Annotated in this window: 45 protein-coding genes and 2 pseudogenes (2 of these 47 running past the window's edge); 25 read left to right on the top strand and 22 right to left on the bottom strand. The window is 60.1% G+C overall.

What is annotated here, in order from left to right; genetic code table 11:
- The 4 genes from NGM29_RS06245 to NGM29_RS06230 all read left to right on the top strand — a co-directional run.
- Positions 1 to 794: the 3' portion of a helix-turn-helix transcriptional regulator gene (locus tag NGM29_RS06245; RefSeq protein WP_254159577.1), read on the top strand. It extends 16 nt beyond the left edge of the window; 794 of the gene's 810 nt are visible here — the last part of the coding sequence; the start codon falls outside the window, past its left edge; it ends in the stop codon at positions 792 to 794.
- A gap of 247 nt (positions 795 to 1,041) precedes the next feature.
- Positions 1,042 to 1,647 carry an OsmC family protein gene (locus NGM29_RS06240; protein ID WP_254159576.1) on the top strand — a complete coding sequence of 202 codons (606 nt, stop codon included), beginning with the start codon at positions 1,042 to 1,044 and terminating at the stop codon, positions 1,645 to 1,647.
- Positions 1,648 to 1,660: 13 nt separating this feature from the next.
- Positions 1,661 to 2,431, top strand: coding sequence for a methyltransferase domain-containing protein (locus NGM29_RS06235; protein WP_254159575.1), 771 nt, complete (start codon positions 1,661 to 1,663; stop codon positions 2,429 to 2,431).
- Between the two features lie 284 nt (positions 2,432 to 2,715).
- Positions 2,716 to 3,576, top strand: coding sequence for a hypothetical protein (locus tag NGM29_RS06230; RefSeq protein ID WP_254159574.1), 861 nt, complete (start codon positions 2,716 to 2,718; stop codon positions 3,574 to 3,576).
- Between the two features lie 10 nt (positions 3,577 to 3,586).
- Here the strand turns inward: NGM29_RS06230 and NGM29_RS06225 are convergent.
- Together NGM29_RS06225 and NGM29_RS06220 are read right to left on the bottom strand one after the other, a co-directional pair.
- A pseudogene (locus NGM29_RS06225) lies at positions 3,587 to 3,877 on the bottom strand (hypothetical protein).
- A gap of 332 nt (positions 3,878 to 4,209) precedes the next feature.
- Positions 4,210 to 5,475 (bottom strand): RNA-guided endonuclease InsQ/TnpB family protein, encoded by a 1,266-nt coding sequence (locus NGM29_RS06220; protein ID WP_254159572.1) that lies wholly within the window; start codon positions 5,473 to 5,475, stop codon positions 4,210 to 4,212.
- 412 nt (positions 5,476 to 5,887) lie between these two features.
- Here NGM29_RS06220 and NGM29_RS06215 point away from each other — a divergent pair, with 412 nt between their 5' ends.
- The 11 genes from NGM29_RS06215 to NGM29_RS06165 all read left to right on the top strand — a co-directional run bounded on the left by NGM29_RS06215 (position 5,888) and on the right by NGM29_RS06165 (position 19,193).
- Entirely contained in the window at positions 5,888 to 6,325 is a 438-nt protein-coding gene (locus NGM29_RS06215) for an SWIM zinc finger family protein (protein WP_254160447.1), read from the top strand.
- Positions 6,326 to 6,553: 228 nt separating this feature from the next.
- Positions 6,554 to 7,096, top strand: coding sequence for a DUF7342 family protein (locus tag NGM29_RS06210; RefSeq protein WP_254159570.1), 543 nt, complete (start codon positions 6,554 to 6,556; stop codon positions 7,094 to 7,096).
- A gap of 3 nt (positions 7,097 to 7,099) precedes the next feature.
- Complete coding sequence (locus tag NGM29_RS06205) at positions 7,100 to 7,555, top strand: hypothetical protein (RefSeq protein WP_254159569.1); 456 nt, start codon at positions 7,100 to 7,102, stop codon at positions 7,553 to 7,555.
- 260 nt (positions 7,556 to 7,815) lie between these two features.
- A complete protein-coding gene (locus tag NGM29_RS06200) occupies positions 7,816 to 8,229 on the top strand; it encodes a DUF7985 family protein (RefSeq protein ID WP_254159568.1) in 414 nt (137 codons plus the stop codon).
- Between the two features lie 2 nt (positions 8,230 to 8,231).
- Complete coding sequence (locus NGM29_RS06195; protein ID WP_254159567.1) at positions 8,232 to 9,992, top strand: DUF8186 domain-containing protein; 1,761 nt, start codon at positions 8,232 to 8,234, stop codon at positions 9,990 to 9,992.
- Positions 9,989 to 10,825: a PLP-dependent aminotransferase family protein gene (locus NGM29_RS06190; RefSeq protein WP_254159566.1), complete on the top strand. Its 837-nt coding sequence runs from the start codon at positions 9,989 to 9,991 to the stop codon at positions 10,823 to 10,825. Before NGM29_RS06195 ends, NGM29_RS06190 begins: the two co-directional genes overlap by 4 nt.
- Entirely contained in the window at positions 10,825 to 11,967 is a 1,143-nt protein-coding gene (locus tag NGM29_RS06185; protein ID WP_254160445.1) for a TrbL/VirB6 family protein, read from the top strand. Before NGM29_RS06190 ends, NGM29_RS06185 begins: the two co-directional genes overlap by 1 nt.
- Positions 11,967 to 13,067, top strand: coding sequence for a TraC-like domain-containing protein (locus NGM29_RS06180; RefSeq protein ID WP_254159565.1), 1,101 nt, complete (start codon positions 11,967 to 11,969; stop codon positions 13,065 to 13,067). Before NGM29_RS06185 ends, NGM29_RS06180 begins: the two co-directional genes overlap by 1 nt.
- Positions 13,064 to 15,199, top strand: a complete 2,136-nt coding sequence (locus tag NGM29_RS06175) for a VirB4 family type IV secretion system protein (protein WP_254159564.1) — start codon at positions 13,064 to 13,066, stop codon at positions 15,197 to 15,199. Before NGM29_RS06180 ends, NGM29_RS06175 begins: the two co-directional genes overlap by 4 nt.
- A gap of 5 nt (positions 15,200 to 15,204) precedes the next feature.
- Positions 15,205 to 16,398, top strand: coding sequence for a phage NrS-1 polymerase family protein (locus NGM29_RS06170; protein ID WP_484549577.1), 1,194 nt, complete (start codon positions 15,205 to 15,207; stop codon positions 16,396 to 16,398).
- A 794-nt stretch (positions 16,399 to 17,192) separates the two neighbouring features.
- Entirely contained in the window at positions 17,193 to 19,193 is a 2,001-nt protein-coding gene (locus NGM29_RS06165; RefSeq protein ID WP_311136845.1) for a methyl-accepting chemotaxis protein, read from the top strand.
- 152 nt (positions 19,194 to 19,345) lie between these two features.
- Here the strand turns inward: NGM29_RS06165 and NGM29_RS06160 are convergent, their stop codons facing one another.
- From NGM29_RS06160 to NGM29_RS06140, 5 genes are all read right to left on the bottom strand, one after another.
- On the bottom strand, positions 19,346 to 21,082 hold the full coding sequence (locus NGM29_RS06160; protein WP_254159561.1) for a multicopper oxidase family protein: 1,737 nt from the start codon (positions 21,080 to 21,082) through the stop codon (positions 19,346 to 19,348).
- Between the two features lie 353 nt (positions 21,083 to 21,435).
- Entirely contained in the window at positions 21,436 to 22,665 is a 1,230-nt protein-coding gene (locus tag NGM29_RS06155; protein ID WP_254159559.1) for an ABC transporter permease, read from the bottom strand.
- 31 nt (positions 22,666 to 22,696) lie between these two features.
- Positions 22,697 to 23,887, bottom strand: a complete 1,191-nt coding sequence (locus tag NGM29_RS06150; protein ID WP_254159558.1) for an ABC transporter permease — start codon at positions 23,885 to 23,887, stop codon at positions 22,697 to 22,699.
- Between the two features lie 35 nt (positions 23,888 to 23,922).
- A complete protein-coding gene (locus tag NGM29_RS06145; protein ID WP_254159557.1) occupies positions 23,923 to 24,702 on the bottom strand; it encodes an ABC transporter ATP-binding protein in 780 nt (259 codons plus the stop codon).
- 112 nt (positions 24,703 to 24,814) lie between these two features.
- Positions 24,815 to 25,537 carry a hypothetical protein gene (locus NGM29_RS06140; RefSeq protein WP_254159556.1) on the bottom strand — a complete coding sequence of 241 codons (723 nt, stop codon included), beginning with the start codon at positions 25,535 to 25,537 and terminating at the stop codon, positions 24,815 to 24,817.
- Between the two features lie 149 nt (positions 25,538 to 25,686).
- Here NGM29_RS06140 and NGM29_RS06135 point away from each other — a divergent pair, with 149 nt between their 5' ends.
- Complete coding sequence (locus tag NGM29_RS06135; protein WP_254159555.1) at positions 25,687 to 26,907, top strand: RNA-guided endonuclease InsQ/TnpB family protein; 1,221 nt, start codon at positions 25,687 to 25,689, stop codon at positions 26,905 to 26,907.
- On the opposite strand, the gene NGM29_RS06130 is transcribed toward NGM29_RS06135, so the two are convergent.
- Together NGM29_RS06130 and NGM29_RS06125 are read right to left on the bottom strand one after the other, a co-directional pair.
- Positions 26,844 to 27,341 (bottom strand): hypothetical protein, encoded by a 498-nt coding sequence (locus NGM29_RS06130; RefSeq protein WP_254159554.1) that lies wholly within the window; start codon positions 27,339 to 27,341, stop codon positions 26,844 to 26,846. The genes NGM29_RS06135 and NGM29_RS06130 overlap by 64 nt on opposite strands.
- A gap of 249 nt (positions 27,342 to 27,590) precedes the next feature.
- Positions 27,591 to 28,670, bottom strand: coding sequence for a DUF1616 domain-containing protein (locus NGM29_RS06125; RefSeq protein ID WP_254159553.1), 1,080 nt, complete (start codon positions 28,668 to 28,670; stop codon positions 27,591 to 27,593).
- Positions 28,671 to 28,775: 105 nt separating this feature from the next.
- Here NGM29_RS06125 and NGM29_RS06120 point away from each other — a divergent pair, with 105 nt between their 5' ends.
- From NGM29_RS06120 to ggt, 4 genes are all read left to right on the top strand, one after another.
- Entirely contained in the window at positions 28,776 to 29,057 is a 282-nt protein-coding gene (locus NGM29_RS06120) for a DUF8044 family membrane protein (protein WP_425499235.1), read from the top strand.
- Positions 29,051 to 30,172, top strand: coding sequence for a DUF4350 domain-containing protein (locus tag NGM29_RS06115; protein ID WP_425499234.1), 1,122 nt, complete (start codon positions 29,051 to 29,053; stop codon positions 30,170 to 30,172). Before NGM29_RS06120 ends, NGM29_RS06115 begins: the two co-directional genes overlap by 7 nt.
- Before the next feature lie 209 nt (positions 30,173 to 30,381).
- Complete coding sequence (locus tag NGM29_RS06110; RefSeq protein WP_254159551.1) at positions 30,382 to 31,413, top strand: AAA family ATPase; 1,032 nt, start codon at positions 30,382 to 30,384, stop codon at positions 31,411 to 31,413.
- A 188-nt stretch (positions 31,414 to 31,601) separates the two neighbouring features.
- The gene (ggt, locus tag NGM29_RS06105; RefSeq protein WP_254159550.1) at positions 31,602 to 33,428 is read left to right on the top strand and encodes a gamma-glutamyltransferase; all 1,827 of its coding nucleotides are present in this window, start codon (positions 31,602 to 31,604) and stop codon (positions 33,426 to 33,428) included.
- A gap of 73 nt (positions 33,429 to 33,501) precedes the next feature.
- On the opposite strand, the gene NGM29_RS06100 is transcribed toward ggt, so the two are convergent.
- From NGM29_RS06100 to NGM29_RS06090, 3 genes are read right to left on the bottom strand one after another with little or no spacing between them, the layout of a single operon-like run.
- Entirely contained in the window at positions 33,502 to 34,380 is an 879-nt protein-coding gene (locus tag NGM29_RS06100; protein ID WP_425499251.1) for a DUF7982 domain-containing protein, read from the bottom strand.
- A gap of 7 nt (positions 34,381 to 34,387) precedes the next feature.
- The gene (locus NGM29_RS06095; RefSeq protein WP_254159548.1) at positions 34,388 to 34,945 is read right to left on the bottom strand and encodes a DUF8163 family membrane protein; all 558 of its coding nucleotides are present in this window, start codon (positions 34,943 to 34,945) and stop codon (positions 34,388 to 34,390) included.
- Entirely contained in the window at positions 34,942 to 36,372 is a 1,431-nt protein-coding gene (locus NGM29_RS06090; RefSeq protein WP_254159547.1) for a DUF58 domain-containing protein, read from the bottom strand. Before NGM29_RS06090 ends, NGM29_RS06095 begins: the two co-directional genes overlap by 4 nt.
- 196 nt (positions 36,373 to 36,568) lie before the next feature.
- On the opposite strand from NGM29_RS06090, the gene NGM29_RS06085 reads away from it, so the two are divergent.
- On the top strand, positions 36,569 to 37,777 hold the full coding sequence (locus NGM29_RS06085) for a GAF domain-containing sensor histidine kinase (protein ID WP_254159546.1): 1,209 nt from the start codon (positions 36,569 to 36,571) through the stop codon (positions 37,775 to 37,777).
- Positions 37,778 to 37,923: 146 nt separating this feature from the next.
- Here the strand turns inward: NGM29_RS06085 and NGM29_RS06080 are convergent, their stop codons facing one another.
- Positions 37,924 to 39,015: a sensor histidine kinase gene (locus NGM29_RS06080; RefSeq protein ID WP_254159545.1), complete on the bottom strand. Its 1,092-nt coding sequence runs from the start codon at positions 39,013 to 39,015 to the stop codon at positions 37,924 to 37,926.
- 268 nt (positions 39,016 to 39,283) lie between these two features.
- On the opposite strand from NGM29_RS06080, the gene NGM29_RS06075 reads away from it, so the two are divergent.
- A complete protein-coding gene (locus NGM29_RS06075) occupies positions 39,284 to 41,383 on the top strand; it encodes an Ig-like domain-containing protein (RefSeq protein WP_254159544.1) in 2,100 nt (699 codons plus the stop codon).
- Positions 41,384 to 41,461: 78 nt separating this feature from the next.
- Here NGM29_RS06075 and NGM29_RS06070 read toward each other — a convergent pair whose 3' ends face one another.
- Positions 41,462 to 42,181 carry a Stp1/IreP family PP2C-type Ser/Thr phosphatase gene (locus NGM29_RS06070; protein WP_254159543.1) on the bottom strand — a complete coding sequence of 240 codons (720 nt, stop codon included), beginning with the start codon at positions 42,179 to 42,181 and terminating at the stop codon, positions 41,462 to 41,464.
- A 28-nt stretch (positions 42,182 to 42,209) separates the two neighbouring features.
- The gene (locus tag NGM29_RS06065; RefSeq protein ID WP_254159542.1) at positions 42,210 to 42,995 is read right to left on the bottom strand and encodes a zinc ribbon domain-containing protein; all 786 of its coding nucleotides are present in this window, start codon (positions 42,993 to 42,995) and stop codon (positions 42,210 to 42,212) included.
- A gap of 146 nt (positions 42,996 to 43,141) precedes the next feature.
- Here NGM29_RS06065 and NGM29_RS06060 point away from each other — a divergent pair, with 146 nt between their 5' ends.
- Complete coding sequence (locus NGM29_RS06060; protein ID WP_254159541.1) at positions 43,142 to 44,533, top strand: serine/threonine protein kinase; 1,392 nt, start codon at positions 43,142 to 43,144, stop codon at positions 44,531 to 44,533.
- Between the two features lie 39 nt (positions 44,534 to 44,572).
- Here the strand turns inward: NGM29_RS06060 and NGM29_RS06055 are convergent, their stop codons facing one another.
- Complete coding sequence (locus NGM29_RS06055) at positions 44,573 to 45,118, bottom strand: hypothetical protein (protein WP_254159540.1); 546 nt, start codon at positions 45,116 to 45,118, stop codon at positions 44,573 to 44,575.
- Here NGM29_RS06055 and NGM29_RS06050 point away from each other — a divergent pair.
- Positions 45,074 to 45,721 carry a hypothetical protein gene (locus NGM29_RS06050; RefSeq protein WP_254159539.1) on the top strand — a complete coding sequence of 216 codons (648 nt, stop codon included), beginning with the start codon at positions 45,074 to 45,076 and terminating at the stop codon, positions 45,719 to 45,721. The genes NGM29_RS06055 and NGM29_RS06050 overlap by 45 nt on opposite strands.
- A gap of 519 nt (positions 45,722 to 46,240) precedes the next feature.
- On the opposite strand, the pseudogene NGM29_RS21420 reads toward NGM29_RS06050, so the two are convergent.
- A pseudogene (locus NGM29_RS21420) lies at positions 46,241 to 46,369 on the bottom strand (double zinc ribbon domain-containing protein); the annotation flags it as partial.
- A gap of 572 nt (positions 46,370 to 46,941) precedes the next feature.
- Between NGM29_RS21420 and NGM29_RS06045 the strand changes: the two are divergent.
- Complete coding sequence (locus NGM29_RS06045) at positions 46,942 to 47,634, top strand: hypothetical protein (RefSeq protein ID WP_254159538.1); 693 nt, start codon at positions 46,942 to 46,944, stop codon at positions 47,632 to 47,634.
- Between the two features lie 80 nt (positions 47,635 to 47,714).
- Here the strand turns inward: NGM29_RS06045 and NGM29_RS06040 are convergent, their stop codons facing one another.
- The 5 genes from NGM29_RS06040 to NGM29_RS06020 form a co-directional block, all read right to left on the bottom strand.
- Positions 47,715 to 47,909, bottom strand: coding sequence for a hypothetical protein (locus NGM29_RS06040; RefSeq protein ID WP_254159536.1), 195 nt, complete (start codon positions 47,907 to 47,909; stop codon positions 47,715 to 47,717).
- A 30-nt stretch (positions 47,910 to 47,939) separates the two neighbouring features.
- The gene (locus tag NGM29_RS06035) at positions 47,940 to 48,128 is read right to left on the bottom strand and encodes a hypothetical protein (protein ID WP_254159535.1); all 189 of its coding nucleotides are present in this window, start codon (positions 48,126 to 48,128) and stop codon (positions 47,940 to 47,942) included.
- An 18-nt stretch (positions 48,129 to 48,146) separates the two neighbouring features.
- Positions 48,147 to 55,526 (bottom strand): Ig-like domain-containing protein, encoded by a 7,380-nt coding sequence (locus NGM29_RS06030; RefSeq protein ID WP_254159534.1) that lies wholly within the window; start codon positions 55,524 to 55,526, stop codon positions 48,147 to 48,149.
- 458 nt (positions 55,527 to 55,984) lie between these two features.
- The gene (locus NGM29_RS06025; RefSeq protein WP_254159533.1) at positions 55,985 to 56,782 is read right to left on the bottom strand and encodes a helix-turn-helix transcriptional regulator; all 798 of its coding nucleotides are present in this window, start codon (positions 56,780 to 56,782) and stop codon (positions 55,985 to 55,987) included.
- Between the two features lie 40 nt (positions 56,783 to 56,822).
- Positions 56,823 to 57,671, bottom strand: partial view of a sodium/phosphate symporter gene (locus NGM29_RS06020; protein ID WP_254159532.1) — the 3' portion only. 804 nt of this gene lie beyond the right edge of the window; 849 of the gene's 1,653 nt are visible here — the last part of the coding sequence; its start codon lies beyond the right edge, outside the window — the gene reads right to left on this strand; its stop codon occupies positions 56,823 to 56,825.

Raw genomic sequence — 57,671 nt, 5'->3', positions numbered from 1 at the left:
AGGACTCGCCAGTCGTTGACATAGCGTATCTCGCGCGGTCCGAACATCGCGTCCCGACGCTCGTTGCGCTGACGGAGCGCCCTCGAAGCCGTTCCGAACTCTGTGAGTTGACCGGAGTTTCATCTTCCACGATGCGCCGGACGCTGGACGAATTCGACGTCCGGCTCTGGATCCGCAAAGACGGGTACCAGTACGTAACGACGCGACTGGGTGAGGCTATCGCATCCGGGATGGAGGACTTAATCGAACGAGTCGAAACTGAGCGAAAGTTGCGTTATGTCTGGCACTGGCTCCCCGACGAGATCGGCGAGTTTCCGTTCGAGACGTGGTCGGAACTGACCATAACCGTCGCTGAACCCAATGCTCCGTATCGTCCAGTGGGGCGATTCGAGTCGCTTCTTCGAGAGACGACCACCCTACGGTTTCTTCGCCCGGAAGTTGCGTTGATGGATCCGTGTTTCGACGTACTACACCAACTGATTGACGAGGGTGTAGACGTGACGTTGATCGACCGGCCAGCGTGTCACACGTTCTTTCTTACAACGTACCCAAATCGCAGTTCGGAGATGATGCAACGGGATAATTGTACGATTCTAGAGCACGACGACCTCCCCCCATACGGAGTGGGACTGCTCGACGAATGCATTACGATCAGTTGTTACGAGCAGGACAGTGGAACAGTACACGCATTGATCGACACCGACGCGCCGGCGGTCCGCGAGTGGGCGAAGTCAGTCTACAAAACTTACAGGGTTGGTTCACACTACGTTGAACCCCAGAAGAGCGTCGAGTGAGGGTTCCTGCGCCACAATCTGACCTAGTATCCTCTATCGCTTTTCGCAGGGTATCGAGGGTAGTGGCTAACGTACTGTGACCGGACTCAATGCGCGCCGGATTGCAGCTGGTGACTCTTTTGCAGTGGCTGCACGAACGACAGGGACTGCCGGATTTCCACGAAATAGCTACAATACGCCCATCTTCGTAACTTCTCGTACCGGAAAGAGACACAAACAGTGCTCTGACCGGGGGGAGACACAACCAATGACTGACGAACGACAACAATTGCACGGTATCAACCTCGAAACACTCGAAGGGTTCGCCGCACACGCAGCCGAGAATCCCGAGGCCGTCCAGTTTGGTCTCGGGGCGTCCGCGACCTACGAGGGGACGGCTGCGCACAGCCTGGCGAAAGTCGATAGCTACGAACTCGGGGGCGAGACGATCGCTCGTGAAACGCGCGAATACACGATTCCCTACGGCGCCTGGAAGGAAGTACTGGACGCTGGCGGGTGGGTCGGCGGGCTCGATCGACTCGAGCCGATCGAAGCCGCGCTGTCGGCGCTGGCCGCCTGCATCAACGTCGGCATTACCATTAATGCCGCCGCGAACGGCGTGGATATCGACCACCTCCAGACGCGCGTCCGGACTGATTTCGATCCAGCGGTTCTCTTCAGTCTCAAGGAACTCAAAGAGGCCGACTCGGTCTTCGAGAACCTAACCGCTGAGGTCGAGGTCGACGGCGAGGATCTCGATCAGGACCTGATCGACGAATGGGCACGGCGAGCACCCGTCTACACGTTCGTCTCCCTCGCTCAGGACGTCGAGATGACCATCAACACGCCCACTGAGGTTGCGGCCGACGACTAACCGGTGACCACTGATGAGTAAATCACTCGATACGAACAAACTCGAACGCGAAGTCAAGTCGATGTACCGGGACGTCGCAGAATCCGCCGACGCAGAGTTCCATTTCGAGATGGGGCGCGACCTCGCCGACCGCCTCGGCTACGACTCCGATGAGCTCGAATACGTTCCTGACGCGGCAATCGACTCGTTCGCGGGTGTCGGCTATTACTTTGACCTGGCCGAACTCGAGCCAGGCGAGGCAGTGCTCGACCTCGGTAGCGGGTCGGGAATGGACACCTTCGTCGCTGGGATGCATGTTACTGAGACTGGCACAGTGGCAGGTATCGATATGACCGATGAGCAAGTCGAGAAGGCCCGCAACCTCGCAGCGGACAACGGCTTCCACAACATCGAATTCCACCATGGGTACATCGAGAACCTTCCATTCGAGGACGGATCGTTCGACGCGGTGATCTCGAACGGCGTGATCAACCTCTCGGCGGAGAAAGATCGTGTCTTCGAAGAGGTGAGCCGCGTGCTCAAGCCCGACGGTCGGGTAGCACTCTCGGATATCATCAGCGAACAACGGCTATCTGAGAGCATCAAAACCAACGCAGACCTCTGGGCGGCCTGTATCGGTGGCGCCGAACAGATCGACGACTACACGGCGATGATCGAAACACCTGGCTTCGAACTCGTCGACGTTCGGGATAACTCGCAGTATGAGTTCACCTCAGAACAGGCACAGAGCGCGTGCCAGAAGTACGGCGTGAAAAGCATCTCACTCGTTGCTCGAAAGCGCTGATCTCTATTTTTAACTTAGTTATTTTAAAGCGTATAAGACAATCTCACCGGACTACATAGCAGGATGCATACAAGCAGTTTCTCTGGTCGAGAACCCGTGAATTAGAGCCAGCGAGACATTCAGTTATCCGATAATGTTATGGTACTTACCATGTATAGGTGATACAGGAAATGTCGGGTTGTTCATACCTTCATTTCCGTTAAACAATGACGCGAGAGAACACGCGGGAAATGAGGGGAGGTATTAACCGGGTTGACATTGGCAGGCGTCGGTTTCTCGGGGCCGTGGCTGCTACTGGAACGGTCATCGGGGCGAGTGGCCTGGCGAGTGCAGACGAGGGCGATACGTTCCCGCCCAACGGCATCACCGAGTGGGGAACTCCAGTAAGCCTGGGCAACGGCGAGGTGCGGACGTTCACGACCGTCACGCCGTCAGGACGTCCAAAGTATTATGGGATGTTCATGGAACGAGCCGCCCTCGAGGGACTCCCGTCGGCCGCAGAACTCGAACAGTCGGGGACGGAAAACTACACGGACAAGTACGGACCGACCGGCGAATCGGTGATCATCCACCACAAGTGGTCCCAAGAATTCTTCATGCCGTTCCCACAAACATCGACGACACCATTCACCTTCCTCGGGTTACATTGGAACCCGGATGGACACCCACCACCGAATGCCTGGGAAGTGCCGCACTTCGACATCCACTTCCACATGCTTCCGGCCAACACTGTCGACGCCATCACCGGGCCGGCCGCGCCGACTTACGATCTTCCGAGTAGATACATTCCGGAGGGATATGCTCGAGGACCAATCGTAGAGGAGCGAGTCATCACCGATATGGGCGAACACATGGTCAACCCCACCGTTCCCGAGATGACTGGCGGGGAGTTCGCGAACACGCTCATCTGGGGTGCGTACGACCACGACGGCGATGGGACTGCAGAACTGACGTTCGTAGAGCCGATGATCACGCAGGAGTACTTACGAGAACACTCGAATACTGATCGTCGACGGATTGCCCAGCCCGAGACATATGCCAGGGCCGGTAATTATCCAACGGCATACGCGGTCCGTGACGTACCGGACCAGGACGCGATCGCCGTCACCATCGAGGACTTCGAGGAGTTCAGCGGGGACAAGTGAAAAACTACGTTCACAATTCCTCGAGATTGGTTTCTAGGTGATCGCCCGACACCCACGTGGTGTCACGATCCTTTGCGAGCTGGGCAAACTCCCAGACGGACATCCCTGCACATTAGGCGGCCTTGGTGAACGTGATCTCATCGGCAGCGAGTCGTCCGAGTGCTTGCTCTCGACGCCAGTCCTCGAGCCCCTCCGAGAGAAGCTTTTGGACTGCAGTGCTCCGATCCAGACGTTCTTCCTCGAGATATTCTTCGAGTTCCGCTTCGAGATCATCCGGAATCTGCGTCGATATTGTTCCCATGACGTATGCGCTGTTTGTAAGGTATACTGCGTTTCGCTCGCTCCGGTTGCCTCCGATTCTATCGTGAGACGGTTTATATCCCCGTAAGGGGTGACGGGGCGAACAGGTAGTTGCCTCGTCGGAGATAGTGATGGCTACAACCAGGACCTTCAGCAGTCGCTTCGATCGAGAGTTAGAAAGAGAAACGCAGCCGAAGACGTGGTGTCCAGAGTGCAGTAGTAAACTCATCACAGCGAACCGAGAAACCTGCTGTCGAACGTGTGGTCTGATCGTCGACGAAGATGTACACGATCACAGTGCAGAATGGATCGCCACAGGTCAACTACCCCACCCTACTTCGCTCGGCCTGACGGCCTCGCTTGTGGAGGGTGGGGCTTGTCCGTGAACTCGGCCTCGAACCTATCAGGGTAGGCGGTAAACCCGCCGTTTGGCGTCACGGTTCCAGACTTTAGGGCGAGTTGACTGTCGCCCGTCCGCCGAGACAACTGTTGGCCTCGACGGACGTACCGCATACCGATGTTCTTCGCCGCGTTGTAGTCCGCGTTCGCTTCCGACCCGCATTTCTGACACTGGAAGTCGTTGCGAGTCGGACGATTCTCGGCTGCCGTAAATCCACACTCGGCGCACCGCTTGGACGTGTACGCTGAACCGACTTGCTTCACCGAGATGCCGACCGCTTCGGCCTTGTACTCGACGTACTCGTAGAGTGTTCGGAACGCCCACTTGTGTCCCCACGATGCCCTGGTTCGGTCGCGGATGTAGGTCAGGTTCTCGAACGCAATCACGTCGCACTCGTATCGGAGGGCTTCGTCCACAATCGCGTTCGACGCTCGGTGGAGTACGTCGCGGACGTATCGAAGCTCGCGACCACTCGACTGAACGAGCGTCCGGTGGGCGCTTCGGGTTCCGGTCTGTTGGAGTCCGGCACGTACCTTCTCGAACTCGCGGAGGTGGTGGGTTAGCTCCCGCCCATTAAAGAAAGAGGCGGTGCTGGTGACGGCGAGATTTTCGATCCCGAAGTCAACCCCGAGAACCGTTCCGTCCTCGGCGGTGTTCCGCTCGGTATCGTTCTTGGGTCGGCGGAAGCCGATATGCAAGAAGAACTCGCCGTCACGGGCGGTGAGCGTACTTTCCGTGACGCTCCATGTGTCCGAGTCGAGGTACTGACGCTGGTAGCCATCGTCAGCGTCGGGGAGGGCAAGCGGACACCGGACACGGCTCTCTGTGGTGGAGAGGGAGACGGTATCATCGTCGAACAGCGTCATCGTCCGCGTATCGTACGTTACGGTCGGGGCAGTGAAGATGGGCTTGCTGACCTTCTTACCCTTCGACCGGCGTTCATTACAACCGGTGATGGCTTGTGCGGCCTGGTGGGTGGCGAGAATCGCGTGCTGACTCCCGATGTCGGTGTCGTCGCGCACAGTATCGTAGGCGAGGGGCTGGACATCACTTTTGGCGTTGGCCTTGCCCCACGCCATGTCGGTGGTGAGTTGGCACCCACGCTTCCACTCGGAGATGGTCTCTTCGAGGAGGTCGCGTTGCTCGTCGGTAACCTCGAGACGAGTGATTGTCGTCCGACGCACGTAGTCGTCTGCCACGGTTTCAATGTGGTCGGGTGGCTACTTATAGGTAAGTGTCTGTGCCTATACGAATGCGCTCCTCCCCTCCCTACTCGCTCACTCCGGTCGCTCCTTGAGGAAGGGGACTCCGCGCTACCGCATCAGTTGAAAAGAGTGATTAGGAAATCCGGTAATACGGCTGCAGCTTCGATGACTTCGAGTTCACTGCCACGATCATAAAAAGTCATACTTCTAATAATGATTATCGAAATAATGACTCAGGCGTTCCGTATGCGGAGGAGGTAACTTGTACAGCAGGTCCTCAATATTAACCAACAAGGATGGATATTACCGGGTTTCGTTGGTTAACACGATGAGTTCCCTCGAGTAGTTGTTTTTGTGTGCCCCACAGGGGTGCAGGGCATCAATCATTGTCCTGCGTGAAAACCGAATGGAGAGACATCCACTCACGCAACTCGAGTTTACTCGACGAACAGCCAAACGCGCCCAGTACGAAGCGTTCGAATACACACTCGTCCCGGAAGGCGTCCTCGTCAGGAATGCTAGCCACGAAAATCCAGCCGATCACGAATACAGAGTAACGATCGAAAACGGGGTTCCAACACACTGTGAGTGCCCCGCTGATGAGTACTACGAAGGCGCGTGTAAACACCGAGTGTCGGTCGCGATCCGACGACCACTCATCCAGGCAATAACAGACCAACAACTCATCGCTGACGGTGGTATCCCCGCCGAAAACCAGGAGCCAGAGCAAGCACACGAGAGCGAAAACGACGAGCCAACGGAGTGCGTCTGTGCTGAGCTCAGTTCGCTACCTTGCTGGGAGTGTGTTCGAACCGGTCGAAAATCACTGGAGGAGACAGAGTGATCGTTCTCGAGTGGTTGCTGGGACGGGAGCATCAATCCTCGACCATCTACGAGTGCCGATATTGTGGCACGATGCTCGAGTCGGCGAAAAGTGTGTGTCCGTATTGTGGAAGAGCTGATGTTGCTGTCTTCGAACTCGAGTAGTCCACAGTCCGTCATCACTGCAACCTAATTCCATATAGCTCGAATAGCCTCAACCTATATTAAGATACCAGCCGAAGTGTGAAACATGACCGGGGAAACGTCGGATGGTACTACCGGGCTCAGAGACCGCCAGACGACCGGAGAAGACCGCGTACGGATGGTTGCTCGCCAGCTGTCAGAACCAAAAACAGCTAATTGGATCGCTTCAGAGGCAGAGTGGTCACATGAACCGACCAAGCGTGTCCTGAGGCGACTCGTTAACGACGGTGTCCTTCGTCAAGATGATAGCGGGACTCACACGACGTACTATCCGGACTACCGCCAACAAGCGATGCAGGAAGCAATGCGACTTCGTGATGGTGGCCGAACAGTTGAGGAGTTAACCGATAGACTCGCCGAGATGAAAGGGCAGATTCGCGACTGGAAGGAAGAGTTTGAAGTTGAGTCACCGAACCAGCTTCGAGCTACCCTCGCTGATGAGAATCTTGGTCCTGATGAGGAGGCTCGCCGACGCGACATCGCACGCGAGTGGACACATCTCCAACGGCGTATCCAGATCGTTGGATTCGCAATCCGCGAATGGGACTTCCTGGCTCCGAATGCAGAACATGCTGATGCCAGGAGTTGATGGATGTCCATCCAACATCCGGGAGGCGATCCAAATGCGAATCTGTATGCACAACTCAAACAGGACGTCCTCGAGCGAATACCCCATATCACGACAGTTGAATATGTTCCTGACGACGTCCAAGCCAAACAGCTACAGGCAACGTTCGATCCAACGCGCCTCGATCCACAGACAGGACCTGAATCACCGAAACTGATTATTGCTTGGTATCGACAGACACCTCATGATTGGTTTCGGGTCAACTACACCGATCCGAATACAGGATTCCACGCTGGTTGGCACCAAGATGAGGATCACCCTGATCTCGGCCGAGCACATTTCCAGTACAAAACAGAGACAGGTGAAGACCGATGGGGGATCACGTTCGAACACGAGACCCCATCTCTAATTCTCTGGGAAATTATCGACGAACTCTTGGAGGAGGTTCTCCCAACGTACCAGTACTATAGCCACAGTTAATTCTCTGGTAGATTCTGCCCTGGAAGCCATGTAGTGGTGAGCTACAGTATCGACGTTAGAGGGCTTGTACAACTCGTTTTTGTGCTGACGACCAGCTGATGGCGCGAAAGACTCTCACTCGAAAATGGTAGTTTAATCCAACAGATTTTATCCGCAAAATACTTAATCAATCACGGGAGACTGAGTGTGACGACACAATGACTGCCGTTCCGTATACGTACGAAACCCCTTCTTGGATATCGATTGAGAGGCGCGCCTAGATGAGTTCGAGTAACGTCGCTGTCGAAGCCGCATCTGAACCGACGCCGGATCGACTCAGGCGATTTCTACATACTAGCGCTGGAGTCGTCGTATTGTTGACTGTTGTCGCCGTCGATCCAGTACTTGCACAAGAAAGCGTTGTCTGTGATGCTGAAGGCCTCCCCGGGATGATTTCTGGATTCTTCCAGATCACGACTGCCCTCGGACTCATGGGACTCGTCGTCGTCTGGCAGGCAGATTCACTCGTCGAGATGTTTACGATGAACTTCGAGCAAAAGAAGGATCTCAAACAGCACAAACGGACGGCACTCAAGTCCGCGCTCATCCTGGTAATACTGGGGCCGCTGTACACCGTCGCTGGGGCGACGATGGGGTTGCCACTCGCTGAGTGTGTGGATTTCGTGCCGTGGTAAACATGGGTCAGCGACGACGAGGTCGCCTCCTCTGGAATCAGAGGGTTCGATCGACGTTTGTGCTGCTGGGAGTCGTTACCGTTGCGGTCATCGCCAGTAGTGTGGCCGGCCAGAGTTCTCCAGTACCTGCCGACGAGGACGACCTCGATGCTAACGAAACAGCAACGCTCTGGTCGAAAGACCTGGATGAGTGTCTAACCCCTGCTGAGTACGAAGCTCAGTACGCCAAAGAGCCATCAGCGATAGAAGAACTCGCCACCTGTACAGACATTTCGTTTACCCACCCTCCAGATACAGCCACACGTTGGACGGACCAGGACTACGACCGCCTCGAGGCAGGCGGGAGTAACACCTCGAGGTATCCCGAACACGCCACACTCACGGATTCGATCGGGATCGCCGATGCGCACGCGACGGTGTTTGCGATCCATCCATCGACACGGACGCATATCGATCCAGAGCAGTCCGTTCACTATGTTGCCCCGGAAGGGACCATGAGGGGGTTCGTCGATTATCGGATCCGCCTCGATGAAGCCCAGCTACGGGATACCGAGATCGTTTCGTGGTCGATTCAAGAGCACGGTATTGACGAAGTCAGATTGCGCCTGGACGAGACCGTTGTCGAGACTGCCGAGGGGACGCACAATCCGGTATTCGAATACAACTCTGAGCATTCTGGACAGGGGACGCTAACACTCGAGGCCGACATCTACACACGCCTCGAAATAGAGGTACGGGTTGGCAACCAGAGCGAGGTCGAAACTCGAATCGTCTCCGATAACGTGACCGTGAGTCAAGACCTCGAGGTTGATGTCTACGATCCGCAGGCGGTGATCTACTACGCATCGTATCCCGATGACGATGATGGCGTTGCGATCTATCAGCGACAACCCTGGAACGGGTACACGCTCTCTGAAGACGGCGACGTCAGCGTCCGTGGTGTATGGCGATACTACACGGCTCGCGACACGAACTGGGATCGACTCGTCGAGTCGACTCGAGACGGCACACGATCGCTCAACGAAACACCGCGCCCAGTGTACGTCCACGCGTTCCCATCCAATATCGGGCCGCGCGTAGAGCCAATTCGCGATGGGCCAACACTGCTCGAGGTCTGGGGGAGAGAAACTGAATCTCCAGCGCCGTCGATGCACGACAACGTCGAGGTTGACGTCGTTTCAGGCCCATATACCCGTTCATCGGGAGTCGCACTTCGATACGACGAGATCGACCCTGATTCGATCACCGTTGAGGGAATCGTCCGTGGCGTCACTGCAGAGATTGTCAAACCCAATAACGGTACACAACGTGAGATCCGTGAGAGCGAGCTCTCGGTAGAGGTTATCAACTCGAGTGACACAGCGAGTACGCTTCGAATCGAGCTGCGCGATACGGCAACCGGAGATCCGATTATGCTCGATACCCTCGACGATCCGCGGTTCTCGTTGATCGGTCAGGACGCTCGATCAGGGTACATTACCGTTGGTGATCGCCGTGTCAAAACGGACGTAACTGGAACTGCCGAGATAACAGTAAGTCAGCCGGGAATCTACACGGCTGAGTACCATCCAGGATCTTGGCGCTCACACCAACCAGCCTACCTTGGAGATACCGCTACGGCAACGTGGCATCCACTGACGTCGCCCACTGGCTGGTTTACGCTACTGGTCGATCTCGTACGCTTTGCCCTCCCTTTTGCCGTTGTCCTCTATGCTGCCAAGCGGATTGGCACCTTCTTGAAATTCAATGACGAGCTGCCATGAACACCAATCAACAGACATACCAGAGACGAACCGCCCTCAGGGTATTGGCCCTCGCTACATCAGTAGGGCTGGCTGGCTGTACCGCCTCAGACGATAGCGAATCGGCGACAGAATCGAACGACTCCCTCGAGTTCGACTCAAGGGTGGAGGGGACGCAGCTGGTTCTTGCATTCAAGGCGGGAGTGATTGACCAGGTGAACGTCGTCGATCCCTCAGGAGAACTCTTCGTGACTCGAACAGTCGAAGCTGGTGTTTCACGACTTACTGTCGAGATCGGGGCGGAGTACACTCCAGGGACATATGAGGTGGTCGGCCTCGCTGCAAAGGAGGTCGTGGAAACCCAGATTTTGAAACTCGAGCCCGATCTCGAGTTGACGGAGCTTCGGTTGGGCAAAGAGTATCCCGAGGAAATGTACGAAGGGGCGACCGAATCGGATACGAACGCTGAGGCTATTCTGTCAGTTACCAATACCGGAACGGGACCTACTGCGGTTACCCAACTCCGGTTTCGTGGTGACGTTCCGCTTCCAACCCACGAAAGTTACGACGAGACTGGCGTTAGCGGAATCTACGATCCGGAGAATGACTTTGGCGCAGATGCTGATGCAATTGTAATTCCAGCTGGGGAAACAGTGCTCATCTACAGTAATACTTGGCCGTTTTCTCCTACTGCTCGAGGAATTGACTGCGATTTAGCAGGCGAGGATGGACATTTCACTGTAGAGTTATTTTCGATTCACCACTCACAAAGTATCAGTTTGGAATATAAAATCCAATATGCCGAATCTGACACATATGGTTGTTCATACAAGGTCGAAAAGGTATTGCCATGATTGCATGGTCTCTCAGCGATATCGGGATCAAATGGTTTGAAGACGCAATTGACAAGCTTATTCAATGGTTCCAGGAAGGGTTGGCAGACACTTACGGAGCGATCACGTCACAGGTCTTCGGAACACCAACACCAGAAACAGATGGTGCGTTTGTATTTGGTCAACCGACAAACACGCCGTGGGTAGACATTCATAGCGCTCTCGTCACAGGTGAGATCATGCTCGTTGCTCTTCTACTACTGGTAATGTGTGTCCAGGGACGACACACGATCCGTATTTTCAATATGGGGAGCGCCTACGATGCTCGGAAAACGAAACGAAGCGCCTGGACGGGCGCATTCCTCATTGTGACGTGGTACTGGGTTGCTGTGTTAGCCCTCTATCTCGTCGACGGATTCACTATTGCTCTCATTCCTGATGTGGCCACAGTCACAAACGTAATGATAGAATTGTTGAAGCTGACTATTTCGAATCCCCTCCTTGCCCTCTTTTTGACTGGCATCGGTGCAACAGCGATGTGGATTCTTCAGGCGTTGTTTTTCCTCCGAGAGATCATGCTCTACATCTTCATCTACGCGATGCCGGTTGGGATTGCACTCGCGTTTGGAAACCTGCCCGTCGTCTCTCATATCGCGAGGACAGCCTGTATGAAGTTCGTCCCGCTGGCGATCATGCCGATCCCCGTTGCGCTCCTGTTCAAGGGCTATGAACTTCTCTTCGGTGATGGTGCAAACTCGAGTCTCGTCCCAGACAGCGCCTTTCTGAGTTACCTCATTGCCGTCACACTCCCACTACTATCGATCATCATCGTCTGGAAGCTGTTCAAATACGCTGCACCGATGACGACCAGAGTTATCGGCGCGACGGGCAAGGCAACGGTGACAGCCGGTGCAGTCGTTGGTGCAGGGACAATCGCTGGGCCTGCAGCCGCCTCAGCAGCGGCACGTTGGGGGCCAAAAGCTGCGGCAGGGTATACCGTGGCTTCGAGGTTTGGCGAGTCAGGAACTCAATCCGCTACTGGTGTGGCCACGGGTGGCACTTCCGAGAGCCAAACAGCGAACGACAATACGGTGAGGGATTCCTACGGCAATGCTGGAATCCCCGACTATCGTCGTACAGAAAACGATCCGGGGTACTACTAATGTCGCGAGAACACGACGCCGCGAGTCGGCGTATTATGGACAAATTCGGCGAAGAGAGTCGCATCCCACTGTTGAATATCGATGAAGGGGACGTCTACATCTTAGTTGGCTTCCCGATTGCAGGTCTTCTCTTTGGAGGCTTGACGGGGCTCGATGGGGCGATTCTTCCGTTCGTCTTACTTGGGGTTGTCCTCGGTGGAGCAATCGTCTACGCCTCACCGGGTCATCTCCCGGCGACCGTATGGCTCGGAGACGTCTATCGCTATTATTGCAAACGGCCTCGATTCACCTACAGTGGCGAAGTCGGTCAAGACTCCGACGAGCCAACCACTGAAGGCGGCCTGATCAACTACACGCCGTTCAAACCCGGTGAGTCCACTCAGGACCTCACTTCGATAGCTCGCGCCTGGCCAGGTGCTGGCGCGATCGAACGAACTGATGGCACGATGGAGGCATTCCTCGAGATCGATGCTGGCAACATGGATTTCGCCATGTCTGGTGACTGGGCACACATTCAGCGGCTCGGCGAAGAGTTTGCAAATCGTGAACTCGATTTCAAACTCACCTTCCACGCGACGACCCGGCCGTTTCCCGTCGAGCGCCTGATCGACCGGATCGATGATCGACTGCTCGACGAAGACGTCAAAGATAACCCGGTTTTCGAGGTGTTGCTCGAGGAGTATCGTGAGAATCGACCGCGAGAGCTGTCGGGGACGACGCAGCTTCGATACTTCATGGGCGTCGAAGTGGCGCCACTCGAAGTTTACGACCGCTATCAAGACGAGCGGTCACCAGCGGAGAAACTCACCTCGTTTCCGGTGATCGGTTTTCTGTTCAATCCGTTCGTGACTCGACGAGTGAACATGAGCGATGGCGAGTTACGAGCAGCGATGTTCGAGAAACTCGAGACGCGACGACGAGCGGTCCAGACCGAGTTCGTGCAAAAAGCGCCAGGATGGTCTGGCCGCCCGTTGAGCACGGTCGAAACGTTCCTCCTCGCAATGGACTTCTGGAACGGCGAAGAACACGAATACGACACCCCAGAGAACGCGATGCGTGAACAGTCAGTGATCGACAACCGAGAGAGGCGAGACGAATGAGCGACGGATCGATCCGATTCGCTCTCATCGGAGCCGTAGCACAGACACTGCCCGACCCCGCAACACCGGAAGGACTCGTCCTGTATCTGGGGCTCACCGTTGTGGGGACACTTCTCGTAAGGAGTGGCTGGGACCGGTGGCACACAGAAGAAGTTAACGAGGTCGAACTGGGCGACCTTCTCAAGCAGGCAACGATCGAAGCGGCCCAGGATGAGCGTACGGTTCTCGACGAGGTCGCTCACCGGCACCAAAACCTCATCGCCCCCGACGCAATTGAATGGGGGACACGGACGGCACGAGTCGGCGAGCAATGGACCTCAACGCTCTACATTGCAGACTATCCGGATTATCCCAAAGATGGGTATCTCAACGAACTCTTCGAACTGATCGATGTCGAATTCGATCTCACGGTCCACCTCACACCCAGAAACCAGGAACAGGCTCGAGACGAGTTACAGCGGGCCGCAGATGACCTGCAAGCAGATGCCGACCTCGAACGGAGCGTCCGTGGCGCGTACTTACAGGAACGAGCAGCCGAAGCCGTATCGACGTACAAGAGCGTCGAGAGCGGGAGCCGCGTCTTCAGCCAGGGAACGTTCCTCACGATCCGGGCCGGGACGCGGGATGAACTTCGAGAAAGTGTTCGAACCGTACGGAGTCGGCTCCGTGAAGATCCGGCTGGACTGTCGCCGAAGACGGCCATCTGTAAGCAGGATTTGGTACTGCGGGCGGCCGCCCCAGTTGGACCGAATCCCTTCGGACGAGAAGCGACAGCACTGGGCGGGGCCGTAGGCGCTCTCTTCGCGTCGATACATACGGCGACGATCCTCGAGGATGGCGGCGTTGAGTTCGGCGCGCACTGGAAAAATCAGAGTCCGGTCGTGATCGATCCGTTCGCCCGTGAAAATGGCTATGCCATGTTTACAATCGGCGATCCTGGCTCCGGGAAATCGTTCGGCGCAAAGCAAAACTTCATCCGCTCGATCGAGCAGAGCGAAGACCGCATCGGGATCATCCTCGAACCCCTCAATAACTGGGCTGGCGTCGCCGACGCACTCGGTGGCGAACGAATTACCATCGGCGGAGAGATGGGGTTGAATCCACTCGAGATCAAGCCGACGCCCGAGCGCGTCCAGCGGGCGATGGGTGAAGACGCGAGTCCGTATCGCGAAAAGCTCGATAGCGTGATGAGCTTTCTCTCGAACTACTTCGCTCTCCGTGGAATTTTACTCGACGACCGACGGACAACCCTCGAGACGGCGCTCGAACGAGCGTACACTCGTAAGGGTATCACCGACGACATTGCAACCCACCACAACGAGAGCCCGACGATGCGGGACGTCCTCGATATCCTCGAAGAGATGGTCGAGAATCCAGCGGAGTACGTTGTTCGGACGGCTGCTGAAGCAGGCAAGATCGAATCCGATGCGACGTGGCTCATCGATCAATTGCGACCATTTTCCCAGGAGGGTCGGTATGAGAACCTGGGTCGCAAGACGGAGTTCGATATTCGTGATGAGAAGGTGATCTACCTCGACCTCGCCCAACAAGAGGGCAGTCTCGGTGGGAGTACGAGCCTCATCATGCAGTTACTGATCTCACTCGTATACGAGCGCGCCAAAGAAACCGAGAAAGAGGTCGTCTTCGTCATCGACGAAGCGCGATATATTATGCAGGATGCGGCGAGTCTCGAGTATCTCGAGGTGGTCTTTCGTCATCATCGCCACCACAACCTGTCTATTCGGCTCGTCACCCAGACCGTTGACGAGTTCTTCCAACATCCCGAGTCGGAGGCGATTATCGACCAGTGTGCGATCAAGCAATTCCACCATCTCGACGGCATGGACCGTGAGTGGGCAGAGGAATTCGGCCTCAATACAGCACAGATGCGCTTCGTTCAGGAAGCCGTCCCAGGGAATGAGCGAACGGGCTACTCCGAGGCACTCGTCGGCGTCGACGGTGAGTGGCGTGGCATCGAAGTCCGAGCGATGGAGAACGAAGCGACTGTGATCGATTTCGATCCGAAGGCCCACACTCGACGCGACCTTCCAGGCGAGGACGAACACGACGTAGGGTTTGGTGCTGACCGCACCATGGGTGACGTTCAGCGAGACAAGGCCTTTTCTGACTGATGACAATGAATGAAGAATCCATCCCAGAGCAACTGCGAGAACGAGATCAGTGGCTCTGTTGGCGAAGCGAAGACCGCGACGGGAAACCCACGAAGGTCCCGATCAACCCGAGAACAGGTTCGTTTGCCTCATCGACGGACGACACGACGTGGAGCGATTTCGACAGTGCATTCGCGTATTCACAATCGGGAACAGCAGATGGCATCGGCTTCGTGTTCACTGCTTCAGATCCGTTTGTCGGTATCGACCTTGACGACTGCCGCGATCCCGAGACAGGACATCCGGATCCTGAAATGAAGTCGCTTGTGAAACGACTCGATTCGTATACCGAAGTATCCCCGTCCGGAACAGGGTATCACGTTCTCATCGAGGGCTCGCTACCCAGTGGCCGAAACAGGCGTGGACAGGTCGAACTCTATGACCACGCTCGATATTTCACCGTGACTGGAGATCGTGTTCCCGGATTGCCCTCAAAGATCAATCGCCGACAGACAGAACTCGAAGAGATCCATCGTGAGTGTATTGAACAGAATTCGAGTGGAGGTGAAAACTCGGAAATGAAGACTGAGAGGAGAAGTTCACGCCCCACGCTCTCAGATGAGAAATTACTCGAGAAAGCTCGGACGGCCTCGAATAGCGAGAAATTTGAGCGGCTGTGGAACGGGTCGACTGTCGGCTACGAGAGCCATTCAGAGGCGGATATGGCTCTGTGTTGTTTGCTGGCGTTTTGGACTGGTGGCAACCAGAACCAGATGGACCGACTGTTTCGCCGATCGGGACTTGTTCGACCGAAATGGGATGCTGTCCGCTATGGAGACGGCACAACGTATGGTGAACGGACCCTTGAGCGTGCAGTCGAGCATACGACCGAGTACTATGAAGCAGGTGACAAAGAGGGAGCGACGGAAAAAAGCAGATCGAGAATCGCGCCTAAGCCGGTAAGAGTGAGTGAGAACGATCGAGAGATGTACTATCTCGCGCGGAAGAATGAGATTCTGGAAAAGCAAGTGAGGAATTTTGAGGAGACGCTCAAGGAGAAGAACCAGCGCATTAGTAAGTTGGAAAAGGCCATCGAAGAGAACAGACAGGCAAAGAAAGCTGAAAGCCCTGGAGCAGAAATCGACCAATCGAATGCGACTCAATCTAACTCGCTATGGGAGCGATTACGGCGAGTCGTTACTGGAAAACCACGTCGATGAGCTCGAGGTATCGCGATGTCCGTGTCTCGTCAACGTCACGAACCGAACGTACCGCGGTCGATGGCACGGCCCGTGTGCTTCAAGTGGAACAGCCACTCGTGGCTGGAGTCACCACGCTCTCTCCGTCTTAACCAGGAGCACACAAACCAAAGTATCCGACCAACGGCGTAGGAGAACGTTGCCTCTGTGGGGGCTGGCACTAATGGCAGAATTCTAACTAGAGGGCGCCCACGGCTTCAACCGCATGGAGGATATTAAAGCCTCACCGTCAGGGGAGAATATGTCAACTCGAAATCGGCCAGAGAAACCTATACTAATGGCTTGTGGCCCAAGAAGCGTGAGATGCCATTTCAGAATCACAATAATTTTTAACCATTGCTATCTTGGTGAACTCAGAAATGGCTAATCGTGTTTTAACGTCACCAGTAGCAGTAATTCGGAGCAAATTTTCTCGGAAGCTAGCCGTGCTATTTTTACTCGTCTTGATACTTATCGCGAGTGTCGGCGGCGTCATCTACGTCCAAACTGGAGCGGCGCTTGAGGAGAGTACAGAGGACAATATGAAGCAGTCGACGATGCTTCAAGCAAATACCATTGCCGAGTGGGCCGACAATACGCGAGAGAAAACCCAATATCTCTCAGCGTCTGGCCGTGTCGCCGACGGTGATCTTGCAACTGTCGAGTCATATCTTCGAACCGAACATGAGGAGTCTTCAGGCGCCGTCACGGGGATTCACTACTACGATCTGAACGATAATCAGGTCCTTGCCAGTAGCCATGACGAGGCGACTGACGTGAACTATCAGGACGCTGAGGCCGAGTGGGCGGTTGACGGCATCTCATTTGAGAGTGCACGCCAGACCGTCGTTACCAGTCCGTATACGGACCCCACGACAGAGGCGAACTCGATTGCGTTCGTCAGTCAAGTGCCGGACAATCCCGAGCGAGCGATTGTGCTCGTCGTCGATCTCGAGGCCCAGACCCAACAACTCGAACGGCCGTCCACAGCAGAGGGGTCGTTCACGCATATCGTCGACAACCGGGGGACGGTCGTAATGAGCCACCACACTCACGACATCGCTACCCAAAATATAGGTTCTGATGATGAGTATGAGGTCGAGTCGATGGCCGTCAAACGTGGCCTGAACGGTGAAACGGGCTACATGGAGATGGATGTCGGACACGGTCACAGTGGCCAGATGGCGATGGGATTCGCGCCAGTTTCCGGAACCGACTGGGTGGTCATGACGCACGTCCCCTCCGAATCAGCCTACGCATTGCAAGGTACAATTGAGCGCTCCGTGATCGCGTTACTCCTGCTGTCGGTGCTCGGGCTTGGCGTCGTCGGCGTCGTCATTGGCCGCAATACGACACGCCCTATCGAAGAGCTGGCTGACCGGGCATCGGAACTCGAGTCGGGGAACCTCGAGACGGATCTTGAGACAAAGCGGACGGACGAAATCGGCCAGCTGTACGCCGCGTTCGATAATATGCGAAGCTCCCTGCGTGAACGGATACGGGAGGTCGAAGACGCACGCGCCAAGGCCGATCAGTTCAACGACCACCTCGAGTCGAAAGCCGACGAGTACGCCGGCGTGATGCAAGAAACCGCTGAGGGCGACCTCACCGCCCGGATGGACCCGGAGAGTCAGAGCGACGTTATGGCCGAAATCGCCGTCGAATTCAATCAGATGGTCGATGAGATCGAAGCGACTGTTGATCGAGCCTCCCAGTTTGCGAACGAAGTTGCGGCCTCAAGCGAGGAGGCCACCGCGAGCACCGAGGAAGTACACTCAGCGAGCGTTCAAGTGACGGAGTCAATCCAGGAGATATCTGATGGCGCCGAACGACAGAGTGAGAGCCTTCAGAACGTCAACAGAGAGATGAACGGGTTGTCGACGACGACCGAACAGATCGCCGCCTCCTCTAACAACGTTGCCGATCTCGCAAACAAAACCGCAGAGACCGGCAGAGAGGGCCAAGAAGCCGCGACCGAAATTCTCGAAGGGATGGACGAGGTCGAAACCGGCTCTGAGCGAACTATCGATGCGATCGAAGCGCTCGAAGAAGAGATCGCTCAGATCGACAATCTGGTCGAATTCATCACTGAAATGGCTCGGCAGACCAACCTGCTGGCCCTGAATGCGAACATCGAGGCTACTCGTTCAACTGAGGACGGGGAGGGGTTCTCCGCCGTCGCAACGGAGGTCAAGGAGCTCGCTGAGGAAACGAAGGAGGCGACCGAGAACATCGAGAAACGGATCGAGGAGGTCAAAGCCGAAACCGATCGCACGACCAGCGAAGTCCGACAGACGAGCGAGCAAATCGCAGACCACCGCAAGGATGTCGAGAAGACCGTCGACGTCCTCGAAGAAATCGCTGAGTACGCAACCAGGACGAGCGACGGCGTGCAAGAGATTTCTGCAGCCACCGAAGAACAAGCCGCGTCTACCCAGGAAGTCGTCTCAATGGTCGATCAAGCGGCGACAATCGCCAAACAGACTACGTCGGAAGCGGAGACGGTTGCGGCGGCCGGCGAGGAACAGACAACCGCACTGACCGAAGTGTCCCGATCTATCGCAACGCTCTCACAGCAGGCGTCGGAACTCTCTACACAACTCGACGAGTTTGAGACGGAGATTGAGTTCGAGGTGGGAGACGAGCCTGTCAGCGATGACGTGTCGACATCGGTCAACAACAGTGAGGGCTTCTCGTTCATCGGCCAGGGCGACCCCGACGAGCAAGAACCAGCACCACAGGACGCTGACTCCAACAGCGGACCTCAACAACGATAACGGCTGTTCTTTTCGTTCAGAGGGAAAACGAACGCGGCGTGACTTTTTGCACACGCTCTCGACGTACTACGCTCGGGAGTACGACCGCATAAAAGTCAAATACTTGAACTAAGGGAGACAACGGAAAATCGGTTCTCGCGACCCTTGCGGTGCTAGTTGTTTCCTGAGTTCGTCTCACGACCGCGACCAGCGCTGCTCGAATTCCCGCTAACAACCTCGAACATTCGCATCATGTCATGTTCTTCGTGCTCGAGGACGTGACAGTGGAAGGGGAACTTGCCGGTGTATGTGTCGAATTTTACGGCGATCCGGACGGTTTCACCGGGGTTGACCTTGACCACGTCCACGCCGCCACGCTCGTTTGGTTCCGGGGGTTGCGGGTCGTCGTGGGAGTGGTGACGCTCGCGGTCGATGACGTCGAATTCGACTAGATGCAGGTGAATCGGGTGGGTGTGGTCGTCGGTGTTCTCGAGTTCCCAAATCTCGGTCGAACCGAGTTGTGGCTTGTACTCGATCGGGTCGCTCCATCGCTTCCCGTTGAGTGTGTGGATCATGAGCCCATTGTCGTCCATACCCATCTCCATCGTGACTTTCCGCGTTGTTTTCGCGGCGTTCGGATCTGGACCCTTGCGATTCGGAAGTCGAAGGGTGGCTGGGTCCGCGGTGGTGTCCGGTTCGCTCACATCGTCAGTAACGCGGAACTGCATGATCTCGTGGATCATGGGGTGGTCCATGTCGCCGTGTCCCATCCCGCCTTCGCCGTGGTCCATGTCGTCGTCACCGTGGTCCATGTCGTCGTCACCGTCTCCCATGTCCATTCCGTTCATGTCGTGGCCGCCATCGTCATGGCCGCCGTCGCCGTTGTACGGGAACATGGCGCCGTTGGTCACGGTGAACGTCTCGCCGGCATACTCAGAGAAGTCGACGATGACTTCCGCGCGCTCGAACGGCGCAAGCACCAGCGACTCCATGTCTCCGTGATGACCGATCGAGACGACCTCCTCGAGGAACCCGTGGCCCGCCGAAATCTGGTGAAGCGCTGGGCCGCCGTGGGCCTCCTCGTCATCGTTGTCAAGACCGAGGTCGTACGTCCGACCGTTGGAGACGTTGATGATGTGGAATCGGTACTTGCGTGGCTCGACCTCCATGTTCGGCCATGCGGTACCATTTACAGTAGCGACATCGCCAGCGACGTTCGCCATGAACATGCTCGGGTAGAAGAGTTCACCATCGTCGGTAAAGGAGCGATCCGCCAGAACGAGCGGAACGTCGTACTCACCGTCCGGCAGGTTCATCTCGTCTTCTTGCTTGCTCTTGATCCGGTAAGGGCCGACCAGTCCAGCGTAATTATTGAGCCGGGAAATGCCACGGGCGTGGTCGTGATACATCGTGGTCAATCGATCCTGGCGGTTCGGCAGCTCCTGGACAGCATTGACGAATCGCGGACCCTCGACGCCATCGGGGGAGGTCCACATCTCGGCCTGACCGTCGTTCGCCGGATCGACCTTAAGTCCGTGGAAGTGCGTGACCGTCCTGACTTCTGGGACAGGGCTATCATACCCAACGTAGTTCTCGGACGTGGTCCCCTCGACATTCGTGTCCACGTTGAACAGGTGCTCATCAGGCATCCCGCTATTGTCGAACTCGACGGCAAGCCGTTCGCCCTTTCGAGCAGTGAGAACTGGACCCGGGAACTGTCCATCGAAGCCCCAGATCGTCGTGTCATCAAGATCCGAATGGAAGCTGTGTGTTGTCTCCTCGACTGAGATCTCATGATAGTCAGCGCCTCGTCGCTTCCCATCGGGAGCCCGTTCTTCCGGGATCTTCAGTTCGTCTTTGAACTTCTCGAGGTCGGGCGAAGAGTGCTCCCCATAGGTTGGGCCATCCATCTCCATTGCCGTTGTGCTCGTGGAGACGAGTCCTGAAAACCCAAGTGCGGCACCCGCTTGCAGCAAGCGTCGCCTCGTCACGTTGAACATTACCGGGAGCCTCCGTTCTTTTCGGGCCGAGGTCCGACCATCTCTTCACCTACGTCACTTCTCATCAGATGCCTGGGGGGCAACATAGTCGCTATATTCAGTAATAATTATAATTAAGCCTTTTGGCCATCGAAAGCGAACGATGGACAGCCAATAATTAGACTTTCAGGCCCTGGGTCGGCAATATACACATATCCAGCTCTTCACCGACTTTTTATGTGTTGGTAAACCAATGTCTTGACTTGCCTGTCGAGTTCGGATACTCACAGACCCTCGAGCGCCGATGTTCGGCTGAGACGCCAACCGGCGATAACGGCGGCAACCGTACCGATGCCCACTGCAATTGTGAACCCGCCGGCGTAAATAGCGGGATCGGTCCGTACCAGGCCGTCGAATCCGACAACAACACCAGCTAGTCGATTCAAGAGCGAAACTGCCGGGGGTGTCACAACGACTCCCAGGAGGCCACCGAGTACGCCGACCGCAACGCCCTGGCCAGCGACCACGATGAGCAGCAACGAGGAGGGGAGACCAACGGCCCTGAGGGCGGCAAACGACTGGCGTTGCTGGTAGACCACCAGCGAGAGGAGCGTCAGTGTCAACGCGATCCCCGCGACGATCGCGAGCCCCACCAACGTCGCTCCGGCTGCGAGCACGAGAACCTGCTCTTGGAGGACCGCCTCGAGTTGTTCCTGGTTGGTGTTGATCTCGTATTCGGGGTAGGTCTGCTCGAGGTCACGCTTGACCGCCTCGACGTCGGCATCATCCTCGAGCGTGATCGTGATGAACGTCGCCGGCTCGAAGGCCGTCTCACCCGTCACGGCATGCAGTTCGCTCAACGGCAGCGTGACCGTGGGGACACCGAGCATCCGTTCGAACGTCGGGGAGATGCCGACGACGGTGACCGGAGTATTCCGCGCCGTCGCGAGCGACCCACCTACGTAGATGGTATCACCAACGTCAACCTCGAGTTGACGCGCGGTTTCGGCGTCGATCAGAACCTCGTTGGTCCGCTCGCCCTCGTAGGTGCCGTTGGCGTAGTGGGGGTCCCCCGAGAACTGTTCGCCCTCGGTGACCGTTACCGCGGGGCCACCCCCGGGGACGCCGGTTGCGACGACGGTCTGAAACGTCTCGTTGGGATTACTCGCGACGTAGACGGTGTCGAACGCGAGGGGGGCTGCGTGTCGAACCTCCTCGCGGGCTTCGATTTCGGTGGCTACACTCCGGGAGTCGTACAGGCTGTTCTCGAAACCACCGCCGCCAGCGGTGGTCAGTCGGGTCTCCCCGGATACCACCCACAGGTCACGATCTGCGGATTCGAACTGGTGAGTCCCCGTCTCCAGAACCCCCACACCAGCACCGGCGAGTAAGGTAACCGCGAGCACGGCGAGGGCAACGCCGACGACGGCAAGGCCGAGACGCAGCCGATGGTGGCGCAGTTGCGCCCCGGACACGACGAGGCCAGCGCGCAGCCGAGCAATCCACTGGCGCACTACCGATCACCTTCGGACACCGAAAGCGCCATCAGGGCACCCCTCGAGCGAGTCGATTCGTTGTGAGCGCGAGCCACGGAAGCGAGACCAGTCCAATGACGAGCGATACCGCCAGACCGTACCCCACGAAGAGTGGATGGACGAACGCGACGGGTCCGCTCGTCAGGAACTCCATCGCGAGTTCGTTGATCCCAATCGTGATGAGTACGCCCCCAACGCCACCGAGGAGGCCACCAGCCAATGTCGTGAGCAGGGTCTGGACGCCGATCAGTCGCAAGTGGCTGGCGATCGAGAGTCCGAGTGCCGACAGGGTCGCGAGCTGACGGCGCTCGGCGACGAGTTCGAGGCCCAGCGTGGTGACGACAAAGAGGGTGCCGATCGCGACGGCGATGATGAACGCCGTTCCAGCTAGCGCGAGCGGCAGGGCTGCATCCATCGTCTCGCTCGTGGCCATCGTCGCGCGTGAGTGAACCGTTGACTGGGGATAGATGCCCGCGAGCTCGGCTTTGAGCGCTGGGTCGTTCGTCCCGACGACGAACTGGTCGGCCAGATCGTCCTCGTCGGCGCCCGTGAGCGCCTGGTGTTCGCTCAGCTGAACCAGGGCGACCGGGATGGTGGCTGCCTCCGCTGACTGAGCATCATCGATGGCCGTGACGGTAAAGGTATCAGTCCCGCCGATCGCGACCGGTTCGCCCTCGTCGACGGCAAGCAATGAGGCAGCGTGTTCTGAGAGGACGACCTCGCCAATCCAGGTCCCCTCTGTATAGTACGGATCGCCCGGGGTGAGCGCCGTCGAATCGACCCCCACGAGTTCGTCAAGGCCTGGTTGTGAGATGACCCCGACGACCAGCACGTACTCCGAATGTCCGTCGTGTTCGATCTGTAAGACGGTCATGGCGATCGGGGAAACGTAGTCGACGCCATCGATACCCTCGATACGGGTTGTGGTTGCGTGTGCGTCGCCAAACGACGGGCCGTCGGTGGCAACTAGCGGGGAACTCCCGCCTTCGGTGTCGGGCACGATCCAGTAGTCGACGTCATCGTCATAGACGGAGGTGCTCGTCGCCAACCCGACCCCGATGGCGGTGACGACGACGAGCAGTGCGATCACTACAGCGACCCCAAGGACGGTCAGGCCAAGCCGTTGTCGAGCCGTGGCCGTCGCCCGAGAGAACGTCTGGCCAACGGCTACCCCGATCAGCCCTCGCCACCGGGTATACATCGATCGAAGCCACGAGCGAGCCATCGGACGCGGACTCACCCCGACGCTCCAGCGCCACTGGCGTGCGTATCGGCCTCGGTGCGTTTCCCATCGTGTAACCGCACTCGGCGGTCGGCGATCGCGAGCGTGGCGCGATCGTGAGAGGCGATGATGACTGCCTGGTCTTCGGCCACCTGTTCGAACGCCTCGAGGACATCGCGCCCGGTTTCAGAATCAAGTTCGCCCGTCGGTTCGTCGGCGACTACCAGCGCCGGATCGGTAATGAGGGCTCGGGCGATTGCCACTCGCTGTTGTTCGCCACCGCTTAACTCACCGGGGCGATGGGTGAGCCGGTCGGCGAGCCCGACGCGCTCGAGGAGCGCCTCGGCCCGCTCGCGACGGTCGGCTTTCGGAACGCCGAGTTCGACTAACGGGAGGGCAACGTTCGCTCGTGCGGAGAGCGACTCGAGGAGGTGAAAGTGCTGGAAGATGATGCCGACGTGTTCGAGGCGCAAACGGGTGCGTTCCCGGCGCGAGCAGTCGGCGACCGACCGTCCCTGGATGGTGACCGTCCCTGAATCGGGTACCTCGAGGCCGGCCAGGTGATGGAGCAAGGTGGATTTACCGCTCCCACTTGGCCCGCTGATGCCGACGATCTCGCCTGGAGAAACGGTGAGGGAGACGTCCTCGAGGGCAGTCACTGTGGGGGGCTCGGGACGCCCGAGGAGGCGGCCGAGGTAGCCGGGTGATCGCCCCCGCGTGTAACGTTTGGTGATGGCGTCCGCTCGGACCGTCGGCGCCGCCTTGTCGGTCATGACTGCGGACCCGCGACTCATTGCCCGATGGTTCCACCAAAGGTAAATAATCCTCCCGGTTCAGATGGTCGAGGATATGAGATGACTGGTAACAGAGCTGCACACTGACGGCGAAACGATTGCGTCGCCTGCCTTACTTCCGGGCAGATCTCGCCACCGGCACGCTACGGAAGGCATCCTGAAGCCGGTGATACGCCCGATTTTGCTCCTCGACTGTATCCTCGAGGTCGTCGAGGGTCGACGACAGCCGATCGAGTCGCCGACTGTATCTGGCAACCGCTGAATCGACCGTGCCTTCGGCGATCGCCTCGACGTTATCGTCGGTGACCACGGTCGCTTCGAGATCATCGATACGCCTCCGAAGGGCCGCTCGCTCTCTGGTTGCCGTCTGCAGTTCGTCCTGGACGGCCTCGAGTTCGGTCTGCAGTTCGTCCTGGATCTGGGTCGCCGTCCCGTTCTCGTCGAGAAACACCTCCAGAGCCTCGATGTAGGCGCCGAAGGTCTCGATTCGAGTCTGGACGTGGTCCAGTCTGGCCTCGACAGAGGGACGCAACTCCCCGCCGAGATGCTCGCGCAGCCGGTCAACCTCGGCCGGCTCGACGGTCCCGGCCTCGAGTTCATCCGCGAGCGCCGTGACGAGTGACGGCTCATCCGATTCCTCCACGGCGCCCGTTTCCGGGTCGCCATCCCCTACTGACTCCTCGGTGTTCGATTCCGACTGGCGAGTATCAGGGGTGGCCTCGAGTGTGACCGCCGCGGCATCCGGATCGAGCAGCTGCTCGAAGGCCAGTTCGTCGTCCGAAAATGCCACGGTTCGCGGGTCGTCGGGGCCACCGTCCTCGACGGGAGCGTCCACTTCATCAGCGATCGAGGAGGATACCCCGACCCTTGAGGCCGGGGAGGAAGCCGACACTTGGGAATACAACCACGCCTCACAGCCCGGCCAACTCCCCTTCCACATTGACAAGCACAATTATTAACTAGTTATACTACTTCTAATGAAGTATGGCGGAGGTGGTCAGGAACATCCAGGTCAAACTCACCATCCCCGAGTCACGACACTCGGACGTTGACCAGACCTTTGAGGAGTTCCGCCAAGCCGCCCAACACGTCGCGGACTACGGGTGGAGCGACGACCCAGACCACCTCGTCAAAGCCAAAAACCAACTCCACAAAGTCACGTACACCGACGTCCGCGAGCAAACCACTCTCCAATCCAGTCTCGTCCAATCCGCCAGAAACCTCGCCGCCGACGCTTTGTCGAATTGCAAGGACTTGCTTGAAGCCGACAAGAACACGAGCAAACCAGAGTTTCGGGGAAGCGTCATTGTGTACAATGGACGCACCATCACGTACAACGATGACCACGTAACGCTCGCCACCACAGGTGACCGAGTAAAAGCAGAATACGTCCTGCCACACGACGACGAGCATACACCGTTCGAAGAGTACTGGAACGAGGATGACTGGGAGAAGCGAGAAGCCACGCTCCACAAGCGCGACGGAGAGTACTACCTCCACGTTACCGTTGAGAAAGCAGTCGACCCTCTTACTGATAAGCAGACCGAGAACGGAGTGGTTCTCGGCGTTGACCTCAACGTGGATGGCTACCTTGCCGTCACCAGTACGGGAGCGTTCCTTGGAAACGCGGATGAGTTGAATCATAGGCGCGACGAGTACGAACGCCGTCGTGGACACCTCCAACAGACGGGGACTCGCTCGGCCCACCTTACCATCCAGTCAATCGGTGACAGGTTCGCCGAGTGGAGTCGTCATCGCCTGCACGACGTGTCGAACGGAATCGTTCGAGAAGCTGTCGAGAACGACTGCACACACGTCGCGTTCGAGCGGTTGACGTGGATTTGGACGCGCATCTCGAACGCCTCGAAGTTCCAGCAGTGGGCGTTCCGCGAAATCCAGCGACAGGTCGAGTACAAGGCCGAAGAACACGGCATCGAAGTGGATACCGTCGCCCCCCAGTACACGTCGCAGCGATGTAGCCACAGTGAGTGTAGGTTCACACACGAGGATAATCGTGATGGTGACGAGTTCGAGTGTCTGAAGTGTGGGAAGAAACTGCACGCAGATTACAACGCGGCGCGGAACGTCGCGTGGCGTCTTGTCCAGAACTGGCTCACGTCTGGGTCTGGACGGGCCACCAGTCAACTGGCCCTCAAGTCAGGAACCGTGAACGCGAACGGCGATTTCAACGCCTCCGCAGTATAGCGCCAGAGCGGAAGTTCACTGACAAGCCCCGACCCTTGAGGTCGGGGTTGTTGACCGTGTTCGTATTCTTCGCGAACGGTCTCAAACAAGTCTGGGTCGCTCGGTTCGGCCGCCTCCGCGTCAATGACGGAAACATCGAGCGCCTCCGGTTCGAGTTCGCGATACTCGACGAAGGCCACGTCCGTCGGATCCAGCGCGTTCTCAATGATTGCCGATTGGATCGACGTGACGAACACGAGGTCGACCGTCGTCGTAGACGTATCCAGTTCGGCGGGTGCGGGCTCGAGGTAGCGCACGTCGAGGGCGTTCTCGAGTTCGGTGAGAATCGCCTGCTTCTTTCGGATCGGGACCTCGCCGAAGCCGAGCGTGAAATAATAGAGCTGTTCGTCTGGACCGATCGTTCCCTGGATTTCTCTGCGGAGCCTATCAATCACCACTGATTCCCCGGGACTCGCCATGTGGCGAGCCAAACTGTCGTCGTCATCCCCCTGCATCGTGATCCCCCCATGCCGACACATGTAAGCAATATACATAAGTCTAATTACCAACTATACTCTCTAGAAATTAATATTGGGCAGTACGATGTAGGACTAGTATCACGACGAAATTAGTTTTAGCACATCAGGGGTGGAGAACAGCTCTCGAGCCGGGCAGCGACCGGTGGGCCGACCCGCCCGAGTCGGTCACGCCCCGGAGTCAGCTTCGGCAACGTCCACCCAGAGGTGAACAGTGTACTCTGTATCGTTCATCGATGGCTCTGTGGGAGCCTCATCGGGAAAGAGCAACCAGACGACGCGGATGTCCTCACCGACCATCGTCGGCTGGAGTTCGTAGGGTTGGTGCCAGGAGTCGTTGTGGGCCAGTTCCTGGTGATGTCTGGAGAGTTCACGTTGCTCGGTGACGACCGTCTCGTTCCCCTGGGTTTCGACGCGTTGTTCGACGACGACCACGGTGTACTCAACGGTTCGATGTTCGTCGTTATCCACCCCGAAGACGAGTTCGCCTGACTCCCCTTCGACGAGCTCTGTAGGGTAGTCGTCGGCGACGAGCTCGCCGTCGTCATCCTCGGTCAGGAGGTAAATCGCCGAGAAGCGCTCGCCATCCGGGGGGACAAGGACGGCGAAGCCAACTGAGCCGACCGCGAGGAGGATCGAGAGCACGAGCACCACGTTCAGGGCGCCGTCGATACGCGTCTCGGGTTCGAGCAGTTCTGTGCGTCCTGCCTGGTACCACGCTCGATACGGGACGGCAAAGCGCTCTTCGGCGGGGAGTTGCCAGCGACGGACGGCGCCGACGGCCGTCGAGATGAGAACGAACCCGGTGACGGCAACCATGATCGGCGCTAGCCGGATCCCCCAGGGCGTGAAGTTCAAGACGAGGCCGATCAGCGGGACGATGGCGATGCTGAGCCCAAACGAGAGGGCGATGCGTTCGATGCCGTCGATCCCGTCTCGGACGGTGTCGACGACGCCCAGTGACGGACTTTCGGTTTGAGCCTCGCTATCGTGCCCGGGCTCGGTGGCCGCGTCAGAGTCGGTGGGTGACTCGCCTGCTTCCGGAAAGAGGGCGGCGATAAACACATAGCCGGGGACGAACAGGACGAACGCCAGCCCGAGGGGGACGCGAAGTGGCGTCTCTCGCAGCCCAGGGGTGAAGACGGCGACGTTGACCAACACGGTCACGACGAGCATGGCTGCGAGATCGGCTGGGAGGTGACGAATCTGCTTGGGGAGGAGCAACCAGAGCGACCGTCGAGCGTCCATTCACCCGCTAGTGGGCTACTCCACGATAAAAGTCGGTCGGTCCGACAATACGCCGAGGATGAGAGTGCGCTACCTTTAGGTACTCAAAGCAATCACTTCGACGTAATGGCGACCCAGCGGCGGATGCGCTTCGTCCACGGGCAACTGGCCTGGATGGTAGCCACGGCGCTGGTGTTGACGCTGCTGGGCTCGCTCTCCTATGAGCTGTTTTTCGTCAGCTCACTGATCGGCTTGCTGATCGTCACCGAACTCACCGCGCCGTTTCACGTCACGCCGACGTGGCGACGACGACTCCTGTGGCTCATCGGTATCGGCCTCGTCGGCTTTGGCTACGTCGTCGTCCGACGGATCCTCGAGATTTTGCCCCCGGAGGTGCTGCCGTGGTGAGGCTGTGGTCGTGGCTCCGCACTCCGGATGGCATCGACTGGCCACGAGCCCTGTTGGTGGCGCTCAGCGTGACGCTCGTGCTTGCCCTGGGCGTTGTCGCCTCGACGTCGGCGGCGTCGTTCGGCCTCTATAACCCGGCCTGGGACGGGACGAGTGAGTTTCGAGCCCACGTCGCAGCCGACGACACCGTCGAGCACGACCTCGTCCGCAATACCCAGGCGTACACTGAGGGGGAGGCGAACGAGACGGTCGCGTTCGTGATCGCTCCCGACGAACCCTACACTGACGACGACGCCGCCCGGGTGCAAACGTTCGTCGAGAACGGCGGGACGCTCGTTGTCTTCGAGAACTTCGGGGAGCCAGGGAACGCGTTGCTGGCCGACGTCGGGGCCGAGGCGCGCGTTGATGGGCGCTTGCTCCGAGATGAACGCTACCACTACCGGGGACCACCGATGCCGATCGCCACCGAGGTCGCAAATCACACCGCCACCCAGGGCGTCGACCAGTTGACGCTCAACTACGCGACGGCGGTCGGCCCTGGTAATGCGACCGTCCTGGTCACGACGAGCGAGTACACCTATCTCGGGGACGAGGAGACCGATCTCGAGGAGGTTGAGGATCTTCAGGCGTATCCGGTGGTGACGACCGAGAACGTCAGTAACGGGAGCGTGGTCGTCGTTGGCGATCCAAGTCTGACGATCAACACCATGTTCGACCAGCCCGACAACGCCGCGTTTCTCACGAACCTCTACGCTGGACACGACCGCGTGCTCTTCGATATCTCCCATGCCAGTGACCTCCCGCCGCTGACGGCCGCGATGGTGGCCGTCCGTGGGTCCCCGCTCGCCCAACTCGGCGTCGGGCTCGTTGGGATCGGCCTCGTCGCCGTCCTCGTACGCAGCGATCGCTCGACGCTCAAGCGCGTCCTCACTCGGTATCGCGGCCAGCGCACTACTGCCACCGCCAAAGCCCTCGAGCGCTCGCCGGACGCGCTCAGCGAGGAGGAGTGGGCAGAACGTCTGCGCCACCGCCACCCCGAGTGGGATGATGACCGCATTCAACGGGTCGCGACAGCGGTTTCGCGGGCGACACACGACCAGCCGGACGAATCGTGACAACCCGCTCACCCCATTGACCTGAACGCGATACCCATGCCCCACCCGATCGCAAATCCGTCGAGTCGTATCGGCAGTGGTTGGCTCCCCGCGTTGACACGGTGATGTGGAAGCCGATACGTACAACTACCCGAAGCTATTTTTCCTCAACACGAACCCGGCACGTACATGGACGACCATCGGCGTGCGCCCCTACGGAGTCACGACGAATGAGCGATCCCAATCGACGACCCGAACCGAGTACCGACCCCGCCGAGCCAGCCGCGCTCTATGAGGCGCTGTCAGCCGAGATGCAACACGTCCTGGTCGGCAACGACGAGACCGTCGAGCACCTCACCATCGCCCTGTTGATCCGCGGGCACGTCCTGCTCGAGGGCGTTCCCGGCGTCGCGAAGACGACGCTTGCGAACCTCTTTGCGCGCGTGAGTGGCCTCGATCACCGGCGTATCCAGATGACCCCCGACATCCTCCCGGCCGACATCACGGGCACCCACGTCTATCACGAGACCACCGGGACGTTCGAGTTGCAACGCGGCCCCGTCTTCGCCAATCTCGTCATCGCCGACGAGATCAACCGGGCAACGCCGAAAACCCAGAGTGCGCTGCTCGAGGCGATGCAAGAACGCCAGGTCACCATCGAGGGCGAGACGCTCGAGTTGCCGACGCCGTTTCTCGTCGTCGCAACGCAGAACCCCATCGAGATGGAGGGCGTCTTCGAACTCCCCGAGGCCCAGCGCGATCGCTTTCAGTTCAAGCTCACCGTCGACATCCCCGACCGGGCGGGCGAGCGCGAACTCATCGATCGCTTCGATGCGGATCCGACGCTCGGCCCGGACCACGTCGAGCAGGTCATCGATCCCGCCGCCATCGACGCCGCCCGAGAGATCGTTGCCGACGTCCACGTCGCCCCCGCGGTCAAAGCGTACATCCTTGATCTCGTCGCCGCCTCGCGCGACCACCCCGACGTGACCTACGGCGCCTCCCCGCGGGCGACGCTCGCGTTCCTCGATGGGGCCAAAGCCCGGGCGGCGATTCACGGCCGCGAGTACGTCATCCCCGATGACGTCAAGGCGCTCGCCGAGCCGATTCTGGTCCATCGCCTCGTTCTGGGGACCGACGCCGAGCTCAGTAGTGTCGACACCGCCGACGTTATTGCGGACCTCCTCGAGGAGGTCGAGCCGCCAGGCGCGGAGGCACTCGACGTCGACGTTCCGACGGCCTCGAGTGCAGATTCTGAGTAAGGCCGGACTCGGCGCTGGACCGGCTGTTCGTTACCGCTCTCGGGAACTGAGAGCACGCTTCATTCACTGTAGCTCTCCTCGAGGTAAACGCTTACTGACCCTTCCTGCCAGTGTTAATTCGCATCTTTATCAATAATCAGACTCTTACAAAAAAGTTTTTTATTATCGATAATGACTGTGGCCATATCATGTCGAGAGAGCATGAGCGACGCGAGGCGGAGCACCGTAGCGAAACCGACGCCGGGGTCAACCGCCGGCGATTCCTTGCGCTCACGGGGACGACCGCAGGTGCGCTCACCGTCGGCACCCAGCCGGCGACCGCCACCGCACAAGAGGTCACCGACGTCGCCGGGTTTAGCTGCGATCACCCCCATTTCACCTGTGGTCGTGAGGTCACCGCCGCCGACGGGATGGTCTCGACGGTCGATCCGATCGCCGGCGGCGTCGCCGCCCGCGTCCTTCGGGAAGGCGGGAACGCGATCGACGCGGCGATCGCCCTCCAGTACACGCTGAACGTCACCCAACCGCACGGGTCGGGCATCGGCGGCGGTGGATTCATGGTCGTCTACGATGCCGAGTCGGATTCAGTCGAGGCCATCAATAGCCGCGAGCGCGCTTCCCAGGGGGCGACCCCCGAAATGTTCCTCGACGACGACGGGAACGAACTTCCCTTCGGGGAGGCGATCCAGACCGGCGAAGCGATGGGCGTCCCTGGGACGCTAAAAGGCCTCGAGACGGCGCGTGAACGCTACGGAAGCCGCTCACGCCAGCGCCTGATCGAGCCAGCGATCAAACTCGCCCGCGACGGGTTTACGGTCGACTGGTTCCTCGCCGAGCAGATCGCCGCCAACACCGAGAAGTTCAACGAGGCAGCCCTGGAGACCTTCAGCGACGAGTCCGGAGCCCTGTATACCACAGGCGACACCATGACCAACTCCGACCTGGCCGAGACGTTCGAGCGCATCAAACGCGACGGCGCCGAGGCCTTCTACGAAGGGGCGATCGGCGAGGACCTCGCCGCCGAAATCCAGCGCCACGCCCGCGAACCCGAGCGCGCCGTCGACGAGGCCGACCTCGCCCAGTATGACGTCACCATCGACGAACCCATCCGCACGAAGTGGTACGACGTCGAACTGGTCGGCCAGCCGCTGCCGAGTTCCGGACCGACCGTCGTCTCGATGATCCTCAAGCTCCTCGAGTTCCTCGAGATCGACACCTACGAACGTCGATCGCCGGAGATGTACCATCTGCTCGCTGAGGCGATCATCGTCGCCTGGGGCGATCGAATGGAACACATGGGCGACCCCGAGTTCGTCGACGTTCCCATCGATAGCTTGCTCTCGGATGCCTACCTCCAGGAGCGCGCGGACCTGATCGAGCTCGGGCAGTCGGTCTTGACAGAGGGCTGTTTCGGGGGTGGTGAGCCACACCGAATCAGTACCGACGGGCAGACGACCCACTTCTCGGTCGTCGACCGATGGGGCAACGCCGTCTCGTACACCTCGACGATCGAGCAGTTCATGGGCTCGGGGAAGATGGTTCCCGGCCGCGGCTTCATGATCAACAACGAACTCACCGACTTCGATCGCACGCCGGGCGGACCAAACGAGCCCGAGCCCTGGAAGCGCCCGATGAGCAGCATGAGTCCGATGATGGTCCTGCGCGACGGCGTCCCGGAGTTCACCGCCGGCTCACCCGGCGGATGGCGGATCATCACCTCGACGATGCAAGCGATCCTCTTCCGGTATGTCTACGGGCTCGAGCCGTTGGCAGCGATCACGGAGCCGAGCATCTACACCCACTACTGTGGAGGGATCAGCTGGGACGCGGGCGTCCCCGAAGAAGCCCGCCAGACCACCGCCGAGTGGGGCCAGGAATGGGATGCAACCCCCAGTACCCTGGGCAACGTCCAGGTGATCGATATCGGGACGGACGCACTGACCGGCGCGGCCGATCCCAATCGCGATGGCCAGGCCGTCGGCCTCGAGCGCGCCGGTGGTCCAGGGCGCCACTGATCAGGTAAGCAGCAGCTGCTCGCCTTACACAGATTCATTTGGAGAAAGCCCACGACTTCAGTCGTGGAAGTAGTCACTCGTTGTCGGAGTCCCATCGGCAGGTGACGAGCCAGTCGGCCCGGTCATCGCCCGGGGCAACCTCGAGGGTTACCGGACGGTCGAGGCCCGTCGCCAGGCCGACCACGAGAAACGACGCGATCGGGTGATCAAACCGGTCGACGTCGCCGAAGGCGCTCTCGGTGATGGCGATGGTTGCCCGACCGCGATCAGCATCGACGTCAACCTCGGCGTGGCGGGCGAGTTCGAGGTGTTCACAGAGTCCATCGGTGAGCTGGGTGGTAAGCGGCGTCGGCGTGGCTGCGAGGTCGCCACTGAGTGCGCGCTCGAATTCGTCGAATAGGCGTTGGCCGGTCGCCTCCAGGAGCAGCCCTCGAGGGTCATCAAGGAGAAACGGGCCCGCCTCGGCGTGGTCCGAGAGGTCGGTCAGGACGTCATCGGGCGAGTGAGGAACGAACAGGCGAACCGAGCCAGCCATAGGGACGTAGCGACGCGTCTCGCTCAGTCCGAGCGCCTCGACGAGGGCCGCACCGTTTGCCGCCCCTGCCGCGTAGACGCGTTCCCCGACGTCGGCGGCGACGACGTGTGCCGGGGTCAGGAAGTACGTGAGCACCCCACCGAAGAATCCCGTCGCCCCGAGGACAAAGAGGACCTCGCGGCCATCGGGGAAGACGAGCCCACCGAGGACGGCTACGAGGCCAACAGCGGCGAGCCCCAGCGCCGTCTGTCGGTAGCGTGACTGCCGTGCTCGAGCGTACTCCGTTCGTAGACGGCGGTTTTCCTCAGCCAGCACCTCGAGTTGGGCGCGACGGTCCAGATGATCGGCAGCCCCTTCGGCAGCGGGCCCCTCATCGGCCTCTTCGGCAGTCGTGGATTCAGGATCGGAATTGGACATACTCATCTTAGGTCTCCGTCGGTGTTTCATCGGTCGGCTCGGCAACTGAGTCCGTGACCAGGCCTAGTTGGACCAGTTCAACGCGGTGCAGGCCATACGCGAGGACGCCAGCGGCCACCACCAGACCCAGCGCGGCCAGCCAGAGTGGCTGTGTGTGTACAAGCACGGCGGTGAGCCCGCCGAGTGTGATCACGCCGACGAGGGCCGTCACCGCAAATCGCAGCGGGTAGCGCTCGCCCGTCGCCGCGGCGAGTACCAGCGTGAGCACGCCAGCCTCGAGGAGGCCGATCGAGAGCAGGGACAGGCCAGACGGGAAGAGCACCACCAACGCGACGTGAGCGATCGCGATCGCGTAGGGCGTCCCGAGGAGATACCAGCCGGCGGCCGTCACTCCTCCCCCGATGGCCCCGAGGGGGCCGGCCACGACGCCCATCGCGACCGTGATGATCGCGAGAGCGATGCCCGCTGGCCGCCCACCTGGTCGGCCGGGGTCGGTTACTCGAGGCGGACGCATCTGAGTTTCGTCCGCCTCCTCGGCCGTGGCCGTCCCCGATTGACCGCTCATGGCGTCCCTCCTGCTGGTTCGCGTCGGCGGCGACCGGCCTCGAGCACCGTCGTGAGCCGGTCTTCGGGGCCGACCTCGAGGGCGGTCACCCGATCCATACGAGCCAGATCACGGCGGAGGGTTTCGAATTCGAGGTAGCGCTCGTAGGCGGCCTCGAGATCGCCTAACCCACCCGGCTCGTAGAGCACGGTCGGGGCGAGCAAGACCGTCACGAACGCGCCACGGTCACGAGCGAACGCCACGGCGTCTCGTAGATCCGTCGGCGAGTTATCGTCGGTACACAGGACCACCCAAGCGGGGGAGGCGTCGGTCAGCATCGTCCGGAGCGCGCGTGCCAGCGGCGACGACACGGCCTGGCCGGTCTGCGGGCGCCCCGCAAAAAACGGGCGTAACTGCGTCGCAAACGGGCTCGAATCGCCTCCGAGGGCGGTGCGAGCCTGGCGGCGAACACCGGCTGTGGAGCCAGGCGATCGCTGGCTCCGGGTCGCCCTCGACGTCGGTTCGAGCGTGAGGAGGTGGCGGCGAAGCTGTCGGTGTGTCATCGAGGCCGCGGCAATATCGAGGCGGTGAGTGAGCCCCGTGTCGCCGACGGTGACGAGCCCGATCGGATCGCCGAGTCGCCAGGACCGAGCGGCGAGCGCAAGCGCAACCTCGCGAAGGTAGGCGAGTTTCGTCTCGCCGCGTGAGCCCGTGCCGAGGGGGGCACGGTGATCGACGACGAACAGCGTTCGCCGATCGGTCTCGACGTTGTACTCCCGGACGTGCGGGCTGCCCAATCGGGCCGTTGCCTTCCAGTCGATGTGGTCGGCGGTGTCGCCCGGGGCGTACTGGCGGATCTCCACCGGCTCGAGGCCCGACCCACGGCGCTCCGAGAGGTGTTCCCCGTAGGCCAATCCCACCGCATCGCCGCCTGCCCCGAGGTGGATCGTCCGGGGCGTCGGTGGGTCGACGGTGACCGCGGCCCCCGCGCCGGTCGAGAGCGTCTCGCGAAACCAGCCGTCAGTCGCGGTGAGCGTCGGCGCCTCGAAGCGATAGTGGCCGGCGACAGGCCACTCGACGGTCGCCGTCGTCGACGCCGCCGCGGCCCCCGGTTCGAGTGACACCGCCAGTGGCTCGTCGACCCTCGCCGCCGAGGGCACCCCACCGCGAACGGTGAGTGCGAGCTCTGCGGGAACCTCGAGAGCCGCCGTCAGGGAGACCGGCGTCGACTCGCCGGTCCGAACGCTCGTTTGGACGGGCTGCTGGACGACCGACAGGCTCCGCCTGGTTCGCTCGAGACTATGAGTAAAGACGGCCTGGCGGGCGAGAAGCCACGCAGCGATCAGCACCGCTCCGGCGAGGGCGAGTGGGGCGGCGACGAGGACCGCATACCCGGCCAGGACGACGACGAGGCCGCCGACGCCCCAGGCCTGGCGCGTGGGCTGCATACTCTCGGTGCCCGTCCGGACGGTATTTAAGGTACTGATTGTTGCTCGAGAGGTCGGTTAACGGATACCGAGGCCCCTCGGTCGCCAGCGAAACCCTCACTCTATTTAGACACTTTGCTTAACAGTGAATATTCAAATGGTTGAGGTACCAATACGGTGATGACCACCAGCCAGGGTCACATTGACCAGTACCTCCATGACCAATACTACAGATACATTCGGGCCCGACGAGGTTCGGCAATACCTCTACGACGTCATGCGCCAGAATCGCCCTTTTCGCGAGAAGGCTGAACAGGCTCTCGTGATCGGGCGGGACTATCTCGGTGTCGAGAACGGTCACCTGACGCGACTCGATCCCGAAACCAATCACTGGGAGGCCATCGCCAGCACGGACCCACCAGATGGGACGTATCCGGCCGGTCTTACACTCGATCTTCAGACCACCTACTGTCGGCGAACGATCGACAACGCGGCGCCGATCGCACTCCACGATGCGCCTGCTCAGGGATGGGCAGACGACCCCGCGTTTGAAACTCACGGGCTCCATTGTTATCATGGCACACAGGTTACCGTCGGTGACGAGCTGTTTGGCACGATCTGTTTCGTCAGTGACGCACCGCGAGCCGAGCCGTTCTCCGAGGAGAAGACGATGTTCACCGAGTTGCTCGCACAGATGCTTGGTCACGAACTCGAACGGGCCCAGCATGAAGCAGCCCTCACCGACCGGGAACGCCTCATCGGCGTGTTGAATCGGGTCCTTCGGCACAACCTCCGCAATGATATGACGCTTCTCAGAGGATACGCAGAGCTGCTGCAGGAGGAAGGCTCACCCCAGCAGGTCGATGTCGCTGAGATGCTTCTGACGACCACTGATGACCTCCTCGCCTTGAGCGAGAAGGCTCGACGGCTGGACACCGTCGTGACGAACGATCTCGAGTATCAGCGGGTCGAAATGGGGCACTTCCTCCAGACGATTCAAGCGGAGATCGAAGCGGCGGTGCCTGGGGCAACCATCTCGATCGAGGGCGATACCGACACGTACATCCGCGTCGCCTGGAGTATGGAGACGGCCCTTCGAGAAGTCATCGAGAACGCAGCAAAACACGCAGGCGACAGCCCCGACGTCTCGATTTCCGTTAGAGCGACTGACGGGAAGGCCCGACTGCAGGTCATGGATACCGGTCCAGGATTGCCCGAACAGGAACGGACGGTACTTCGCGACGGCGCCGAGACGCCGCTAGAGCACGGAAGCGGGCTTGGGTTGTGGCTGGTCTACTGGGTCGTTACGAGCCATGGCGGCACTATCGAGACTACGGTCGACGAGACCGGAACGACCGTGACGATCTCGTTTCCGCGGACGCCTGCACACACCCTTCCAGAACGGCTTCCGTCCCGGAAGCCCTAAACGCTCGAGTACTTGCTGTCGTTCTCATGCAGTGACCGCGACAAATGCGAGGGAGGACACCGCGGTGGATTCCACTGCGCCTCGTGAAAGCGAGAAGCCCCACACTCAGACGTGAGGACGTCAGGTGAGCGGGAGGATAGGGGAATTCACTGTACGCCGGTAATCTCGAATCGGGCACCACCATCATGACCGTCCGTGACCGTGATCGTCCATCCATGCGCGTCCACGATTTGCTTGACGATCGCCAATCCATACCCAGTGCCCGTAGCGGCCGTGGTGAAGCCGGGATCAAAGAGCGTGTCCCGATGGGCTGGGGGGATACCCAGACCCGTATTTTCGACGTAAAACCCATCGGCCATCGCGCCGACGGTGATCTGGACGGCTTCATCGCCGTGGACAACCGCATTGCGAAACAGGTTCTCGAACAGATGGCGGAGTTGGCTCCGGTCGCCAGAGAACTCGAGATCGCCGTCGATAGCGAGGGTTGCCTCAGCCGTCTCAATCATGGTCCAGCAGTCGGTGACAATCGAGGCCAGCGACACGTCTTCTGACGTGCCGATCGCCTGGCCCTGTTGGATGAGGGTGGCCAGATCGGTAATGATCTGATCAGCCCGATCGAGCGCTTCGAGCACGGTATCAAGGTGGTCAAGGTCCCCGGTGTCCTGACAGTATTCCGTATAGCCGTGGGCGACCCCGAGTGGCCCCCGCAGGTCGTGGGTGATGACCGTGCCGAATTTCTCAAATCGGTCGTGGTGGACGAGTTCTTCCTCCTCGCGAGTGAGACGGGCAAGCGCGGCGTCAGCGTATGAGACGAGGCGCTCAACTAGCGTACGATCAGCTTCGTCGAACACACCCGGTGTGCTCGCCGTTCCAAGCAAGACCCCGCCGTTCGCGATGGGGACGACGAACAGCGCTCGGACATCTCCCTGACCGTGGGTGTTCGCGTGTGTCGCTGCTGATCGGGTGAAGCCGATATCGTCGATGAATTCGGCCGATCCAGTCGCGATGGAGGGCTCGAGGACGGTCCCGTTGAGCGAGAGGCGACAGTCCGGATCGACAGGCCGATCATCCGATCGGACCTGCACCTCTAACGTGCCCTCTTCGACGGTCGCGACGGTACACAGATCGACCGGGACCATCTCTGCAGTGACGTTCACAAGCGTCTGATGAACGCTCGTTTCAGTGGATGCGTCGAGAAACGCCCGGATGGCGTCATCGATCTGTGAGTCCAATTCCATGAATCTCGATCGGTAATGAGACAGCCATCGGATAAATAACTATTTGCCATCGGGAACAGCGAACCGGCCAGCTCGGCCCGAACAGTTATGACACCGAGGGAATTCACTGGAGCCGCATCGGGGTGGACGGGGAGCGTAAGGCGTAGGTACAGGTTCGTCTGAGCGTCGAGAGACAACGCCAGATCTGTGTTTGTGGACTCCACATGACTTCCTGGCGACTCATCATCGAAGTGAATCCTTTTTACTCGCCGGCCACCAACGGATGACCGTGAGTTCCTCCGGGTTCGGCGACCGCGCGCGAACGGTTGGCATCGTCGTGTGTGTGGTCATGCTTATCGCCACGAGTGCCACCGCGGCCATTGCTGGGGCCGATGGAGGCGTCGAGTCGACGCCCTCGCTCGCGAGCCAAGCCAACGAATCCGGAGCCAACGACACCAACACCACGCGCCACCAGAATCCCGACGAGTACAGCGAAGAGGGCGACCTCGAGGGGGTCGAGCGGTGGCTATCGGGCTGGCTCACTGACCAGTTAGGCGGGGGTGCGATCCAGTTGAGCCAGGGTGAGTACGACCGTGCCAGCCAGTACGTCGACGAGGAGTACCGCGACCGCCTCGACCAGTACGTCGACGTCGCCGGCGAGACCGAGGGTGAAAGTCAGGAAGAGACCTTCGAGGACGCCCAGGAAGAACAGCGACGGACGACCGAGACCGCCCACGAGTACGAGGAGACCTACGAGGAGTACGAGGGAGCACGCGCAACCGGTGACGACGAGCGCGCCCGCGAGCTAGCCCGCGAACTCGAGACCCTCGCCGAGGAGCTCAACGACTCGAGTACGGCCCTGCGCGATCACTACGAGGCGATCGAAACCGAGACTGGGGCGGATCTGTCCGAGCCGGATACCGCGATCGAAGAGGTGAATCGAGATGTCCAAGAAACCCAAGCCGAGATTCGCGAGGCGGAATTCGTCGAAACCGAGTTGTCGATTGAGGCCACCGGACCCACCACCATCTCGTTTCTCGAGCCCCTCGAGGCGCGTGGCCAGCTCCAGACCGTCGACGGGGAAGCGATCGCCAACGAACCCGTGCGTCTCGAGATCGGTGCCCAGACCCTCGTGACCGAGACGGACGCCACGGGGGCGTTCACGGTCACGTATCGCCCGGCTGGGATCAACGCCTCGACGACCGATCTCGCGGTTGGCTACCGCCCGGCGAACGAGTCAGGGTATCTCGGCAGCCAGACGGACGTCCCCGTCTCCATCGAGCCGGTCGAGCCGACGCTTTCCGACCTGGAGGCCACTGATCAAGCCCGCTTCGATGATCAGATTCAGCTGACGGGAGCGGCCACCGTCGAGGACGTGCCCGTCAACGGGCTCCCACTAGCGGTGACGCTCGATGGCCAGCGCGTCGGTGAAGTACGCGTCTCGGAGGGCCAGTTCAACGGTACCGTCACCGTCCCGCTCTCGGTTCCCGCGGGTGACCAGGAGCTCCGCGTTGCCTGGCCCCACGAGGATCGTGCGCTGGCACCCGCGAACGCGACGACGACGGTAACGATCACCGAGACCGACAGCGCACTCTCGATGGACGCCGAACCCGTAGCCGGAGACCTCCAAGTTACCGGTCGACTCACGACCGCCGACGGCGATGGGGTCGCCAATCAGTCGGTGGCACTCACGCTCGATGGTGACGCCGTCGAAACAGTGAGGACCAACGCCGACGGCCGCTTCGAGGGGGAGCTTACGCCGTCGGCGGACGCAGAGTCGGTGACCGTGGGGGCCACGTACGACGACCCCGGGACGAGTCTCGCTGGCGCACAGGCCGAGACGACGGTCACGCTGGCCACCCAGGAGGGGAGTGGCCTGCCGACGTGGCTGGTAGCGGCGAGTGGACTCGGGGGTGTGGTTGCCCTGGTCCTGGTGGGCTGGTGGTACCGACGCGCTCAACCAGCGTCGACTCCCGCGCCCGATCCGGAACCGCCCGCCGAGGCGGAGTCCGAAGATACTGGGTCCACGCGAGCGCTCGTCCGAACCCAGCTCGCCCAGGCGGCCGACCAGCTCGCAAACGGCCAGCCTGACGCCGCCGTCGAGCGCGCCTACACGGCCGCTCGCCACGAGCTCGCCAGCGGCCTCGCCGCCGCCGGCGCGTTGACCCACTGGGAGTTTTACCACCGCTATCACGAGCGCGCTAACGAGGCCACGCGGGATCGGTTGCGGGCGATCACCGAAGGGTATGAACGCGCCGCGTTCGATCCGACGGGACTCACCGAGTCGGAGGCGGCGACCGTCCTCGAGCGCGTACGAGAGGTGTGTGGACTCGAAGCCGGGGCAAGCGAATCGAAGTTGCGTTCCGAGCCAGAGGCCAGTGACGACTGACTAGTGAGCCTGAGAGGACTCCGTAGCCAACTTTTGCAATTCAATAAGTGAAATCACGGCCTCCTTTCAGAGCGAACGTCATTGGCCGAGAACAACGCTAATATTGTCGCTTCCCCCGTTTTCGTTTGCCTGTTTAATCAACGCTTCTGAAGCCGTTTCGAGAGTCTCCGTCCCAGTTACCAGTTCAAAAATCATCTCATCAGTGAGTTCCTCGGTAAGTCCATCCGAGCAGAGAAGGAGTGTTCCGTCGAGTGAACACTGGTAGAGATCTGGATCGATTTCGTCGGAGTCGCGCGTTCCGAGCGCTTGAGACACCACATTGCGCTGGGGATGTGTCGACATCTCCTCTTCGTCGATAACGCCTTCTGTGACCAGGTCGCGAACCAGCGACTGATCGATCGTAATCTGTTCGATTCCTTCATCAAGGAGACGGTATGCTCGACTATCGCCGACGTTGATCAGCGTCACCCGTTGACCGTGGATATAGGCCGCCACGAGTGTTGTTCCCATGCCCTCGTAGCTCGGGTTCGTCTCGATTGCATGCTGAATCGCCTCGTTTGCGGCGATGACCGCCGCGGTGAGGCGCTCGGGCGCGGGTTCGGATGGGGGAGCATCGGAAACCGCTGATTCGAAGGCACGAAGAGCCGTTTCACTGGCGATATCGCCCCGGGCATGGCCACCCATTCCGTCAGCAACGGCCAAGAGATACCCCCTGTCCAGTGCCGTAGCAAGGACGGCATCTTCGTTCGTCGTTCGTTGTCGACCAACATCGGTTTGTGACGTATATTGGAATGCCATCGGTCTCAAAGACTGTGAGTGATGTCGATTAGAGCTGTTGTGATTCACCGCACTCTGGGCAGACGGCAGCAACGTCCGGGATTGACTCTCCACAGTGCATACAGTATTTTGTCTCACCTGACTCTGCCCGTGTTCCAGAAGTCCTCTCTCGCGTGTTGGTCTGGTGGCGCTGACTTTCTACGTTGGTTTGGGTGGCAGGCGCCTCCTGGGTACAGCTCGGACAGACCTCATCGTATGGCCGGTTATGTTCGTTACAAAAGCTCGTGGTCTCCGCAGTGTCAATCGAGGATCGACTGAAGACGTTGTCATCGCCCACTTCGGCTGCGCCATCACCGCCAACATCGGTCCGGTTGAGCACGTTGTCGTCGCCGACGGTTGTCGATCGATCGACGTGGTCTCCTAGCACAACGTTTCCAGAGACATCCCCTTCGACCGTAACCTCCGGACCTGCGGTTCGTTCAACCTCGAGCCGAAGTGTCGTTCGGAAGCCGATCTCGAGGGTGGCGTCCGATCGGAGAGTGGCCATGTGACCGTCTGCGATGTCAGAGGTGCCGTTAGCGTCGACGACGGTGACACCGTTTGCATTCCCGTTGTTTGTGACACTGATGTGGTCTGCTTCAGGAGTGAGTACGAGTGGTGCAACACCCTGCTTTTTCCGCGATACCGTGGCATCTTCGATACCGAGGGAGACAACGCGATCTGGCGTTTCAGCCAAAATCTGTTGTGTCTCACCGGAGTCACGATAGATCTCCGTCGAGAAGTCCACCGCTAGCTTCCCACCCCGTTGATCAACCACCGATAGCTGTCCTTTCATCGTCTATTTCCCGTATCTCTTACTATCATCTATTCCTATGTAAATATTCTTGCATTCTTTGACTCGGTGAGAAGACGCCTCTCAAGTGGGGTCTATAGTATCGTCTGCCGGTGGGATTATATAGTCTAACCAACAGGGTTAGTAATATGTCGACGGGGACGGAGGTCGATTACCGGCCACAGACGCTGGTTAGTTCACCCACTCGGATCGATGCAGACCTAGAAGACTTTGAGGAACTCGAACCGATTGGGTCGGGGGGAAACGCTGACGTCACAAAAGTCGCCTACCATGGCGCTGGCCCGGATACGCTTGCGTTAAAACAGCCTCGAATGCAGGGGACTCTCGAGATGAGTGCATTGGAGCAGTTTCTCGAGGAAGCCCAAACCTGGGCGAAACTGGATGATCACGATCACATCGTTGGCGTCGTCGATTGGGGATCCGAATCGCTGCCGTGGATTGCTCTCGAGTATATGGACGGGGGAAGTCTCTATGAGCGACTCGGTGACCTCGACCCACCGGAAGGGCTCTGGGTCGGGCTCTGTGTCGCTCGTGCGGTATGGCACGCGCATCGACGAGGAATTGCTCATCTAGATATCAAACCCGAAAACGTGCTGTTCGCAACGACCGCAGAAGGGACGTGGGATGTTCCCAAAGTAACTGATTGGGGACTAGCGAAGATGTTACTCGAGCATTCAAAGAGTGTGGAGGGACTCTCACCACAGTTTGCGGCCCCCGAACAGTTCGATTCGGAAACGTACGGTCCGCCGGACGATATTACCGATGTCTACGCGATTGGCGCTGTCGTGTATGCATCACTGGTCGGTGAACCTCCGTTTACTGGTGGTGCCGCGGCTGTCATGCGGAACGTGCTCTACGAACAACCTCCTACCCCAAGCGATCACGTTGATGACCTTCCACAAGGAACCGACGCCGTCCTGAAGAAAGCGCTTGCAAAAAAGAAAGCAGACCGCTATGAGTCCGTCCTCGACCTCCGACGCGACCTCGAAATCCTCCTCGAGCGAGCACTCTCGGAGGAGACCGACGCGACGACGATTGCAGAAAGCGGTGATTCGTCAGCAGCGGCCTCAGCGTCAACGTCCGCACAGTCGAATCAGACCAGTTCGGCCGAGCCGACAGAGTCACCCGCGAGCCATCTGAACTCTGGAACGAATCACGCCCAATCGGGAGCGCAAAGTCAAACACACCACTCAGTGCCACAATCGCCTGATCCTGGCTCCCAACAGGCACGCCGTGTCAACACCGAGACCGCTGAGGAGATTCCGGATTACCATTACTATATGGTTGGCTCACTCATTGGTGGACTGATTTTAGGAGGGGCAGTTGGTTCTGATATCGGCGCTTTGATTACCTTCGCAGGATTCGTTGTCTCAATCTACTACTTCAATGCCGATTTAAAAGCTATCAAACAAAGTCCTGTTACCGAGTGGGACCCTCGGCGGTGGGCATACTTTGCGGGGGTTTTTGTATACGGCCTCAGCGTCCCCCTCTATCTCTATCGGCGTTACAAACACGTGTGAACGACTGATTCTGAATCTTCCGTCGCTGTCTCAACTGTGTCAGCTGTCCGCGAGGTCACCGCCACAGTCCATACAGAAGTCGTTCTCGGCCGGTTCCCTTGAAGAACATAAGGGGCAGACGACGAACGTTTCCGGCTCCGGTTCGCCATCGCTTGGGCCACTCGAGCCTCCCTGGACAATCGTCGTGTCCCCACCGGTCGAATCGCTTCCATCACCGCTTACGATCACGTTATCGGCGGTGTCCTCTGCCGCCGCCTCAGCAGCGCCACCCATGTTTTCCATTGCGCTTTCGCTCGTGCGCTCAATTCGGTCCATCGACTCGCCCATCACATCCTGCACTTCCTCACGGAATTCACGTTGGTCCTCGACCCGCTGGCGTTGTGCTTCAGCCTGGTGGGCCTCCTGTCTAGCCTTTGCAAGTTCGTCACTGTTTTGCGCTCCAAGAGCTTCGAGTTGGTCTGCATCGAGAGCCGTCGCCTTATCCATCTTCGCCAACTCCGCGAGTTCGTCCGTATCCGTCCCCTCGAGACTTGCAAGCGTTTGGGCATCAACGTCATCACGGGCGGTGAGTCGCTCCTGTTCCATCGCCACGTCGTGTTCATCGTCTTCGTGTTCGAGTTCCTGCTCGCGAGCCTGTTTCTCGAGTTTTTGCTCGTCTTTTTTCTGCTTAATATCGAGCAAGTCATCCATCTCGGAGAGCTCCTGGTTGTGTTCGAGCTCTCGACGCTCGACCTCGCCTTTGGTTCGCGTGATCTCGATGTCCTCGTCGTGCTCTACGTCTTCTTGCTCGGTTTGGTGTCGATGCTCGCGCTCTATCTCATCGATCTCTTGGCGTTGCTCGACGGACTGGCGCTCGAGTTCGTGATCGACAACGGCCTCGGTAGCTTCTCGACGAGCGCGATGGCGTTCTTCGTGGACGCTATCATCCGTTTCTCGCTCACGCTCTCGCTGATCGAGGGCTGCTCGCTGATCTTCAAGCGCTTCCGTGTCTTCTCGAATCTCTTGGTCACGATTTCGCTCTCTGATTTCGTCGCGTTTATCGTCATACTCAAACGATCGTACTGCGACGAGTTTGAGCCCATTTCGTTCAAACGTGTCCCGACAACCCGTTTCGATTTGGTCGGCCAGTTCCTGTTTCAGGGACTGATTGCCATACAGGTCCTCGCGATCGTATTCCGCAAGCGTTGATTGAACGATGTCCTCGATTGGCCGGCCGAGTACGCGGCCAAAATCGCTTGTCGCCAACGCTGTCCGTCCGCCCATGAGTGACGTTAAAAACCGCTCTGGGTCATCCAGTGTGATCGTGAGCCCGAGCGTGATTGACACGGGATACTCCGACGCTGTCCGGACATTTTCGAACGTTCGTCGAACGGTCGTTTCCCCGTCATCGACGAGGATAACCGTTCGGCTCCCCTGGTTGATCTCCTGGAGTTGCGTGCGGAGGTCCGTCAGTGTGTGCCGCCCTGGGCCAACCGTCTCGAGCAGGTCGCCATCGCGAAAAATGAGGGCGTTCGCGCCGACCCCGATTTCAATTTCTTTCCGTCGAGTGAGCGTGGCGAGCAGCCCTTCTCCGGAGAGGGATTCGGTATCAACTCGTTTGGCGAACTCATCGGGGGCAAGCCACCACCGCGTTCCGTTGGTGGCCTGTTGGGCTGTGGTTTCGGCATCCGAGACCGCTCGGTCGGTAAGCTTGCGACCACACGACCGACAAAACTTGGCTCCCGGCGGAAGTGATTCATCACAGTCCGGGCACGTCGCCGTCAACGATTCCCCACACTCTGGGCAGAACGCAGCCGTCGATTCGACCGACGATGTGCAATTTGGACAGGTTGTCATAGGTTAGTTGGATGGGTGTTCCCGTCGTCCGGGTACTACCTGACGTAGCCGATTGGAGAGGGAGTTTCGCGCCCCTATGTCATGTGGGGCCTGTCAGTGACCGCTGTGACCAGCGTCTCCCTCGAATACACCCCCTCCTCTCGAGATTCCCGGCCGATTCTACTGGCAATGTGTGTGTGAGATCATAAATAAGTTCGGGCAGTTAACTAGAACGAGCGTGACGGTTCGGTGTCTGAACTCGCCGATGTGCAGCGTAGCAATTGAAGGAGCGAGGCACTAGTCGTGTGGCTCCACCCAAAGCCATCGGTCTTCGTGAATCTAGCACCGAGATTCAGTTAAGGGGTAGAGCGATTCTCACAGGATTTTGGGGCGAAAGCCCATACGTCTTTAGCGGTTCGCTACGGCTGGAACGCGCTCTCCTCGTGAATCAACGCATTTTTGCAATCGGATTAAATTTCACCAAACCATAATATTCAAGCAGTTTGACTTTCATCTAGTGTCAATGTCGACATACCTGAGTGGCTCAACCAGCCCAATAGCCAGCGTCTCGCGATCGACGCGGGAGGTGTAAAATGCCCACCCCACGTACTCGACCAGCGACACTCCGTCGGCGTCGAATACTCGCGTTGCTGGGCGGGAGCGCTCTCGTCGCCCTTGCGGGCTGTACAGGCAGTAGCGATCGCGAGCCCACGGGAGACGAAGATGGTGACGGAAGCCAAACCGACGACGGGGACGATCAGGGCGATGAGGACGGCCAGAACGACGCCGAGTGTCCCAACTGGTCGGCACTTGAGCGGGTCGACCTCGCCGAGTATGGGGTGGAAGACTTTCCGGTGGTTCCCAAATATCCCGCGGAGTGGGAGGCGACCACCGCGTTCGTCGAAGACGACGAGGCAATCTTCGCGGTCGGCGACCCCGACCTGATCAGCGAGTTCGGACAGTCGCTCGACTATGTGTCCATCCAGGTGGAACTCATAAGTGCCGACGGCGCCGTGCCGCCGTGGGATGACTGGCCGACGAAAGACTGGTCAGAGGTCGAAGACGAGACCGACCCGGTCGAGTTCGAAGGCGAGGAGCGCCCCGTCGGGCTTAAAGAAGCGCCCGCGGAGGCCATCTGGCGGTTCAGTGCCGTAGGGCCGAACGAGACGCACATGCTCGTCAGCGTCATCGTCCGAGTCCAATCCGAGGCCTGTCTCGCAGAGATGATGCCCCTCGGCCGGGACGTCCTGGACACGCTCGAATTAAACGCAGACGCGGAGGGGTGATCGGCGACAGTTTTCGACCACAACCGTCGCCTCCGAGCGTCGGTTCCGTTCCAGGCGCGTTCAAGCCCCAACTGGTCCGATCAGCGGCGGGCCCTGAACCAGAACCGCGCCACCACGAGGAGCGCTGCACCGAGTCCGACAGCGATCGTAGCCCGATAGGACGACGCGTTGTCGAACGAAGGATCGTCCGCTCCGTTCGGGTTCTCCGTCCCGTTCGGATCCTCCATCCCGTCCGAGTCTTCCGTCCCGTCTGAGTCCACCGTTTCGTCTGCCATGTTCTCGGCGCCGGGTCGTAGGCGACGACATCAGCGTCCGCAGCCTGCAGGGCCTCGAGGAGGGGGAATCGCCCGGGAGTTCCAGGTGTCGTCGATCTGGGATGTGAACGCGAGGCCGAGGACGGTAATCCGGGCGCCCTCGAAGTCGACGTGGTGTTCGAGGAGGACGAGTAGTCGGTCTGGGTGGCGATTGTTGAGGTCGACGGCGGCCTCGATCACCGTGTGGTCATACCTGTGTCACGGGCGGCCGCGATGAGAGCGACGGTATAGCCACAGCGCGCCGATTCCGACTGAGAGCGCGACGACGGCAGCGATGAGCACCCCGGGGCTGGCCTCCGAGTGCTCCGGGCTCGAAGACGGCGTATCCGACGTCGGTTCCTCATCCATCAGCCCGCCGTCCACCGATTCGTCGGACGAGTCGGAACCGTCCGGCGAATCGGTTCCGGTCGGCTCGTCGGACGAGTCAGAACCGCCCGGTGAATCGGTTCCGGTCGGCTCGTCTGTCGCGGGCGGCGTGGGATCGTCCGCGACTGCTGCTTGCCCGCTTACCGCGAACACCGAGAGGCCAGGGACCGTCGCCTCGAAGACGTGGTGCGTGGCGGTTTCGTCGACGACGCGCATTGATGCGGTCTGCCACTGGCCGTCGTGGTAGCGGTAGACCACGACGTCCGAGGGTGCGAGACCGCGTGCGGCGAGTGTGTCCTTCGAAACACGCAGCCGGAAGGTGACCTCACCGATCTCCTCGTCGGGAATCGAGTGGTCGACGTTCAGGTAGCTGATCGGCGACTCGCCGGACGGCGTGGTATCGGGCGCGCCCGGCGGGGCGTCCTCGCTGACGCTGACGTTCAGCGTGAAGTCGCCGTCGACCAGGGGCGTGATGTTGAGCCCGTCGAGGGTGACGTTGCCCGACCCCGTTCCGGACGTGTCGATGTCAACAGCCGTCCCGTTCTGTGCGTTCTCGACGGAGACGTCGGTCGTCCCGTCGGCCGAGCGGATGACAGTGACGTCAGAACCCGTCCGGCCGGTCGGGGAGTCGGACCCACCGGAATCAGCGCTGGAATCGTCGGAATCAGCGCTGGAGTCGTCGGAATCGGCGCTGGAGTCGTCGGAACCACTCCCCGCGCCGGCGCCAGTATCCCCACCATCGGATCCCTCGGCGCCGTCATCCGAGGTGACGCCGGTACCCGAAAGCCCGAGTTCGAGCACCGGTGTCGTCGTGTCGTCGGTGTGAATCCGCAGCGTGTCGCTGGCTCCCCCGACGGTGGTCGGTTCGAACGATACCGTGACGGTGTGCGTTTCACCGGTCGCGAGCTGTGTCGTCGCGTTACCGGCGACGACGTCGAAGGGCGTCCCCGCGCCCGCCAGGTCGACACCGGACACGGTGAGCGGCGTTCCTCCAATGTTCGTCACCGTGACCGTCTGGGACGCGGTCGATCCGACCTCGGTGTCAGCGAAGTCGACGGCGCCCGGGTCGACTGCGACACGTCCCGGCTGATCCACCTCGACGACGATGATCGAAACCGTGGTGTACGAAGAGGACTCGCCGTCGGCGTCCTGATTCCAGTAGGTGAAGCTGTCAGTGCCCGCAAACCCAGGATCCGGGACGTACTCGAACGTCCCCGATCCCGTCAGCGTCGTCACGGTCCCATTGCTGGGATTGCCGTAGTGCGTCGCCTCGATCGAATCGCCATCGGGATCGTAATCGTTCCCGAGCAGGCCCGGCGCGCTCACGGTCAGGTTCTGGCCCTGTAGCGTGGCGTAGTGGTCGGGAACGGCGACCGGCGCCCGGTTCGGATCGGGTGCGACCTCGATGGTGACCGTGGCGTACGAAGAGGACTCGCCGTGGTCGTCCTGGATCCAGTAGGTGAACGAGTCCGTCCCCACGAAGTCGGGGTCTGGCACGTACTCGAACGTCCCCGATCCCGTCAGCGTCGTCACGGTCCCGTTGCTGGGGTTACCGTAGTGCGTCGTCTGGACCGAGTCGTTATCGGGATCGTAATCGTTCTCGAGCAGGCCCGGAGCGCTCACCGTCAGGTTCTGTCCTTCGAACGCGGTGTAATGGTCGGAAACGGCGACCGGCGCTCGGTTCGGATCGGGTGCGACCTCGATAGTGACTGTACCGTACGAGGAGGACTCGCCGTGGTCGTCCTGGATCCAGTAGGTGAACGAGTCCGTCCCCACGAAGTCGGGGTCTGGTACGTACTCGAACGTCCCCGATCCCGTGAGGGTGGTAACCGTCCCGTTGCTGGGATTGCCGTAGTGGGTCGCCTCGATCGAATCGGCGTCCACGTCGTAATCGTTCTCGAGCAGGCCCGGAGCGCTCACGGTCAGGTTCTGTCCTTCGAACGTGGTATAATGGTCGGAAACGGCGACCGGCGCCCGGTTCGGATCGGGTGCGACCTCGATGGTGACCGTACCGTACGAGGAGGACTCGCCGTGGTCGTCCTGGATCCAGTAGGTGAACGAGTCCGTACCAGTGAAGTCGGGATCTGGCACGTACTCGAACGTCCCCGATCCCGTCAGCGTTGTTACGGTCCCGTTGCTCGGATCACCGTAGTGGGTCGCGCTGAACGAGTCGCCGTTGGGGTCGAGGTCGTTCGCAAGCACGCCCGGGGCGCTCACCGAGAGATTTTGTCCCTCGTACGTGGTGTAGTGGTCGTCTGTGGCAACGGGTGCCGTCCCCGATGGATCGACGACGTCGACGGTGACCGTAGCGTACGAGGAGGACTCGCCGTGGTCGTCCTGAGTCCAGTAGATGAACGAGTCGGTCCCCACGAAGTCAGGGTCTGGGACGTACTCGAACGTCCCTGACCCCGTCAGCGTCGTCACGGTCCCATTGCTGGGGTTACCGTAGTGCGTCGTCTGGACCGAGTCGTTATCGGGATCGTAATCGTTCCCGAGCAGGCCCGGCGCGCTCACGGTGAGGTTCTGGTCCTGCAGCGTGGCGTAGTGGTCGGAAACAGCGACCGGTGGGCGATTCGGTTCAACCACTTCGACGGTGACCGTACCGTACGAGGAGGACTCGCCGTGGTCGTCCTGAATCCAGTAGGTGAACGAGTCGGTCCCCACGAAGTCGGGGTCTGGCACATATTCGAACGTCCCCGACCCCGTGAGGGTGGTGACCGTCCCATTGCTGGGATTGCCGTAGTGCGTCGTCTGGACTGAGTCGCCATCGGGATCGTAATCGTTCTCGAGCAGGCCTGGAGCGCTCACGGTGAGGTTCTGGCCCTTGTCCGTAGTGTAGTGATCCGAAACGACGACCGGTGCCCGGTTCGGATCGGGTGCGACCTCGATGGTGACCGTACCGTACGAGGAGGACTCGCCGTGGTCGTCCTGGATCCAGTAGGTGAACGAGTCCGTCCCCACGAAGTCGGGGTCTGGTACGTACTCGAACGTCCCCGATCCCGTCAGCGTCGTCACGGTCCCGTTGCTCGGATCACCGTAGTGGGTCGCCTCGATCGAATCGGCGTCCACGTCGTAATCGTTCTCGAGCAGGCCCGGAGCGCTCACCGTCAGGTTCTGTCCTTCGAACGTGGTGTAATGGTCGGAAACGGCGACCGGCGCCCGGTTCGGATCCGCCACGACGTCGATGGTGACTGTGGCGTACGAGGAGGACTCGCCGTGGTCGTCCTGGATCCAGTAGGTGAACGAGTCCGTGCCGACGAAGCCGGGATCTGGCACGTACTCGAACGTCCCCGATCCCGTCAGCGTCGTCACGGTCCCGTTGCTCGGATCACCGTAGTGGGTCGCGCTGAACGAGTCGCCGTTGGGGTCGAGGTCGTTCGCGAGCACGCCTGGTGCGTTCACCGTCAGGTTCTGATCCGCGGCCACGACGTAGTGGTCGGCGACCGCGACCGGCGCCCGGTTCGGAGCCACGAGGGTCCCGTTGCCGGAGAGTCCAACAGTCACCGTCGGTTCGTCGGGGTCATCGGTGGACACCACCAGCGACGCGTCGGCCAGGCCGGCCTCGGTGGGTCCGAACTCGACGGTAACATCGTGGGATCCGTCCGCCGGGATCGTCGTCGTCCCGTTCCCCGCCGTCACGGCGTATGCGTCCGCGGACGGTCCGACGAGCTGTGTACCGCCGAACGACAGCGATGCGTTTCCGTCGTTCGACACCGAGACGGTGGCCGTCGTCGTAGATCCTACCAGAACGGTTTCGAAATCAATGGACGTCGGTGAGACCGTCACGTCGCCAGTGGCGTCACCGGTATCGTCACCACCATCACCATCGTCGCTCCCATCGCTCGAAAGCGGCAGCCAGTCGGTGTTGTTCGATCCCTCAAGTTCGTACGGCGCGTCGCAGAAGCCATCGCCGTCGGCGTCGGTACAGGTCTGGCTGTAGCCACTGCCGTCGGGTGAGGCCCAGTAGTTGCCGCCGAGTGCGGGGCCGCCGATCACGTTCGGTCCGGGTGTGTCCGAAACGTTCCAGACGTTGGGGAACACGTCGCGCTCGTAGCCGGGCAAGAACGACTCGTTGATGGCATAGGTCTTGTTGAACGCAGTGGTTCCATTGAAGACGTTGTTGTAGATCAGATGCTCATCACCCTCGTGGAACGTCGGGTCGGTCACGTTCGTCGACGCCCCATCGTCCACAACGGTGGAGGGACCGATCGCGAAGTGGACGCTCTCGCCGTTCCCAGCCAGGGTGTTGTGACTGACGGTCACGTTCGTCGACGGCGGCGTCCAGGTGTAGCGTGGATCACCGTCCGCCGTCTGGTCGACGTGTGAGAGCGTCTGGACGAACGCCAGTCCCTGGTTTGATTCGTTGAAGCGGTTGTCCTCGACGACGACGTCCGTCGTTGCGATGAACTGAATTGCGGCGAGCGAGTTCGTCACCGTGTTGTTTGCGACCGTCCCACCGACGAGGTGATCGAGGACGATCCCCCTGCTCGCTCTGACCTCGGTGGCCGTCTCGTTCCGGTTGTCGGCGATGACGTTGTCGACGAGCGTGATGCCATCGATCCCGAGTGCCGAGCCGACGCGAATTCCAGCGCCGTTTCGCTCGACGTGGTTCTCCGAGACGGTCGCGTCGTCGTCCCAGACGGCGATCCCGAGGTCGTTCTCGACGACGAGGTTGTTCGCGACGGTAGCGTTGTCGGCGACGATCTCATCTTCGCCCTGGGCAGGGAGGGTTCGGCTACCGACGGCGATCCCCGGTCCGGCGGTCCAGCGGACATCGTTGGTGCTGATCGTCGTCTCCGGTGCGTCGACGGCGATGCCGACGTGGGTCGCGTTCGTAACGGCGTTGTCCGAGACCGTTACGCTCCCACCAGCTTCGAGGATCTGGATGCCGACGACGCTCGACTCGAGGCTATTCGCCTCGACGAGGACGTTTGTAGCGTCGGCGACGGTGATCGCCCCGCGGGGCTGGTCGCGCAGTGCGGTGAGTTCGCCGTAGCCGTCGACGTCGTTGCCCGTGACGGCGACCGTGTCGCTTGCGCTGACGTGGATTGCTCGTGCGTCGGTGCCGTTCGTGAAGGTGTTGTCCGCGACCGTGTACTCCTCGACGTTGTTCAGGTATGCCCCGTTGGTGCCGACGAGCGAGACGTGATTCGCGGTGATCGTGACGTTGGACGACTTCGTGCTCAAATACGACGGCCCGGTGGCCTCGATCCCGTTCCTGGAGGCGTTACCGATGGCGTTGCCGTCGATCACCGCGTCACTCGCATACCGGGTCAACACCACGCCGTCGGTCACCCCGTCGATCGTGTTGTGTCGAACGACGAACTCCCGGGTGTTCCGGTTGATGTTCGTCTCGATTCCAGTCGGGCTGTTCGTGACGGTATTGTTCTCCACAACCGCTCCGGTCCCCCCACTGAGGCCGATGCCAGCACGCTCGACGTCGTTGATCGTGTTGTTCGTGATGTGTGCCTCGGTGTAAACGAGCTGGATGCCCACGCCCGTATAGGAGGTCCCCTGGGTCACGCCCTGGATCTCGTTGTTGCGGATCACGGCGCCGTTGCTGTTCTCCATGAGCGAGATTCCGTAGCTGTGCGGGTTGGCAATCGTGTTGTTCTCGATGGTCGCCCGTCGTGAGAGGTCCCGGACGTCGACGACGGTCCCTCCGCCGACGAACTCGTTGTCGCGGATGATGACGTCCTCGGAGCCGAAGAACTCGACTTTCGACCCTTCGACGTAACTGTTTTCGAGGCGGAGGCGGTCGCTGTCGGTCAGCCACACCTGCATCCGATCGAACGTGCCGTTCGTCACGGTGAGGTCGGGCGACTGGGACACGCGCAGCGCCTGGCGAGCGCCGGCCCAATAGGTCTCTTCGAGGGCGACGAGTGAATCGACCGTTGCACCGGGCGAGTCACCGAGGTACATCCCGTAGTGTGAGTCCGAGACGTTCGTGTCGGTGACCGAGACGCTCGTCGAGTTGACGACGTGCAGGCCATACTCGTTGTGCGTCAGGCGGCTCGAGTCCACGGTGAGCCCCTGGACGTGCGCGGCGACGAACGCCTGTCCGGTGTCGGTGCGTTCGAATCCCGAGAGCGTGATGTCGGAGCCGTCAACGACGGCGAGGTACCCCCGGGGAACGCTCCCGTCGAAGGTCATCCCGTCGACGTCTTCGTAGATGTACACCGGCAGACTGTCGACCGTGTTCGACTGGTCGATGTCGTGGCGATAGTGCCCGGACATGGAGAAGCCCCACGTCGAGTTGTCCATCGCGACGTTGCGCATCGTGACGTTCGCCGAGCCAGAGAGCGCCACGCCGTACTCCCCGCCCTCGACGGATACGTCAGTCAGTCGTGCGTTGGGCGAGTTGTCGACGTACACCGCGTCGTCGTCCGGCCCGGTCGCGAACGTACTGTTGCGGACGACGACGTCCTCGCTCCCGTCGACATCGAGCGCGTGCTCCTCCGAGGCGCTCACGGTCACGTTGTCGATGACCGTCCCGTGGGAGTAGTACAACTCGACGCCAAGGCCGTACTCGCCGACGCCGAGCGTCGAGTCGACGATGGAGCCGTTCGTCTCATCAAAGTAAATGGCGCCGTCGTCGAATCCCTCGCCGTTCGATAGCTCCGACGCGAGCCGTTCGACAGTGACGTTCACGGAGTCCTCGGCGTGGAGCCCCCAGTTCGTGTCGTACTGGTGGGTGACGTCCCGAATCGCGACGTTCGAGGCGTACTGGAGCGTGATGCCATCGTCGTTGTTCCTAGTGGTCACGTTCTCGATTCGGACGTCGGTGGTTTCCTCGAGAAAGAGCCCTTCGTCGTTGTTTCGTGCCGTCACGTCCTCGACGGTCACGTCGCTTGCGGACTCAACGTAGATCCCGGCGTACGACGAGTAGACGGTGACGTTCCGGACGGTGACGTTCGAGACGCCAGGCATGACGTGAATCGCCGGATCGCCGCCGCCAATCTCGTGAGCCAGCCCGTCGAACACGACGTCGCTCGCGTTGATCTCGACGATCGGATCGCCGGACGCCGTCAGATCCGAATCGAGGACGTAACAGCCCGACTGGTTGATGACTGTCGCGCTGGACACCGATGTGCAATCGTCGTGACTCGACGCGGCCACAACGCCACCCCCGATCGCGAACACGGCACATGCCGTCATGACTGCGAGCACCAGCGCAGTGATTCGACGAGCCTTCGGGTGCGGCCTGCTCATGATCCCACCGGGAGCGGGCCGTCAGCTGCGTCGATGGCTCGGACAGAATACCAAACCGGTGATTCCGTCAGCAATACCTCTCTCGTGTGTCCTGTGCGTCGGCTCATGGGAAACCCACCGACCGAGGCCCTACCCTCCGTAGATCCCCTAATCGGCTACTGTTAGCCTTCAGGAGGGAAGCGACTTATCACTACCTGTTTATGACATGAACGATGTTCACGGCGTGAACAGAGCCAGAATATAACGCAGACGTGCGGTGAACGCCGCGAAATTGACGGCAACCCACATTCGAGCCACATATGAGCGTTCAATCACGTTCGGTCGTTTGGCAGTGGCCGGCGCTCGAGACGACCACGGGTCGGGTGACCCGTGGAACTCTCGCTGTTTTCTTTAGAGGGGCAGGCGTCGGACGGAAAACCCAGTCAGCAGACGCCGCCCGTCGAGCGAACGCCCACTCCTCATAGGCGGAGATCGGCGCTCCGAATCACTTCAGACCCCCGTCGAATCTCGTCGAACGTTTCCCGGGCCCACTCGAGAACCGTTTCATCCGTCGAAACGAGAAACGCGTTGGGGTAGGCAGATTGGTCGATGGTGCCGATTCCGACGGTCTCGTCGTCGTAGATACCCATCGACACCGGAATCGTCCCGTCGTACCGGTACATCGCAACCTCCTCGAGGTCGAGCAACCGGTCTAACTGGGTGTGCATCGTTGGGTCGCCGCGCATCGATTCGAGCGTCGCCTCGCTGAGGACGACTGCTGAGCGCTGCCCGTGCTTCTCTGCGGCCCGGATCTGGCTGGCGACGGTATCGCTCGTCACGGCGTGGGCGAGGATCCTGACCTCATCGCACTGGTCCATCAACTCCGCGGCGGTCCTGGCGGCGGCGAGTGGGTCGGTCTTGGTCGGAACGCCGACCTCGGCGTCGCGGAAATGTTTGACGTCGATTGTGAGGAACTCCGGCGGCAGGGACGGGGCGAGCGGCGCGAGAAGCGCGGCGACGTCGAGTGTCTCACACAGCTCGATGAGGGCCGAAGCCACCGCCCGCCCGGTCGGCGTCGTGCGGTAGCCGCCGTCTGTCCAGCGGATCCAACCTCGCTCTTGGAGATCAGCGACGATTCGACTGATCGTCACCCGGGATGCACCGGTCTCCAACTGCAAGGAGCGACGTGTATGGGGTCTGTCGACCAGTGCCTCGAGGACCGCGACTCGGTTCCTCGAACGGGCGAAGAACTCGATATCTTCGAGACGCTCGTTCATGACCAGTTATTGTATGACGGGTAAATAAGCGTACAGGAATTTACACACCGCCGCATAGCCGGCTGGCGTTTCTTGGGGCCACGAGTCGCTGGTCGCTAGACCCACTCGTGTACAGCGTCTGTTCGGTGCTGGCGAACCGACTCAGGTTGTGTCCATCGACAGCGATTGGATCCGCTGGGAACGCCTGGGCGCCGGTTGCAGGCCACGACCCGCGCACCAGGACGGGACACGTTGGAGGCTCCGCACCGTCTAACCACCCGTATGTCGGGCCAGGGGGCGCCTCCGCGTCGTAGTAATTCTTGCCGATGCGCGTCAGGTGGTCGTCGCTCGTCCAGTTACCCTCGATATGCGCCTCGGCAAACGTGACCGCCTGGAACTCCGCGGGTGTCGTCGTACTCTCATACGGCAGGACTGGTGGCCCGACGAATGCGAGCGGAACCGAGATGAGTGCACAGACGAGTACCACCGCAGGGAGCGCCGTTTTCAGCAGGAACGATGCTTGCGGACGGGGTCGCCACCCCAGATCTACGACCGCGATTGCGGCCATGATGACGGCAGAGAGATGGATGAACGTCTGCCCGCGCGCGGCGAAGTACTGATACGCCGAGTTCAACTCGGCGATGACCGAAAAGCCGACGAACATCAGCGGGCCGAGAAACAGCGCCAACACGATGGGGCCAACGTCGGCGTCGTCGATTGCGAGTGGGAACCCCCAGACTGCAAACGCGATGAGGATCGTGAGCGGAGCCACATACCACAATAACCGCGGGTGTGTCGAGGCCGTTCCAGGGAACACGTTCGAGACGGCGTTGATCCCCAGGATCGTGAATCCACCGGCAAACGACGTGAGAACCGAGAGACGGAGCAGCGACGGTGTTGTCCCTCGAAC

The sequence above is a fragment of the Natronosalvus rutilus genome (assembly GCF_024204665.1).
Classification (GTDB): domain Archaea; phylum Halobacteriota; class Halobacteria; order Halobacteriales; family Natrialbaceae; genus Natronosalvus; species Natronosalvus rutilus.
The sequence above is the reverse complement of the archived record's forward strand: the minus strand, read 5'-3'. Positions and strand labels throughout refer to the sequence as shown.

Coding starts and splice junctions, on each gene's coding strand:
- NGM29_RS06240 (WP_254159576.1), top strand. CDS start 1,042: ATGACTGACGAACGACAACAATTGCACGGTATCAACCTCGAAACACTC.
- NGM29_RS06235 (WP_254159575.1), top strand. CDS start 1,661: ATGAGTAAATCACTCGATACGAACAAACTCGAACGCGAAGTCAAGTCG.
- NGM29_RS06215 (WP_254160447.1), top strand. CDS start 5,888: ATGGAGAGACATCCACTCACGCAACTCGAGTTTACTCGACGAACAGCC.
- NGM29_RS06210 (WP_254159570.1), top strand. CDS start 6,554: ATGACCGGGGAAACGTCGGATGGTACTACCGGGCTCAGAGACCGCCAG.
- NGM29_RS06205 (WP_254159569.1), top strand. CDS start 7,100: ATGTCCATCCAACATCCGGGAGGCGATCCAAATGCGAATCTGTATGCA.
- NGM29_RS06200 (WP_254159568.1), top strand. CDS start 7,816: ATGAGTTCGAGTAACGTCGCTGTCGAAGCCGCATCTGAACCGACGCCG.
- NGM29_RS06195 (WP_254159567.1), top strand. CDS start 8,232: ATGGGTCAGCGACGACGAGGTCGCCTCCTCTGGAATCAGAGGGTTCGA.
- NGM29_RS06190 (WP_254159566.1), top strand. CDS start 9,989: ATGAACACCAATCAACAGACATACCAGAGACGAACCGCCCTCAGGGTA.
- NGM29_RS06180 (WP_254159565.1), top strand. CDS start 11,967: ATGTCGCGAGAACACGACGCCGCGAGTCGGCGTATTATGGACAAATTC.
- NGM29_RS06175 (WP_254159564.1), top strand. CDS start 13,064: ATGAGCGACGGATCGATCCGATTCGCTCTCATCGGAGCCGTAGCACAG.
- NGM29_RS06170 (WP_484549577.1), top strand. CDS start 15,205: ATGAATGAAGAATCCATCCCAGAGCAACTGCGAGAACGAGATCAGTGG.
- NGM29_RS06160 (WP_254159561.1), bottom strand. CDS start 21,082: ATGGATGGCCCAACCTATGGGGAGCACTCTTCGCCCGACCTCGAGAAG.
- NGM29_RS06150 (WP_254159558.1), bottom strand. CDS start 23,887: ATGTATACCCGGTGGCGAGGGCTGATCGGGGTAGCCGTTGGCCAGACG.
- NGM29_RS06145 (WP_254159557.1), bottom strand. CDS start 24,702: ATGAGTCGCGGGTCCGCAGTCATGACCGACAAGGCGGCGCCGACGGTC.
- NGM29_RS06135 (WP_254159555.1), top strand. CDS start 25,687: ATGGCGGAGGTGGTCAGGAACATCCAGGTCAAACTCACCATCCCCGAG.
- NGM29_RS06125 (WP_254159553.1), bottom strand. CDS start 28,670: ATGGACGCTCGACGGTCGCTCTGGTTGCTCCTCCCCAAGCAGATTCGT.
- NGM29_RS06120 (WP_425499235.1), top strand. CDS start 28,776: ATGGCGACCCAGCGGCGGATGCGCTTCGTCCACGGGCAACTGGCCTGG.
- NGM29_RS06110 (WP_254159551.1), top strand. CDS start 30,382: ATGAGCGATCCCAATCGACGACCCGAACCGAGTACCGACCCCGCCGAG.
- ggt (WP_254159550.1), top strand. CDS start 31,602: ATGTCGAGAGAGCATGAGCGACGCGAGGCGGAGCACCGTAGCGAAACC.
- NGM29_RS06100 (WP_425499251.1), bottom strand. CDS start 34,380: ATGTCCAATTCCGATCCTGAATCCACGACTGCCGAAGAGGCCGATGAG.
- NGM29_RS06095 (WP_254159548.1), bottom strand. CDS start 34,945: ATGAGCGGTCAATCGGGGACGGCCACGGCCGAGGAGGCGGACGAAACT.
- NGM29_RS06090 (WP_254159547.1), bottom strand. CDS start 36,372: ATGCAGCCCACGCGCCAGGCCTGGGGCGTCGGCGGCCTCGTCGTCGTC.
- NGM29_RS06085 (WP_254159546.1), top strand. CDS start 36,569: ATGACCAATACTACAGATACATTCGGGCCCGACGAGGTTCGGCAATAC.
- NGM29_RS06080 (WP_254159545.1), bottom strand. CDS start 39,015: ATGGAATTGGACTCACAGATCGATGACGCCATCCGGGCGTTTCTCGAC.
- NGM29_RS06070 (WP_254159543.1), bottom strand. CDS start 42,181: ATGGCATTCCAATATACGTCACAAACCGATGTTGGTCGACAACGAACG.
- NGM29_RS06065 (WP_254159542.1), bottom strand. CDS start 42,995: ATGAAAGGACAGCTATCGGTGGTTGATCAACGGGGTGGGAAGCTAGCG.
- NGM29_RS06060 (WP_254159541.1), top strand. CDS start 43,142: ATGTCGACGGGGACGGAGGTCGATTACCGGCCACAGACGCTGGTTAGT.
- NGM29_RS06055 (WP_254159540.1), bottom strand. CDS start 45,118: ATGGAACAGGAGCGACTCACCGCCCGTGATGACGTTGATGCCCAAACG.
- NGM29_RS06045 (WP_254159538.1), top strand. CDS start 46,942: ATGCCCACCCCACGTACTCGACCAGCGACACTCCGTCGGCGTCGAATA.
- NGM29_RS06040 (WP_254159536.1), bottom strand. CDS start 47,909: ATGGCAGACGAAACGGTGGACTCAGACGGGACGGAAGACTCGGACGGG.
- NGM29_RS06030 (WP_254159534.1), bottom strand. CDS start 55,526: ATGAGCAGGCCGCACCCGAAGGCTCGTCGAATCACTGCGCTGGTGCTC.
- NGM29_RS06025 (WP_254159533.1), bottom strand. CDS start 56,782: ATGAACGAGCGTCTCGAAGATATCGAGTTCTTCGCCCGTTCGAGGAAC.